Source organism: Microcoleus sp. B9-D4 (assembly GCF_036705105.1).
Taxonomy (GTDB): Bacteria; Cyanobacteriota; Cyanobacteriia; order Cyanobacteriales; family Microcoleaceae; genus Microcoleus.
The window spans coordinates 1-57,671 of record NZ_JAUBTS010000005.1 but is presented as its reverse complement, the minus strand read 5'-3'; the positions used below and the strand labels follow the sequence as shown (position 1 = coordinate 57,671).

The following is a 57,671-nucleotide window of genomic DNA, read 5'->3' as shown; positions in this document are numbered from 1 at the left end:
TTAGCTCCGATTTCGGCGATCGCAGATACAACGCTTTTGGCTTCTTCATCGCTATTGTGATAAGTCACGATAACATCTACTCCTTTTCTGGCAAGGGTCAAAGCGGTATTTTTGCCAAGTCCTCGGCTCGCCCCTGTTACCAATGCGATTTTTGTCTTGTCTTTGGTCATTGCCTTATCCTTTTACTGTTTCATTCAGATGTGTTCATCCTATGAGTAAAAGTAAGGGTTTTGAATACACAGACCTCGCAATTTATTGCCTAATCCTCCAAAGCCCTCTTTTAGGAATGGCTCAAGATGCTCTATGATGAGCAAAAGGAAATGGTTAAATCAATCAAAATACTAGCATGGCGATTGAAATGCTCAACCAAGTAATCAACCAAGATGCGATCGGCAATCAGTGTCAAGAACTGGCGGCATTGCTAACTCGGCACACCCAAGGCAAGGGGAACGGTTTTCATACAACAGCTATAGATCAGCTAGAATTTACGCGAGAATCTTCTGCTTCCACCCCACTACATGGTGTCTATGAACCTATTCTCGGCATTATCGTTCAGGGTCAAAAAGAAGCGTTGCTGGGGGAGGAAACCTATCGTTATGGCGCGGCTCAATATCTTGTTATTTCAGTTGATTTGCCCCTGAGCGGATTTGTTGTAGAGGCCACTCCTGATAAGCCGTATTTAGGATTTAAACTAAATCTCGACCCCCGTCAACTCTGCGACATTATTACGGCCCAAACCAAGCCAAGTGCGAATAAGAAAGAAAACTCTGTTAGAGGCTTGTTTGTCAGCACCGCCGATGCACCTTTGCTCGATTGCGCCCTCAGACTGACACGACTTTTGGATACGCCGCAGGATATCCCTATCCTGGCACCGATGATTATCCGCGAAATCTATTATCGTCTTTTAATCGGTGAGCAAGGCGAAGCTGTCCGCCAAATCGCAACATCTGGCAGCAATATGCAGCGCATCGCTGAGGTGCTCAAACTGATTAAAACTGATTTTGTAAAACCGATGCGTGTTGAGGATTTGGCAGGACAAGCCAATATGTCTCCTTCATCTTTCCATTACCATTTCAAGGAAGTGACATCGATGAGTCCACTTCAATATCAAAAGCAATTAAGACTATTAGAAGCACGTCGCCTGATGCTTGCCGAAAACTCCGATGCAGCAAATGCTGCCTATCAGGTGGGTTATGAAAGCCCCTCACAGTTCAGCCGCGAATATTCTCGGATGTTCGGTGCGCCGCCGATTAAAGATATTGAGCGTTTGCGTACTGCTTGAGCGTAACTGTTTCGACTATATTGGTTTTGTGACCGTTAACACAAGTGGAGGATGAAAGCAATGCAATATAGCGGTAAATGGCGGATCACAGAGATGGCAATGTGGGATAGTGATTACTTGGACATGGAAGTTGAAGCCTATATCGAGATTGATGAAACAGGTTCAGGAGAATTTCAATTCGGTTTAGTATCAGGTGAAATTGACGGCGAAGTCGTAAAAGATGGAAAAGATCAGCGATTTGAGTTTACATGGGATGGTAATGACGAGAACGATCCTGCATCTGGTAGCGGTTGGCTCAAATTAAAGGATAAAAACTCGGTAGACGGTCGAATCAAATTCCACCAAGGCGATAGTTCTAGTCTTGTAGCTAAGCGCATGAAATAGGCAATCAGCGATCGTACTATTTTAGACCATTTTTTTTAAACCGCAGATGAACGCAGATAAAATCCCATCCGCGTTCATCTGTGTCCATCCGCTGATATCTGCGGTAACAAAATCCCAATCTAACCAATAACCAATAACAACTGACTTAGGTTTTTCATGAAGGATTAATCGGAAACTCACCCTCACTATCAACCTCTGCGCCACTTTTAACTAAATCCAAAAACGCAAACACGGCCGGAATCAACAACCCATCCCTCAAAACAGCCACCCCAATTACCCTTTCAAAATCCGCCGGTAAACTGCAAACTTTCACCGAAGGAGGTATCGGTTCCGCAGCCAAACGGGGAAGAATTGCTGTACCCAAACCTTGCATCACCATACTGACAATAGTTGAATCTTCGCTGAGTTCGTAAGCGATATTTAAGGGAAACCCCGAAGTTGTCAAATATTTTCGCAGCGGTACAGAACAAGAATTTTCTACCGGCTGCAAAATCAACGGATAAGCCGCTAATTCTTTCCAGGTAATCTTAGCACTTGACAATTTGGCAGTTGGCGGCAGCAACACAACATATTTATCCCGCAAAATTTCTCTAGTTTCAAATTCATCGGAGATGGGAAGAGAGACAAAGCCGATGTCTGCTTTGCCCGATCGCAAAGCCTCTTCCACAGCTTGGGTATAATAAACTTCGGTAATGCTGACCGTAATTTTGGGAAAGCAACTGCGAAATTTAGCAATAATACCCGGTAGGATATGAGTTGCGACACTCCGAAAAGTAACTATCCGTACCTGGCCTCCCTGCAAACCTTTTTCTAAATCCGCTTCTTTGACCATCATTTCTAAGGCGCAGGCTATTTGACGCCCGTGACTCACTACCCTTTCCCCCACCGGCGTCAGTTGAGCACCGTGTCGCCCCCGGTGGAACAATTGTACTCCCAATTCTGTTTCTAAAGAGGCGATGGCGTGGCTGACGGCGGATTGGGACAGTTCCAATTGCAAAGCCGCCTCGCTAAAGTTTTCACAGTCTGCTACAGCTATCAAAGCTTGAATCTGAGAGAGTTTCATCCGCCGCGTATTGATTTCATTCATAGCGTTTGTGCCAGTAGTACGCAAATTGTCACAAGGGCTTCGATATATCGATTTTATTCATACAACCTATGCAAGCAATGCTTTGATTGTTAATTGCCGCAGAGTTAAGGTTAATTTATCAGGTAACAGAGAGACTTTTACAGGGCTTGCACGACAACAATATTGTGCTGTACTTGCGTTGAATTTATTACAGTCGCAAGCTATTTTTTGTAATTTTAGTGGTGCAATTTTTGTAAAAGTCATCACTTTAAGGTGTTGGCTATGTCTACTTACAACAGTCGGATCAACCCCCGAATCATGATGTTTTTTTTGATGGCTGATCGAGCTAAACCATCCGAAAAACCGAAAGGGCTATCTCTCTTTTCAGCTATAAAAAAAATAGGGCAGTTTTTGCTCTACCTCATTTCTAGTGAGGACGAACTGAGAATTTGGCAGACGTGCGATCGCTATGGTAACACTTGGTGGCACGGTTGCGATCGGGCGACTGGTCGTTCTACCTGCGTGGCGACGGATGATGAAATGCGCGCTTGGATCGATCGGCGTTATTGCCAATAGTAGTGTGTGGGTTGCGTAGAAATGAAGTGAAATACAGTCCTCGATTAGCAATTACCAATTAGCAATTACCAATTACCAAGTAGGAGATGCTATGCTTCAAATATCTTCCGAATGTGCAGCGCCAGATCGCATTATTCTGATGGAAAACGAGGTATACAGATTGCCTCAAACTCATCGAGAAATTCAAGTTTTGTCAGGAATTGCTTGGATCACGGTTGACCAACAGGACATCATCTTGCAAAGTTCTGAAAAAGTATCGCTTCCACCCAGCAAAAACTTTGCTGTCATATCCGCTCTCAACAATAAGCCGCTGATTATGGCAGTCTGGCAAGACAAAAACCCAGTCAGAACCTAGAGATTGAGAAAAAATTTGGCAGGAACACCCCAAAAAGCTCTATCTTAATAGTTATCACTTAGCTATTGGAGGACTCGATCGGTGCACCGCCGCTCTTACCACTTCAGCTATCTCGCAGCTATAAGTATTGTGTTATCGCCCGCACTCAGCTTGCTGGCAATTTCAGACGCCCGGGCTTATGCCCCAATTATAAATGCGAGGCGCGCCCAAGCAAGCGAGCACGCTCAGGCAACTGACCCCAAAACGCAAGCAGACGAACTCTTTGAAACAGGAGTAAAACAGCACCGCGAGGGTTTGTTTCGAGAAGCAATCGAGACTTTTGAGCAAGTTTTGGCAATCCGCAAGCAACTAGGCGACCAAGCGGGAATCGGAGAAACCCTCAACAATATGGGGGAAGTTTATGGCGAAATGGGTTTGAGGCCCAAAGCTTTGGAAGTTCTGCAGCAAGCTTTAGTCATTCACCGAGAAATCAGCGGAGGGCGTCGTACCGCGCGCACTCTCAATCTCATAGGTTTCGTCAACCGGATTGGGGACAATTTTTCCGAAGCGATGAAACTGCACCAAGAAGCTTTGGAACTTGCCAAAACTACCGACGACCAAATTGAAATTGGAGAATCCCTCCACAACATCGCGGCAGTGTACGCAGAACAGGTCAATTACGCCAAGGCGATCGAATTTTACCAGCAAGCGCGAACGATTCGCACGGCCGCCGGCGATAAACGCGATTTAGGCCGTACCCTCAATAATATGGGCGGCGTCTACTACAACATCGGCGACTTTAATAGAGCGATGGAATTTTATCACCAAGCTTTAGCAATTCGCCGGGAAATCGGAGACCGGGCTGGCGTCGGCCGCCTCCTCAACAACATGGCACTTACCTCTCGCAAACTCGGCAAAGATACTCAAGCGCTGATCTATTTTCAGCAAGCAATACCGATGTTAGAAGCAATCGGCGACAAGACAAGTATCGGACGCTTGCTCAACAATATGGGCGCAATTCATGAAAGTCTCGGTCAAAATGCTCAAGCTCTAGAATCCTACGAGGAAGCTTTAAAAATTGCTCGTGAGGGCGGTGACAAAGCCGGAGAAACTACAGCGATGGAGGGCATTAAGCGATTGTCTTCCAGTCAGCTTGTACCGCAATAAGGAGAGTTAAGCGGTTCCGCATCGGCCGTAAAGATTGGAAGCGATCGACTTTGGCGACGATTGGGTATTCATCTGCAAGTCGTTGTATAATTGGTTGCCAAAAATATATAGCTCATAAAGAGGAAAAAGGCTTCAGGGGCGCTATAATTTGATTAATATCGCGATCGCAAGATAGAAACAGTTTCTGTAGTAATTCGTCTGCCAGAGTGGCTGCACAACACTTAATCTAAGCTATGGATATCCGTACCGAAAAGCCAGAAGATGTAGAAGCTGTTCGCAACATTAATATTGCGGCATTCGGGCGAGAAAATGAGGCTAACTTAGTCGATCGATTGCGGGGAATTGCATCTACATTTTCCTTCGTTGCCGTACAATCCGATCGCATTGTGGGACACATTTTCTTCAGTCCGGTTGTCGTGGAAGGAAAATGTTCTAGGAATTTATCGATTCTAGGGTTGGCGCCAGTGGCAGTTCTACCCAACTATCAGCGGCAAGGTATAGGAACGCTGCTGATTCGGGAAGGTTTAAAAGAGTGCGGACGATCTGGATTTCAGGCAGTGGTTGTGCTTGGTCATCCAGATTTTTATCCGCGTTTTGGGTTCATTCCTGCTAGTAGAAAGAGCTTAAAATGTGAATATGATGTGCCCGATGAAGCGTTTATGGTGTTGGAGTTAGAAAGTGGAGCCTTGCAGGATTGCAGCGGAACGGTGAAGTATCGATCGGAGTTTAGTCTATGCGAGTGACGAAGTAGTCGTAGGGTGCGTCGCCATGAAAAACCTCCAAAGAAATATGGACAATCTTACAGCTTTGCACCTAACAAACTCTCGTTCGTGCAAACAACCCTCCGTTTCACTCCGCCCAACACTCCTTTTGTAGCAAAAATTTTTATAAATGGTATAAAATGGTAGGGTTTGGTATCATTGCCTAGATATAACATTAATCAGCCAGTGCCTCCCAACGATATTAACCGTATCAGAGAAAAATTCAGCCTGCGCCAGTACGATATGTCAGCCCACGCAATGGAAGAAATGGCGGAGGATTTGTTGACCATCTTGGATGTGGAAGAGGCGATTCTCAACGGTCAGATTATCCGGGTTGAAAAAGGCGACCCCAGAGGTACAAAATATGTAGTAGTGGGGACTGCACTGGATAGACAAACACCTGTTGGAGTGGTTGGACGTTTCGCTAGTAACGGACGTTATCTAATCATCACGGTTTATGAAGTCACTGAACTTGAGGCCTAATCCTATGTATCGATACCGATGTGAGTATTGCGAAGGAACTGTTCAACCCCGCACTGTCAAGCGCGAGGCATTCAAACATAAAAATGGATTTGTAATTCTTGAAAATGTGACTATCGGTGTTTGTGATAACTGTGGCAATCGATACTATTCAGCCGATATTCTTCATGCGGTTCATGCTGTCGCAACTGGAGCGAGATTGCCTGAAAGAACCGAACAAATTCCAGTTTGTCATCTAGAATCAGCATAAAGGGCGGCACAACTATTGCCCAGCCAAGTTATTTAAACGCCCCCTTTTCCCTTCTCCCCTTTTGCACCTTGCAAAGCAAAAATCGGAGTTTGAGCAGATTTCCCCTTCAGAGCAACAGATCCCAAAGCCTCGCAAATAAAGTTTAGCTCGATCGACTCACACACCCTTTCACCAATCAAAATTTGGTTTTCCCCCGCCTTGCTCATCAACCGAGCCGCCGTATTCACCGTATCGCCGAGGATATTAAACTCCCTGCGCCCTCGCGGTTCCCCAACCTCAGCAGCAAACACCGGCCCCAGGGATAGCCCAATTTGACAGCTTACTTTTATTTCTTCACCCGCGATAATTACCAGAGGCAAACCTGCAATGAGATCTCGGATCGCAATCGCCGCACTAGCCGCGCGGTTGGCGTCATCCGTGTGAGCGTCGGGCACGCCAAAATAAATCAGCATATCCGAACCATCTAAGTGCGCCGTTACTTTTTGCAACACGCCCCCTTTAGCTGACACTACAGCATCGATCGACGCAAACACCCGAGAATAACTAACTACCAGATTGACTTCTTCCTCCGGCGAAGCTTTTTCCACAGACTCCGGTAAACCTATCAAGTTGACAAACATCACCGTCGGTTCAGGAAAATCCGGCGGAATTTTCCGCCTGTCTGCATTTTCCACCAGCAGTCTCAGGATAGTTTTGGGAATATAACTAGCAAGGGGTTCAAGCCGATTCACAGCTTCCCCGATTTCTTTTACCAAGCCCGCAACGCTGCGATCGAGCAATACCGAACTCGGCATCCGCCGCCCAGTCAAAGTGATATCATACTCTCCGAGTCGATCGTCCGTGAAATCGTCCGTCACCAAAAAATAACCCTGTTTCCCCGGTTCAAAACGAAATTGCTCTCCCAAAGACTCTCTAGCAGTTTCAGTCACACACACCCGCCCCACAGTCCCAGAACCCTCAGCTTGCTTGGCTTGCTGGACTGAATGCCCCAGCAGTACGTGAGCCATCCGCAGCGGGGTACCAATGTCAGCACTAATATACCGGCCGCAGTGGATGCCCACCCGCATCCTCAAAGACAAAACACCCCGCGCCGTTTCAATATTGGCAAATTCAGCCATCGCCCGCTGCATCCGCAAACCCGCCCGCACCGCCCTCGCTGTATCCTCTTGGTGAATTCCTGACAGAAACTGCACCAGCATCGCATCTCCGGTAAACTCCAGCAAATCCCCGCCCGATTTGCTGACAATTTCAATCATCGAGGCAAAATAGTCGTTAATCACGCCCAGCAGGCTTTCAGCTCCCTTGCGCCCCTGGGCTGCATTTGCTTCCAACAGCGAGGTAAACCCTGCCAAATCCGTGAACAGCAAGGTGCCTGTTTGCCACTGGTAGCGCACCTCGCCCGGATTGGGCGGAGATTCGGACACGGGCCTGGGCACATAGTCGTGGAGGATGTAGCGCAGAGTTCGCAGATGCTCGAAAACCCCCATTAGCGTTGCGGGGGACGGATCTACCCACGCAGCAGCGTACAGTTGGGCGGAAAGGAGCGATCGCAGCCGCAGTTCGATCGCAGCTAAGGGAGGATTGTAGGTTAATCTATTAATAATTTCCACCTAAGTTTATTCTTAAAAAAAAGGGTAAGTTCTATCAATGTAGAGGCAACACCAATAGCTCGACTTTATACCATTATGATAAGTTTCCAGTGACTCCATACCAGCCAAACCCACAACCCACTAGAGAAACTTCCGAACGTCACAGCTTGCTAGCTCCCGATTTGATCCGAGCTGCTCGATCGGCCTATGGTATGTATCTGAAAGTGCATTCCGAGCAGATGCAGCGTCCGGCCGGTGTAGTTGTCAGTCAAGGAAGCGATCGAGGTCAGGTAATTTTTGCTTCGCAGCCCGTTTTGTTGCCCGGTGAACGTTTTGTTACTTTTGACGAAATTGAATCTCAAATGTATTAGTCATTAGTCATTAGTTATTAGTCATTAGTTGTTAGTAATTAGTTGTTAGTCATTAGTTCAAATCGCCAAGGCCCAATGTACAAGGCCCAAGGCCCAATACTTCGGTTGGTAAGCTGTGAGGACTTTAGTCCTTAAAATTTAAAGAGGAGTTTAGTCCTAACTACAAACCTTATGGATAATTGACCGAATACAATCTAACAATTAATAAATAACCACAGTCAACAGACAACAGTCAGCAGACAACAGTCAGCAGACAACAGTCAACAGTCAACAGTCAACTTAATGGAAATAATCTTTAATTGCCTTGTCATGGCGATCGTCTTTATTGTCGGATCGGCTATTGGCAGCTTTCTAAATGTGGTAGTCTATCGGTTGCCTGCGGGTTTGTCGGTGATCAACCCTCCTTCTCGCTGTCCCAAATGTTTAAATCAACTCAGAAATTACGAAAATATACCCGTTTTCGGTTGGCTGTGGCTCCGGGGCCGCTGCAATCACTGCCGCAGTCGGATTTCGGCCCGCTATCCGTTGGTGGAAGCAGCTACGGGTTTGCTATTTTTGCTAATCTTTTGGCGGTTTGGCGTAACAGTGCAAACTCTTGGTTTTTGGGCTTTGTTTAGCTGGCTGTTGGCTTTGTCTTTGATTGATTGCGATACAATGACTTTGCCTAATTCTTTAACTCGATCGGGTTTGGTGCTCGGATTGGTTTTCCAAATGGCGAAAGGTTTGTGGCCGACATTTAGTTTGATCGACTCGATACACTATCTGGTACTCGATGGGATCGCCGGATCAGTTGTCGGGTTGTGGCTGTTTGACGCGATCGGACTCGCCGGGACGATCGGGCTGGGGCAGAATGCGATGGGGGCCGGAGATACCAAATTGGCTGCCTTGATGGGAGCTTGGCTGGGCTGGAAATACTTGCTGCTAGCGGGATTTATTGCTTGTGTCGCCGGGGCTTTTGCTGGTGGCGGGGCGATCGCCCTCGGCTTGCTCGATCGGCGTCAACCCATGCCTTTCGGCCCGTTTCTGGCTCTCGGTACAGCAATTACTGCTCTGTGGGGCGAAGCGATCTTATCTAGTTACTGGCAGTTGTTTTTCCCGAATTTTAGTTTCTGATCGGCAGGTAGTCAGGCGCGATCGAACATAATATTGTCTCAAAAATTGGTAAAATTGTTCCGTGTCTTGGATTACACTTACAACTACTAGCTTTCGTTGGGAAGCGGAATTAATGCAGCAGCTCCTAGCTGCTCATGAAATCCCGGCCCGGATTGTAGACTTGGGCATAGCATCTTATTTCGGGGCTGGAAGTGCTACAGCCCTGCAAGTTCTCCCACAACACCAGCGAACAGCATGGCTCCTCATCAGTCCAGTTGAAGAGGACAATAGTCAGTAGTCAAGTCTGTTGTTTATTGTCTGTTGTTATGGTTATTGGTTATTAGTTATTAGTTATTAGTTATTGGTAGCAGCTAACAACTCACAAATAACAACAGCCAACAGTCAACAGTCAACAGCCAACAGCCAACAGCCAACAGTCAACAGTCAACAGTCAACAGCCAACAGTCAACAGCCAACAGCCAACAGCCAACAGCCAACAGTCAACAGTCAACAGTCAACAGTCAACAGTCAACAGCCAACAGCCAACAGTCAACAGTCAACAGTCAACAGTCAACAGTCAACAGTCAACAGTTAACAAATACCAAGTTTTAATGTCTCTATTTGATTGGTTTGCAAATCGACGAAAATCAGTACCGAACTCCCAAGAACGGCCGGAACGAGAAATTGCGGACGGACTTTGGAATAAATGCGAAGCTTGCGATGCCCTGAGTTATACCAAAGACCTGCGAGCAAATCAAATGGTTTGCTTGGAATGCGGGCATCATATCAGAGTTTACAGTGACGATCGCATCGAGCAGTTGATCGATCCCAATACCTGGGTGCCCCTTAACGAAGGACTGCACGCCACCGATCCCCTGAAATTTCGCGATCGAAAAAAATATAGCGATCGACTCCGAGAATTTCAAGAAAAAACAGGCCACCTAGACGCCGTAGAAACAGGCATCGGCAAACTAGAAAATTTGCCAGTCGCCCTCGGAGTCATGGAATTTCAGTTCATCGGCGGCAGCATGGGCTCAGTAGTCGGAGAAAAGCTGACTCGCCTCATCGAACACGCCACGCGGGAACGCTTGTCCGTAATCATTGTCTGCGCTTCCGGTGGTGCAAGAATGCAAGAAGGAATGCTCAGCTTGATGCAAATGGCTAAAATCTCCGGGGCTCTGGAACGCCACCGGGAAGCGAGACTGCTTTACATCCCGATTTTGACCCACCCGACCACCGGCGGCGTCACCGCCAGTTTTGCCATGCTGGGAGACATTATAATTGCAGAGCCAAAAGCTACTGTGGCCTTTACGGGCGGCCGGGTAATCGAGCAAACTCTGCGGGAAAAGCTGCCGGAAAATTATCAAACTTCCGAATACTCCTTCGCCCACGGTTTTGTAGACTTGATTGTACCCCGGACTCAATTAAAGAAAACTCTTGGTCAGCTCATCAGCCTCCACCAGCCACAGCCTTTCTTGGCAGACTCGGAATTTCCCGCCCTCAATGGCAGCGATAGCCACGCTTTGCCCCCGCAGACTCACGCTTTCAAACTTTCTCCCTAAGCTGCCGCGCCGGAGGATTGTCTGTTGGTGAGTCCGGGGCACCGAGGGAAATTTCTGAGGAAATGCTCAAAACCAGGCTTCTACCAAAAATATTGAGTTTGTTAACGAGACGTTCACGCAGACACCGGGTTTTGAGCCCCGCCCGCGCAACTCCTATTGGTAATAACGACCCAGCAGTGGGATGATATTGATCGGAAGTTGATTGGTCCTGAAGTTAGGCTGGGCAAAAATGCCTAGTCGCAGTTAGCGGTTAGTTAGCTTGCGCTAGAACAAAATCTCAGAACAAACTAACAGAACAAGCTAACAGCGCTTTCTACAATTGTCCGGCTTTCAGTTAATAGCCGTCAACTCAATTTTGACCTGTCAGCGACCTAAAAATTATGGGTTTTGCAGACCTGTCCATCGCAGAAATAGCAGAGGACTTCAACGTCCCTGTTGAAGACGTGATCCGCTTGTGCGATGAGTTGGAAATTGCCTACAAGCACCCTCAAACCCGTTTGGCTTTGGAGGATGTTAAGGCAATTATGTCCACTCTCGAAAAAAGGCGCGACTCAAAACTTCTTGCAGATTAGAGCGCAAAATTCCTCTACCTTTAAAGGTATGGCTGCACAAACTTTCGCCAGTTGTCGCAGAATCAGGGAATTTTGAACACAAATCTGTTTGCCCGGTATGATCTCTTAGCGTTCAATAATTTGCCGGATTTTTTTAAGGAGAACCATGCTTAAAAGATATTTCATTGCTCTGACCGCTGTATTCTTGAGCTTTCAGTTATTTGTCAGCAGTGCGATGGCTGTCGAACTGAGTCCTGAACTTCGCACTGTGCCTTTGAATGACAACGGTGCTCCAGTGGTGCTGAGCCTCAAACAAGTTCAGCAAGGCAAACGCCTGTTCAATTCGGCTTGCGCTCAATGTCACGCTGCAGGCATGACAAAAACTGACCCGAACGTGAATTTGAGCCCGGAAACTCTGGCTTTGGCCAACCCGCCCCGGAATAATATTGAGTCGCTGGTGGACTTTATGAAAAATCCCACCACTTATGACGGGTTTGAGGAAATTTCGGAACTGCATCCGAGCATGAAGAGTGCGGATATTTTCGCTGAGATGAGAAATCTCTCGGATGACGATTTGTACGCGATTGCCGGTCACATTCTGTTGCAGCCAAAAATTGTCTCCAAGCAGTGGGCTGGTGGCAAAGGCGCTCGCTAATCGATTTTAGATTTTAGATTTTAGATTTTGGATTTTGGATTGGGAGATGGCTGAAGTTCGGCAATAATTGCTGGCTGGTCGTTTTTCGCTCTAAAATCTGAAATCTAAAATTTACCTCCGGCTCATTGATTCTCGCAAAAGGTTGTAGTCCCTCATGCTGCGTCGTGGTGCTTTTGTCTGCTTTCTGTTGGGGATGTTAATTATTTTGCCCGTGCTGTTGGCTCCTCAACCTGTTTTGGCTGCTGCCGATTCTTATGTGAATAGGTATTTACAAGCCAGCGAACCTGTGGCTCTGGAGTTGGACTCTGAGGGACATACTCGCTTGTTTTCGGCTCAGGATTTGTCTGCGGGTAAGGTATTGTTTGAGCAAAATTGCCTGAATTGTCACGTCGGAGGAGCTAATTTGCCCGATCCGACGATATCTCTGTCTTTGGCTGACCTCAAGGGGGCAACGCCTCCCCGCAACAACATCAATAGTCTGGTGGCGTATCTGAGAGAACCGATGACTTATGACGGTACTGAGGAGACTTTTTGGTGCCGCCAAGTGCCGGAAACCTGGATGCCACAGGCTGAGATTGAAAATTTAGCGGCTTTTGTGATCCGGGCTGCTCAGAAAGCTCCGGGCTGGGGCGTGGAGAATTTTGAGAGTTGAACTGCTACTGCCAAAAAGTGGTAAATTACTCGGAAGAAGGCGATACGACTGCGCGATCGCGCCTGTTTTAACAGGTAAAATATCTAAAGAATCACCCTTTGCGTGTCCATTAGAGGAGAACTGCGTTGAAAAGACTCTTATCGATCGCCCTGTTAGCGATCGCAATTTTTACCGTCGGCTTTGGTCGCCCTGCTTTGGCAGGTGATGCTGTTAAAGGAGCTAAAATCTTTAGCCAGAACTGTGCTGCTTGTCACATCGGTGGCGGCAACGTGGTTATGGCCCAGAAAACCTTGAAAAAGACTGCTCTTGAGAAGTACGGCATGAATTCTCTGGAAGCTATTACCACTCAGGTAACTAAGGGCAAAAATGCTATGCCTGCTTTCGCCGGCCGCTTGAAGCCCGACCAAATCGAGGATGTAGCAACCTACGTGCTCGAGCAATCTGAGAAAGACTGGAAAGGCTAAACTGCTTTTTTGAAGTCGGACAAGCTGGGCGGGCTTGATTTAATTTAAAACTTGTCCTCCCGATCGCACCCTCTCTCACCCTTTGGCGAATAAACATCGGTTTGCAGCGATCTTAACCTATTTGGGAAAGCGCGTCAGAAATCCGATTTTTATGAGTTCAAGGGCGAGGGAGGGACATTTTATTTTAGATTTTAGATTTTAGATTTTGGATTGAAGAATTGAAGAATTGAAGATTTGAAGATTTGAAGATTTGAAGATTTGAAGATTTAAAGATTTGAGATTGCTAAATGCTGACTTTGTATAAACTGTCAAGCACCTAATATTAAGATTCATGTATGGAAGCCAGTCATAAATTGGGGTTGTGTGCTAGGATGTAAACCCTTTACTAGCAAAGCCTTGAAATCCAAATTAAAGTCGATCGGGGATCTGGAATCTACACCTGCCATGAACGTAAAAACATCAGCCAAAGTTAAAACTCAAGTTAAAACTCTCGGAGACGCTGCATCTGGGGCGATTGAGAAATATTTCCGCAAAAGTCTAGCGCACGAGGCTGAAGTTCTCAAAGACAAAGACGCGGAAGAACTTCATCAAATGCGCGTGGGATTGAGACGTTTGCGATCGGCTGTGACTGGTTTTGCTCCGGTTTTAGACTTGCCAAAAGAGGCTTCTGAAGGCAAAATTGGTAAGGTGGGGCGGATTCTGGGAACGCTCAGGGATTTGGATGTGATGCTCGAAAGTCTCCAAAACCGCTATTACCCGAATTTGCCGACTGAGGAACAGGAAGTTTTGGATAAGGCTTTGTTGAATTTGCTCAAACAGCGACACCGGGCTTTGAAAGGGGTGAGGGCGATTTTAGAGCACAAAAGCTACGAATCGCTGAAGCAGTCGATCGAGGATTGGCTGGAAAAACCGAAGTTTCAGGCGATCGAACATTTGCCAATTGCTGAGGTTTTGCCGGATTTACTGTTACCTCAAGTCAGCGAGTTTTTCCTGCATCCGGCTTGGCTGTTGGGTACAGAATATGAGGATGGCAAAGTTAAAATTGCTAAGGATTTGAATGCTGAGGCTGTCGAAGAGAAGTTAGCAGCGGAGGGAACTATTCTGCACGATTTGCGGAAGCAAGCGAAGCGGGTTCGCTATTTGATGAATCTGTTTGGGGATTTTTACAGCGAGACTTACGAAGTTTATGTCGAAGATGTGAAAGCTATTCAGGAATGTTTGGGCGATATTCAAGACAGTGAAGTTTTAGGCGAGTTTCTGACAGATTTTGTCGATCGCGATCTGAAAAAAGAGTTGCCGAAGTTGGCTGGTTTGTTGGCCGAAAATCGCTATGCAGCTTGGCAAAAATGGCAGGTTTTGCAACGCAGATATTTGAATTCGGAAATTCGGCAAGGTTTTCGATCGGCTTTAATTCATCCTGTGGTAGAAGATGCTGCTAACGGAAAGTTGCCCCAGGAAAGTTAGGTTTTTCGGGCCCAGAGAATGCGATCGACTGCCGGGAGGGACTAAAAGAGGGATATTTGTAGGGACACGGCCTTGCAGTGTCCTTCATTGTATAACTCAATAAAGGGCGATCGCTCTTGGGGAGAGGTTCAAGAAAAAACCTTAACAATTATTCTTTCCAGTAACGAGTTAAAACCCGAATTACTTCACGAGTGTGAAGTAAAAGAAAGGGCGATCGCGTTTTTTACCATAGCACATCACGACTGCAACCACTTCATAAACTTATTCGTCGCAGTACCAATCGACTCTCCCACCTGTTTCTTCAACCGCCACCGCTGAAATGCTTGTTCGTAATCTTCGCCTTCAGTTTGATAAACATTCCAAGCATTCAGCGACAATCCTAATCCCCAGGTTAGTAAAATGAACAGTGACCAAGAAAGCTCGTGCGAACCTGCTAGATTGAACAAAACTAAAAAAGTATTGATAATGCCGTACTTTGTCACATTTTTCTGCAATTTGCGACGACGGTAAGAGTTAAAAACCAGCTTTTCTTGAAATTCTCCTCTAGTTGCTAACCATTGCTGTTCCGCCGCTACAATATCCTGTTCGGAAATGCCCAATTCCGCTGCAATCTCGAAAAGCTGCACTCTGGATAATTCCCCTTCATCTTGTCGGCGTGCGATCGCAAGCTGTAAAATACCCTGAGCATCCTCTGAACCGTAAACTTGACTTATTTGACTTTCATTGGTTGCCATAACAAGTTTCCTATAATTCCTGACATCCTTTCTATGATAGATATAGACGCAGTTAAACGACAGGTAGTGACATTGGCGGATTTCAACACCCGGACACTTGAGTGAGACTCCTGACTATGGGAGGGGAAATCGAAGAACCGATATATTTCCCCAAATTGCAATTAATTAATTTCCCGAACTGTGACTAAGTTGGCTATCTCGTTTCAGCATAAATTGATAAAATATCCCAAACAAAATCACCGCAATCATTCCCACCACTAAAGACCCTTCACCCTCATGCCAATATTTAAACAAATCTAGACGATTAGATGCAACTAACAATGCCATTCCCGCCACTCGAAAAACATTAATAATAAAACCAAAAAGAACAGCGACACCTATTACCAAAGCCTTATTTTGTTTAGTAGGAAACATCACCAAACAAACTACAGCTAAACCTAATAAGTAATTCATTGCCTCTATACCCGAACAACCCCCATTTACCAACACCCTTCCTGTCGGTAAAGCAACATAATTACCGTCCCGTGTTACATTAAAACCGACATACCACAAAGAATAATAAGCAAATTTAGCAGTAAGCGAGGTAACAAAATTCACTAAAGGCAACGTAATGACACTGGGGGTGCCATGAAAAAATAGTATTACCAATTCACGCCAATATAGTTTTAAGTTCTGAAAACCTACTGCAAGCAGGCTCAAACCTAAACCAGACAAAAAAGGTGCCAGTCTTAAAAAAGGATCGGATTTACTGGAAACCCCAGCACTTTGAAATAAAATAAAAGCGATTAATAGCGTCCCTGCTATTCTCGATAATAGGTCACTTTGTATCTCACTCTTTTTGAGAATATCCTGGTTATCCCAAAGCAGGGAACCCACAGCGAACCAAAAAACTATACTCATCCAAAAATGAGCAACATCGTCCACTTTCCACAGGAGTGTCATATTCAGAGTTACTAAGGCTGTGGCGATAATGATTAGCCAAAAAAGTTTTCTTTTGAACATTTTGATATTAGTTATTAGTTGATCTCACGTTCTTGCCCTAAAACACTAAGAAACCTGGTTTCTTAGGAAAACCAGGTTCTTAAAGTTATGAAACAATAATCAGTGTGGCGTCAAGCCATGATGAAAACCAGTTAAAAGGATAGCCTATTCAGCTTTTTGAGCTTGAGCGCGTTGCTTTTTGAACATAGCACCAAAACTAACAGCGGCTCCAGCAGCAAGCATTGTTAAAGGTTCAGGAGTAGCTTCAGTTTCACCTATTACTTTAAAGTCAGGGCCATTATCCGGTGAGCCGAGGGTGCTGACTTGGATAGCGCCGATCGGGCCGCTCACTCCCAAATCTGCTAAGCTAACGCCCCATGCGCCTACTTTTTGAGTAGTGTCAATTTCTTGGGTGTTAATACTGTATCCAGCCTGTCCCCAACTGCCGGAATTAAGATTCAGGAGCTTTCCAATCGTGTTTCCCATAGCATCCAAAGCTTGAACTCTGATGGTGCTATTCATACCCCGTTCCCAGAAAAACAAGTTCGCTACTGCTTTAGTAAACGATAAGTTAAGTTTAAACGAACCCTCATCTTCAGTGTCAATGATGTTGTTAAGGTTTTTGTTACCCAGGTAAGCAGCCATTTCGCCGCCAGTTGGGTTCTTAATTCCCGATACATCTACTGCTTGTCCATTTACTATTGGGGAGCTGGCTTTATCGCCTTTATCTGTACTGGCTGCACCGCTGTTGTCGTTATTTTTTGTCTTATCTTCAGGGTTGCTCGTTTGTTTCTTTGGGTCTAAACCACTTTTGATCGGCGTGTTGTTGATGATCTTTACAGCGTTGACGAAGGCAAAATCGCTAGTTGTTTTACCGCCGTATGTAACTGACTTTAGCCAAATATCGCTTTTAGCATCGGGAACGCCGGAAGTGGTCAAGTTAGTTGTAAAATTAAAGGCTTTAGCTGGTGATTGAACTGCAATCATGCCTAAAGTGGCAGCAAGAGTAGCCAAGGTGGGGAATAGTTTGGTATTCATGGCAATTACTTCTCAGTGAGTGACGATTCGCTATATCTTGATTATGTACTACTTTTGGATGATTGTTACCCTAGAGGTCAGTTTTAGTAGAATCTTCATAAATGCTTTACGGCTACTTCACACTAGCCAGGTTCAGGCTCTTAGTTAGTAAGGATTCAGGTCATGTGAAAAGCAGTAAAACTTATACGGTGTAACCATTTGATCGAATAATCCTCAACTATCCATTCTTATTAAGAAACCCTGAAAGTTTTTATTGTCGGACCTATTGAGAATTAAGCTGTTGATTTAGCGAAAGTCTGTGGCAGGGTTTGACGTTAAGTTGACACGAAGAAGGGCAGTGCCGTTTCCCTACAGCGATCGATCGCTTGACGGGTGTACTTCATCAACGTGGAATCTGCTGTATCTCGATCGCCCTAAATCCCCCTGGTTGTAGGGAGACTTTGAGTGGCATCTTGTCCCCGGCTTATTAAGGGCGGCTAGGGGGGATCTGATTCTATGCAGCCTCATAAAAAATTCGTATAACCGATATATAGCAGTTCTCAAAAAAGTGAGGTATGCCCGATGCCCTATGCCCTATGCCCGATGCCCTATGCCCTATGCCCGATGCCCTATGCCCTATGCCCTATGCCCTATGCCCAGTCGTACCTCATCTTTCTGAGAAAGGCTATATTACCTCAACTTTAAACTAATTAATTTGCCGAACTTTGACTAATTTTGCTATCTCGTTTCAACATAAATTGATAAAATATCCCAAACAAAATCACCGCAATCATTCCCACCACTAAAGAACCTTCACCCTCATGCCAATATTTAAACAAATCTAGGCGCTTAGATGCAACTAACAAAGCCATTCCCGCCACTCGAAAAACATTAATAATAAAACCAAAAAGGACAGCGACACCTATTACCAAAGCCTTATTTTGTTTAGTAGGAAACATCACCAAACAAACTACAGCTAAACCTAATAAGTAATTCATTGCCTCTATACCCGAACAACCCCCATTTACCAACACCCTTCCTGTTGGCAAAGCAACATAATTACCCTCACGTGTTACATCAAAACCGACATACCACAAAGAATAATAAGCAAATTTAGCAGTAAGCGAGGTAATAAAAGGCACTAAAGGTAACGTAATGACACTGGGGGTGCCATGAAAAAATAGTATTACCAATTCACGCCAATATAGTTTTAAGTTCTGATAACCTACCGCAAGTAGGCTCAAACCTAAACCAGACAAAAAAGGTGCAAGTCTTAAAAAAGGATCTAATTTACTGGAAACCACAGCACTTTTAAATAAAATAAAAGCGATTAATAGCGTCCCTGCTATTCTCGATAATAGGTCACTTTGTATCTCACTCTTTTTGAGAATATCCTGGTTATCCCAAAGCAGGGAACCCACAGCGAACCAAAAAACTATACTCATCCAAAAATGAGCAACATCGTCCACTTTCCACAGGAGTGTCATATTCAGAGTTACTAAGGCTGTGGCGATAATGATGAGCCAAAAAATTTTTCTCTTGAACATTTTAGATATTAGTTATTAGTTGATTGAGGAGAGCCATACTGCGGACTGTTTTTGATGGCCAACCGTAGAATAAGGGTTTCTCGGCGATGTGGCAATCCAAGTACCAACGAAAAATCGATGGTTTCAGACTACGAACTAAAAACAGTCCAGACTATTGTTAGATCATATCATAAAAATAGTGGGGGATGTGGACAACTCATTAGCTTGAAACCCTCCTACGGAAAGGACTCGGAGGATTTTAATCGCCGTAAATCTTTGAGATGAGGTTAGTAGACACTCTGGAATTTGATGAATGGTGAAACTCAGAGGCAACCCATAGCTCAGCACTAGCACAGATACTGAAAAGACTGCTACTCGAAATGATTGGTTGGATGCCTAGCGCTTGCTTACTTGGCCCCTGTAAGCAAAGACTAAAAAGCGAGTGAATCAACAAAAATTAAAAATAAGTAGCCTCAATGAGGCTGGGATTTCTTGAGAGTAGACGCAATTAGCACCGCGCAGGGTGTGACACTGAGGTTCGAGTAAATACGGCTGAGCGAGTTAGAGTTCGAGCAAGGATCAATAGTGATTAAGCTGTTCTACATTTAAACTGTGTGTCAAAAATCAATAAAACTCTTGTGGGACGGGCTTCTAGCCTGTCCCGATTTTCCAATTTAAATGCGTAACAGCTTATCTCCTTTTCAAAAATCTCAGTGTATTTAGAGCGGAAATTATTAAGAAACAGCCTTATACCAATTTCATAAAGTAGCGCTAGATATTACCCCCCCAACCCCCCCTCCCGCGGGGGGGCTAAGACTTCATCCATAGCACATCTTTAGAAAAATGGTATTACGGTAGTTGTTAAATGCGCTGTATAGGGGCGACTTGACCTTCAATACCACTACCCTGGGGTGCTGTAATTACGCCACCCATCCAGCGATTATTCGCCATTGAACTGTGCCGCATCAATTCGGATTAGTCCGTTGCAGGGATTGCTCGCCCTCTAAGATGTTTCAATGCCTAGTTGATCCACTTGATTCCCAGGACTCAATTATAGATATTAATAACAGCGGTAATGCTACAACTGCGTTTCATCTCGCCTTAAAAGTCCGGGGTTTTCACGGCTGCGCCCTATCAGATACTAAGAAACCTGGTTTCTTGGTGAAACCAGGTTTTTAGCTCGAACAGAAAATAATCAGTTTGGCATCAAGCCAGAATCGAAAACGAGTTCAAATGATCGCCTATTCAGCTTTTTGAGCTTGAGCGCGTTGCTTTTTGAACATAGTACCAAACCCAACAGCGGCTCCAGCAGCCAGCATTGTTAAAGGTTCAGGAGTAGCTTGAGTGTTGCTAGTGCTGCTGACAAAAGAATCGCTACCGCCATTAATCGTCTGGACGTGCAACCCTAATCTTAAAGTACCCTTATTCAACTCGGAAACTACTTTACTATAATCTCCCCTAAAACTCAACCCCAAAGCCTCATTCTTTTGAACACCGTTAGACGCCGCACCCTTTGTCGTAGCGAAAAAATCAGTAGACCAATCACGAAGGTTCCCACTTTGTGGCAGATTAGAACCTCCCTTATTATCAAACTCAACCTTGCCGGTATTACGAACATTAATGGCCAAGGCGCTCAATAAATTGGTATTAGAACCTGTGTCAAAGTAAACTCCACCAATAAACCTGCCGTCATTGGATTGAGTTTTATTGAAAATATTGAATAGAACGTTATTTAAGCCATTCTGTGCAACAGTAAAGCTAAAGTCATTAACACCATTGTCTCCAACCGTAGCGCCACCAGTGATATTACTAAAACTGAAGGAGGTAGGTGCCAAGCTGATGGCGGAGGCAGGTGCGGCGGAGACTCCACTAACAGCGGCGATACCGGCAACGGCTAAAATAGATTTGACTAAGTTTAAGTTGAATTTCATGGTTGACACCTTTATGTTTATGTTGACTGGAAGCAGGTTTTTTTCCTTCACATATTCAATCTAAAGCAAAGCACAAGTTAATGCAAGTAGTTTTGATAAAGATTCGATGAAGATTCAGAATCCGCTGATGGGATTTAGGCAAAATGCCTAAATTGAGGGCTTCTAGCTAGCTATTTCCTATGGCGTGCATCAAAAAATAGGGGTGCTGCCACCCGGATTTTAGTCCTGACTTCTCTCTCTTTTAAAAAGCTATAACTCAGCTCCCTAGACTGGGGTGTCACCCAGCATAATTACTGATAAAACTCTTTTTAAGCTCTAAATTCTGCCGTTAAGAAATTTTTTATCCGTGAATGTACGTATAAAAATTTAAGTGAGAGCTTGATTGCTGGGTAAAAATAAGTAAAAACCGATAGTGACAGTTGAAGCTGCGGAATGTGGGCTATAACTCAGGACAAAATCTTGGATTATATTCGGTGCGTCGATTCTCGCTTTCGGATTCAGCAACCAGCGCCATTTAGACTTATATGTTGCACCATTATCAAGAACGGGATCTGGGGCCCGTTCCACAAAGAATGAGTTTTCTTGTGGGGAGTGGGGGTTGGGCAGGAGAGGCCCCCCAAAACAGGCTTGTTGATCATGGTGCAACATCTCAATTTAGAGACCAATGGTTTCGGTGCTCGTTATTATCTGTGACACCGGAACTTTGGCAGACTAAAGGGAGGACTCGACTTTCAGGGACATAGTTTTCCGAACGCCTCTACCGTCAGGGCTGTTTCGGGGCAACCACGGGGAGTAGGGGTCGGATTGCCCCTACGGAAAACCAGCTTTTTGTACGGGTTGTGCCAAGAATGCCCACCCATCCAGGATTTGTTAGGCATTTGGTGGGATTGGGGCGGCCACGGGATTGGGGCAGTCACGGGATTGGGGCAACGGGGCGTGGGATTGGGGCAACCACGGGGGGATTGCCCCTACAAGAGAATGAAACAGCCCTGCGTCTACCGTCTCACTCTTTTAAGATACAAGGGGCGGGTTTTTGGGATTGTCAATTATTGGCAGGTATTGTTGGTGAGGGGAGCCCCTAGCGTATTAGGGGTTATCGATCGGACATAATATGACAAGCTTAGCCAGCAAAAGCGAAAACAGGTCGAAAATTCGATCGACTGGTTGGCCTGGTGCGACGAAGCCCTATAAAGGGCCCGGACGGAAAATAAACCGATTTTTCTGTCAATTGGCTATTCTAGCTGCCACTAATGTAGGGTGATGGAAGGGGAAGGATTTTGCGATCGGGCGATCGTCCAATACCTGAATTCGCACTTTATATCGATAAAAAGCGCTTTTCACTGTCCCACCTGTTTCTTCAACCGCCACCGCCCAAACGCTTGTTCGTACTCTTTCCCTTCAGTTCGATCGACATTCCCAGCATTCAGCGACAATCGCAATCCCCACCTTCGTAAAATCAACAGCGACCAATCAAACTCGTGCACTGCTGGTATATCAATCCTTGCAGGAGTCGTAAATTTTTTACCCCACCCCAACCCTCCCCTTAGTAAGGGGAGGGAGTAAGAAATTCGCAAATGATGCGAGGATTGCTATAACAGGTTTCCGATACCTGACATCCTTTATATGAAAGATATAAGCGCAGTTAAACGGCAGGTAGTGGCCTTGGCGGATTTCAACACCCTTTTAAGAACAGGCAAGATGCCTGTTCCACAACAGAGTCTACTTATTGTGGAACAGGCATCTTGCCTGTTCCCGATAGAGGTACAAAATACCAATAACTAACCCAAAGTATACATCCAGCCATCCCTCGCGCAAATCCTCACAATTCCGTCCCAAACTACAGGCGTCGCCTCAAATGACAAACCCGGCTTAAATCTCCCCGATTCTATTACTTTCAAACGGTAAAACTCCCCTTTAGCATTTCTCAAAGCATTCTGATCTCCCGACTTCGCTCGTTCCCAATTCAAATTGAACAAATAAACACCGTTGTATCCCGCACTTATCAGTTTATTGCCATCGGTAAAAATCGGAGTCGAAATTGAAGAACCAATCGCTTTTTTAAATAGTATTACCGGAGTATCGTAAGACTGGTTTCGCCAAGGCACAGAAGTTTTTTTACCTGTAATCATATCTTGGGAACCGATGTACAAATTGCCGTCGATCGCATTTGTGGCAAACAGCGCCGGAAACTCCCCTGAATTGTACTCGTCATTCAACGCCACCGAGCCAATTATCCCGCCTTCCCAGCTAGAAAGTCGGCGATTTCCCGTCGGCAAAAACCATTCAACACTGGCATTCGGTTCCTTGTTTGGATTCAGCTTCAGCACTCCGCCGTTGCCCTGAATGTATTGTTTTTCAATGGCACAAAACAGTTTCCCTGATTTAGAAATTACAGCACTTCCATCCAAATCTGAACCAGTATAAAAATCCCAAACTATCTTTTTAGTTGCAATGCTAATACCGTAAATATGACCGGAACCAGCAGCTATAAATATTCTATCTTTGAGCCGTGATGGCGATGACTCCGCTACCAAGTTGCCGCGGTGCTTGCTGATATCTGCTGCTGCATAAAGCTGTACTTCCGACAAGATATTTGGCTGCTTGATGCCTTGTTTGATTTTTGCATTGCTTGTGGAACTATCGAGAAAATAGCCGATCGCATTTTCCCCCGCATTGAACAAAACGCCACCGCCGAGATCCAAAGCGCTACTGTCATTATCCCGGCTGTAGCTGGGCGTTTTCCTGATGTCCAATTTCCAAAGTTCCTTGCCAGTTCTAAAAGATATTGCCCTAAAACTCGGCACGACACTTTTGCCACCACCGCCACTGCGGCTTCCCTGCAAAATTACAATTCTGTTTTCGGGGCTAGCTTTTTCATCGATATAAATCGTTGAGGAACCTTTGATTATATCATCAAATTTATAGCGCCAAACTTCTTTATTGGTAGCAATATCTATTTTTCGCAAATTGTGGTCATAAGCACCTATAATTAAATAAGTTTTTCCCCCGTCTCTGGTAATTGTCGGCTGTCCTGTCCAACCGGCACCGCTCCAAACTACAGACCGCCTTCCCAGAAAAGTCCTGCCGCTGCCGAGTTGAAATTTGTCGATTAACTTCAAGCTTTTCGGAACACCTCTGCCGTAGAACCGACGCTTGTCGTTACCTAAAAAGGTCGGGACTAATAATTCTATTTCTGGGTCTGCTTTAGCCAGCAAATTGTTAAGATTAGTTTCTAATAAAGCTGGCTCTGAGGATTCAGTTTGGCTCAGTTTGAGAACAGCAGGAGGAACAGCAGCACTCAGCAAAAATTGTGCTAGCTGTTGATTGAAGGTTCTCCGAGATGATAAGCTCATATTAGATCGAGATAATCAGCGTTATACCAAATTTTTATGAGGCCCCGTAGAATCTGATCCCCCCTAGCCAAGAGGGCGGGCACGGGGGCACCGCCCCTACAAAGGGGGGGACAAGATTCTTCTCAAAGTCAACCCCTACTCCCCAACAATCAGGGGGATTTAGGGGGATCGAGATATGTGCAACTTCACATTTAATTGGTATTAATATTAAAACATAATTATCAGCCACAACTCAACTAAAACATCTCGCGCTAAACTGCTATAAAACTGACAAGCTTACTCAGCACGAGTAAAAGTATATTTGATTATGGTCAACCGTCTTGCTCAATCCCAAAGCCTTTACCTGCGGAAACACGCCGAAAATCCGATCGACTGGTGGCCCTGGTGCGACGAAGCCCTAGAAACGGCCCGAAGCGAAAATAAACCGATTTTCCTGTCAATTGGCTACTCTAGCTGCCACTGGTGCACGGTGATGGAAGGGGAAGCATTTTCCGATCGCGCGATCGCCCAATACATGAATTCGCACTTTATACCGATAAAAGTCGATCGGGAAGAACGCCCGGATATCGACAGCATTTATATGCAAACCTTGCAAATGATGACCGGTCAAGGCGGTTGGCCGCTCAACGTTTTTCTCACTCCAGACGAGCGAGTTCCCTTCTACGGAGGCACTTATTTCCCCGTAGAACCGCGCTACGGACGGCCGGGATTTTTAGAAGTTTTGCAAGCAATTCGCCGCTTTTACGACACAGAAAAAGGCAAAGTAGAAGCCTTCAAAGCAGAGATTTTAGGCAACCTCCAACAGTCGGCAGCGCTGTCAGGAGTAACTGCCGAATTAAATCGCGAGCTCTTCCAAAAAGGGTTAGAAATCAACACCGGAATTGTTGCCGGCAGCAACCCCGGCCCCAGTTTTCCGATGATACCTTATGCTGAGCTAGCACTGCGGGGAACGCGATTTAATTTTGAATCAAAATACGACAGCAAACAAGTCTGCACTCAGCGCGGATTAGACTTAGCATTGGGCGGCATTTACGACCACGTAGGAGGCGGATTTCACCGCTATACGGTTGATGCGACTTGGACTGTGCCTCACTTTGAAAAAATGCTCTACGACAACGGTCAAATTGTTGAGTATTTAGCAAATTTGTGGAGCGCGGGAATACAAGAACCCGCTTTTGAAAGTGCGATCGCGGGGACAGTAGAATGGTTGAAGCGAGAAATGATTGCGCCCACAGGTTATTTTTATGCTGCACAGGATGCGGACAGCTTTAACACTTCTGAAGAAGTTGAACCGGAAGAAGGAGCATTTTATGTCTGGACTTATGCCGAACTGGAACAACTATTAACTGCTGAGGAATTGGCAGAAATTAAAGCACAGTTTACTGTTAGTCGCAGCGGCAATTTTGAAGGCAAGAATGTATTGCAGCGCCGCCATCCAGGAAAACTGAGCGACACGGTAGAAACGGCTTTGGCTAAACTCTTTGCTGTGCGTTACGGTGCCAAGCCCGATACTGTAAAAACCTTTCCGCCAGCCAGGAACAATCAAGAAGCTAAAAACGACAGTTGGCCGGGTAGAATTCCCGCCGTTACTGATACGAAAATGATTGCGGCTTGGAATAGCTTAATGATTTCGGGATTGGCCCGCGCTGCGGCTGTTTTTGGGAATTGGGAATATCTGGAATTAGCTGTGAAAGCGGCTAAGTTTATTTTAGAAAATCAGTGGACGGATGGGCGGTTTCAGCGTTTGAATTATGACGGAAAATCTGCTGTTACCGCGCAGTCGGAAGATTATGCTTTGTTTGTGAAAGCTTTGTTGGATTTGCACCAAGCGAGTTTGACTTTAGGCAATGGGGAAGAGGCAAAACAGTTGCCGAATTCTCAGTTTTGGTTGGAGAAAGCTGGGCAGGTGCAAGAAGAGTTTGATGAGTTTTTGTGGAGCGTGGAATTGGGAGGATATTACAATACTGCTAAGGATGCTAGCGGAGATTTGTTGGTGCGGGAACGCAGCTATATAGACAATGCAACTCCGGCGGCGAATGGAATTGCGATCGCCTCTTTGGTTCGTCTCGCGCTGTTGGGCCCGAATTTAGAATATCTCGATCGCGCCCAGCAAGGTTTGCAAGCTTTCAGCAGTATTGTACAAGATGCTCCGCAAGCTTGTCCGAGTCTACTTTCGGCGATCGACTGGTATCAGCATTCTACCCTGATTCGCACGTCACCCGACCAGATTTCCGGGTTGATTTCGCAGTATTATCCGACTGCTGTCTGTCAGATTGAGGCTGATTTGCCTGAAGGTGTTATCGGGTTAGTTTGCGAGTGTTTGACTTGCAAGGAACCTGCGAAAAGTCAAGAGCGACTGTTGGAGGAAATTTTGCAAAGTCAAACGCGAGTTTAGCACCAATACTGTCTATATTATTGAACCGCGAAGACGCGAAGGACGCGAAGGAAGAAGGAGGAAGCAGAAGGAAGAAGTAGATTACTTCTTCCGGGAATTAAGTACATCTTCAGTCTGCCCCTCAATCTTCCAAAGAATCTCAGTGGCTTCAGCCCGCTTGAGTGTCAAACAATGTAGATACTTTCCGGCGGCACTGCGACTCGAACGCTGTCGCCGACTTGGTGTCGCTGCAAGTCATCTCTGTGCAAGTTTTGTCGGCGAAGGGCGATCGAGCTTTTAGCAGTCAACCGCACCGTATAGCGCGTATCAGTGCCAATATAAATAGCCTCTTCTACTATTCCCGGCCAGCTATTTTCATCGTCATAATTAGCCGGATAAATAGCAGCTTTTTCTGGCCGCAACACCAGGGTAACAACTTTCCCAGCGGGCATATCTTCTGCAGTCGCAACTAACACGGCTAACTGCTGGTCAATCAACACGATTATTTTACCGTTTTGCTTTTCTACTACTCGACCACTTAAAAAATTGCTATCGCCAATAAAATCAGCAACAAACCGCGTTTTAGGATATTCATAAATATCAACAGGCGTGCCGACTTGTTGCAGTTTTCCTCCATCCATCACTGCAATTCTGTCCGACATCGTTAGTGCTTCTTCCTGATCGTGAGTTACATAAATAAATGTAATCCCCAATTTTCGCTGCATTTTTTTCAATTCTAATTGCATCTCTTTACGCAATTTTAAATCCAGCGCTCCTAGGGGTTCATCCAACAGCAAAACAGACGGCTGTTTGACTAATGCTCTTGCTAATGCTACTCGCTGCTGCTGTCCCCCTGACAGTTGGCGGGGATAGCGTTTTTCTACCTCGGTTAACTGTACTAATGCTAAGGCTTCAGCAACGCGATCGCGAATTGTTTGCTGAGGCAAATTCTCCATTTCCAACCCAAAAGCGGCATTTTGTGCTACTGTCATGTGCGGAAATAAAGCATAGTTTTGAAATACGGTATTTACTGGGCGGTGAAATGGCGGGCGATTTTGCATCGGTTGGCCGTGAATGTAAATTTCGCCCGCTGTGGGAATTTCAAAACCAGCGATCATTCGCAAAGTTGTAGTTTTGCCGCAGCCGGAAGGACCGAGTAAAGAAAAGAATTCTCGATCGTAAATTTGCAGGTTGATGTTATCTACAGCTAAGAAATCTTGACTGCGGGCACTTTTAAATACTTTGGAAACTTCTAAAACTTCGACAGAGTGCATTGTGTTAGTATGTGTGAGTAATAAAAATCTGAGTTCGAGTCCTGATATCTTGCACCATTCTCAATTACTTGTTTAGGAACGGGCAAGATGCCCGTTCCACAAAACTTAATTTTCTTCTTGTGGAACGGGCATCTTGCCCGTTCTTGACGAGGGTGCAACTCCAATGCCAACTAAAAATTTAATTGAACCAGCCCGGGCAGAAACCTGTGTTATATCTACTTTCCAGCCCCTGCTTTAACTTCCGTCCAAGCTTTATCATACAATGCAGTTGCTTTCCCGACATCCTGCAATAATTTCATTTTGCCAAACACCTCAGCCGGCGGGTAAATTTGAGGATTTTTAAAATCTTTCGGGTCGATTAAACCTCGATCAATTGCTGCTTTGTTGGGCGATCCGAAGTGGGTAAAATTGGAAATTTGGGCGCCGACTTCTGGCTGCAAAATAAAGTTAATAAATTTCTCCGCTAACTCTTTGTGGGCTGCACCTTTGGGAATAGCCATGTTGTCTGAAAAAATGATTGTTCCTTCTTTGGGAATAGCGTAACGGATATTAGGATTTTCTGTCATCACTTGGAAAATATCACCGCTCCATTCCATTGCCAAATTTACTTCTCCTTGATCTAGCATATTTTGCCCGGTGTCGGGGACAAAAGCTGCAATGATATTTTTACTTTTAATCAGCAAATCGCGGGCTTTGTTAATCTCTTCGGGATTGGTTGTATTTGGGTCAAATCCTAAATACATTAAAACTCCTGCAAATGTGTATCTGGCATCGTCTTGCCACGCGACTTTTCCGGTATATTTTGGGTCAAACATCGCCGCCCAACTGTTGATATCGCCCTTGGTTTCTTTCAGGTTGTAGCCAATTCCCATCGTTCCCCACTGGTAGGGCAGGGAATATTTATTTCCCGGATCAAAAGCTTGATTGATAAACTTAGGCTCGAGGTTTTTTTGGTTGGGAATATTGTTTAAATTCAGCGGGTCAATTAGATTTTCTGCGGTCATGATTTTCACCATGTAATCGGCAGGAAATATTAAGTCGTAACCGGGGTTTCCCTGTTTGAGTTTGGCATAGAGTGCGTCGCTGTTCTCGAAAGTGTCGTATTGAATTTTAACATTGTTCTCTTTCTCGAATTGGGCGATCGTTTCTGGGGCGATATAACTTGCATAATTGTAAATGCTGAGCACTTGCTGTTGGTTGCCACCTGTGGGGCTACAGCCGAAAGCCACGGTTGCACTCATCACAAACAAAAGTAGGAAAGTCAGCAGGCGTTTCATAGGTTGTGTTAGTTGCAGACGACAATAATTATGACACAGAAAGCAATTTTTTTAACTTTTCTGAACTTTTAACGATGATACAACCAGCAACAAGGAAGCCAACAACATCAAAGTTGAAATGGCATTAATCGCTGGCGTAACTGCAAATTTTATCATGCCATAAACAAATAATGGCAGCGTCATGGAACCGACGCCGGTGGTAAAAAATGTCACGACAAAATCGTCCAGCGACAGAGTAAAAGCCAGCAGTGCCGCGCTGAAAATAGCGGGCCAAATCAGAGGAAGAGTGATGCGCCAAAAAGCCCGCCATTCGTTAGCGCCTAAGTCAAAAGCTGCTTGTTCTAATTGGGGATCTAGTTCCGCCAAACGCGCCCTAACAGTAATAGTCACAAAGGAAATATTAAAGACAATGTGACCTATAATTACGGTAGGTAAGCCGAGATTCAGGCGAATTCCTGTAAGATTTTCTACGATCCGAAATACTAGGGTAAAGAAAACTAGCAGCGAAATGCCGATCGTAATTTCGGGCATGATAATCGGCAAAAACAGTAAAGCTTCTACAGCTTTGTGCCCCGGAAAATGAAAGCGTTCGAGTGCTAGGGCGAGCATTGTACCAAAAATTGTCGCTAACACCGTCGAAATAGCTGCAATTAGCAAGCTGTTGTTGAGTGCTGTCCAGATTCCGGCGCTGCTACTCGTAGCAATCGTCGCGCCTGCATTGCTAAACAAACTGCGGTACCAATCGAGGGTAAAACCGCGCCAAACGGCATTGAATCTGGAGGCGTTAAAGGAGTAAATAATTAAGATGAGAATTGGCAAGTAAAGAAAGGCAAATGCTAGTGCAGCTTGTACCCAAAGCCACTTTTTGCCGATCGCCCGCACGAGCAAGTCTAGTTTAGTCATGAGTGATTAGTCATTAGTCATTTGGGCATCTTACCCTAAATTTAGATCGGTCAAGGTGATAAGATCGAATTAGACCTTACTCGAGGGAAGACCCATGAGCAGTCAAGAAAAAGCGGCTGGTTGGCTCCATAACTTGGATCGCCTTGTCAGAGTTCGCAACGAGATAGCAGCTTTGTTGGAGGATATCGCCCAAAATCTCACCCAAGCTGAATCACAAGCAGAAAATACATCTGGAAAACTAGGACTCTCTAAAGAGATTGAACGTCTCATCCAGCAAAGTAAAAATTTGCGCCAAGGAGTCTTTCGGTTTTTAGTATTAGGGGATATGAAGCGGGGAAAAAGTACATTTCTCAATGCTTTGCTAGGGCAGAATTTACTTCCCAGTGATGTCACTCCCTGTACTGCTTTGTTAACGGTGTTGAAATACGGTACTGCTGAGAAAGCGACGATTTACTATAACGATAGCAAACAACCAGAGGAAATAGATTTTCAGCAGTTTAAGCAGCGCTATACAATTGATCCAGAAGAAGCAAAAATTCTAGAGCGGGGTAAACAGCTAGCTTTTCCAGATATCAGTCATGCGGTGGTAGAACATCCGCTACCGCTGCTAGCCAAAGGTATCGAATTTGTGGACAGCCCGGGACTGAATGATACGGAAGCGCGAAACCAGCTTACTCTCGACTATATCTATAACTGTCACGCCATACTTTTTGTGTTGAGTGCGTCTCAACCTTGCACATTGGAGGAACGCCGCTATCTCCAAAATTACCTCAAAGACCGAGGTTTAACTATTTTCTTCATAGTCAATTCTTGGGATAGAATTCGAGAGGGACTTGTCGATCCAGAAGACACTGAGGCACTGCAAGTAGCCGAGGACAAACTGCGTCGAGTTTTCCAGACTAATCTGAGTGAATATTGTCAGGATCGGGGTCGGGATATTTATCAGCAGCGAGTATTTGAGATTTCTGCTCTCAATGCCTTGCGTAGTCGTTTGAAAAACTCAGAAGCTACTTTAGAAGGCACTGGCTTTGTCGAGTTTCTGGCGGCTCTCAATCATTTTCTGACTGGGGAACGAGCTGCTGCTGAACGGGAACAAGCAAGAGCGATCGCCCTTCAAGCTTGCAATCGCTTTCAAGCAGCAATCTCCCGCCGCATTCCTTTGTTAGATGAAACTGTCGATCAATTGAAAGAGAAAATTGATTCGATTCAGTCGGACTTCGCAAACTTGTCGAAAATTGGTAATCAATTCCAGCAAGAAATTAGAACAGTCCGCGAGCGAACTTCCCAGGAAATAGGCAATTCTTTCCGTACCTATATCCTGGATTTAGAAAACACCTTTGAAAATGATTTTTTAAGCACTCAGCCCGATTTAGATTTCATGCAATTTCTCGACAAAAACAACCGGGCAATGTTCTATACCTCATTCAAACGTGCTTTCGAGCGATATATGAACGATCGCCTCGCTGCTTGGGAATTCATTGCCAAACAGAAGATAGCCTCTGCTTTCTCTGAACTGGAGGAAAAAGCAGCCGATTGCCGAATTGAATATGAACGAGTAGTAGAAGCTATGAATAAGAAGCTGTTAGGCTACCGATTCTACGCCGTCGGACATAGCTACAAGCATGAAGAAAACTCGACTTGGGCTGAGGTGGCAATAGATATGTTTTCCTCGATTCCCGACAACCTCAACAGAGGTATCCATTCTTTCAATATGTTTTGGCAGAGTGTCTTGGCTTGTGTCATGGTGACGCTTGTGCTCAATATTATCGGTGTAGTTTTTGCCTCTTTAACTCTTTCTGTTTTGGGTGGAATTCTGGTAGTTACAGGTGTTGTAGCATTGCAAGCCGAGTATGTTCGCCAACAGTTCATTTCTGCGACTAAGAAAGAGTTTGTCAAATATCTGCCACAAATCGCTGAAGAACAGTCGCAATATATTTATGAAGCAGTCAGGAAATGTTTTGATACTTACGAAGAACAGGTCTGCGATCGCGTGAATTCTGATATCAATTCTCGCAAAGCCGAGTTAGATAGTTTGCTCGCTCAAAAACAATCGCGAGAAATTGACATACTCGCTGAAACTAAACGTTTAAAAGACTTGGAAGCCGATATCTTGTCTCAATTGCAGCAAATTGAGTTGGTAGGTGGATTTCTTTAGCTAAAATCCAAGTAAGGTGCCCATTTCGCGCCTTACTATTGGGTTTCGTCAGACACGCGGAAGTAAATTAAAACCGGAATCAATATGATTACCGTCAACAGCATAGAAAGCGCCGATCCAAAAGGCCAGTCGCGGGCTTTCATAAACTGATTTTGAATCAAATTTCCCACCATAACTGTTTTAGAACCACCTAATATATCCGGTGTGATGAAAGCGCCGACTGCTGGAACAAAAACTAAAATAGATCCGGCAACAATACCGCGAGTTGTTAATGGTAAAAATACGCGCCAAAAAGTACGAATATCATTTGCCCCTAAATCTTGAGCGGCTTCTACCAATGAAAAATTGAAGCGTTCTATGCTAGAATATAAAGGCAGAACCATGAAAGGTAAATAGCCGTAAATAAGACCGATCGCCACAGCGAAAGGCGTAAAAAGCAAATTTAACGGTTCGCTAATAATTTGCAAGCTTTGCAAGGCTGTGTTAACTACTCCTTCGCTACGCAGGAGTATGATCCAAGCGTAGGTTCTCACTAAAAAGTTAGTCCAAAATGGAATAATTACCAGCAAAAGCAAAGCATTTCGCCAGCGAGGAGAACGGGTGGCGATGAAGAATGCTAGGGGATACCCAACTAATAAGCAAGCGGCTGTTGTCAGAAAAGCCAGCCAGAGCGATCGCCCAATTACTCCTAAGAAAAGTCCACTGAACAAACGCTGGTAGTTGCTGAGAGTAAATATCCAAGTAACACCGCCGTAAGTACCGCGTTCTAAGAAACTGTACAACAGTACAATTAGCACGGGCAAAATGAAGAAAACCATCAGCCATGCGGTAGCGGGAAATAATAGCAGCAACAGGTTAGTTTGCTGGCGGTTTTTGACACTCATTATTCACTCAAGCGAAATTTAGCACATAATGCAACACATTTTATATCAAATCCGCATTTTATGAATTATGTCATCATTAATAAATTATCAAGAGGTACGCAATGTCAGCAGAATCGTCAACCCCCAAAATAGTCGTCGTCGGTGCAGGATGGGCCGGTTTAGGCGCTACCTATCACCTAGCCCAGCAAGGCTATGACGTAACTTTGTTAGAAGCAGGCCCTTATCCGGGTGGCTTAGTTGCAGGGTGGAAAACCGCCGGCGGGCGTTCCGTAGAAGCAGGCATTCATGGCTTCTGGTATCCCTACAAAAATATCTTTTCCTTAGTCAAGGAATTAGGACTAGATCCCTTCACGCCTTGGACTCGTTCTTGTCAGTATTCACCAGCGGGATTGGAAGTAGAATCGCCGATTTTTCAGGACGAACCGCGCCTTCCTACACCGTTAGGAACCTTTCTTTACACCAGATTTAAAAGGCTGCCATTAGTCGATCGGCTTTCCGCCTTGCCCTTACTTTACGCCGTCCTAGATTTCGACAATTCCGACGAAGCTTGGCGCCGGTACGATCGCGTCACCGCCCGCGAACTATTTAAACAGTTTGGCGTTTCTGCAAGACTGTACCGCGATGCTTTTGAGCCAATGTTATTAGTAGGTTTATTTGCACCAGGAGAACAATGTTCTGCCGCCGCAGCTTTGGGAATGCTTTATTATTTCATATTAGCACACCAACCGGATTTTGATGTAGTTTGGTGTCGCGGAACAGTCGGAGAAAAAATATTTCGCCCGTGGGTCGATCGCCTGGAAAAACTCGGTGCAAAAGTATTGACAAAGCAGCGAGTTACTGATTTAAGAGTTGACAGCAACAACCGAGCAACAGGCGTTGTTTGCGGCGAAGAAACCTTCGAGGCAGATGCAGTTATTTTTGCAGTTGGCGTCACGGGAATGCAAAAAATTATCAGCAGCAGCCCCGCTTTGCAAAGTCGCCAAGAGTTTCGCGACGCGATGAATTTGGGTGCAGTTGACGTGTTAGCTGTTCGCCTGTGGTTTGACAGAAAAATTGACATTCCGCTGCCTTCTAATGCCTGTTTTGGATTTAGTTCAACTACAGGTTGGACGTTTTTTGATTTGAATGCTTTGCACGACGAATTTCGAGACGAACCGGGAACAGTTGTCGAAGCTGACTTTTATCACGCAAATCAATTAATTCCCCTAAAAGATGAGGAAATTTTTTCCTTAGTTCAGCGGGATTTAGCCACTTGTATCCCCGCTTTTCGGGCGGCAAAAGTAATTGACAGCAGCGCGATTCGGCTGTCGCGGGCTGTGACGCATTTTGCCCCTGGTAGCTATCAGTATTTGTTGCCTGCGGTAACAAGTTATGATAATGTATTTATGAGTGGCGATTGGGTTGTAACCCGCCACGGTTCTTGGTCGCAGGAAAAAGCTTATGTTACTGGTTTGGAAGCGGCAAATTTGGTAATTTCGCGTTTCGGAATCGGAAACAAAGCGGCAATTATTCCCGTGGAAGCTGACGAACCGCACATTCAAATCGGGAGAAAGATTAATCAGTTTACTCGCACTTTGACTAAAACTTTCATTCCCGATTTTTGGCTACCATAAGAAGAAGGAAATTCGCCAACGCATTTAACAGATATCTTGCACCATTCTCAATTAGCCGTAGGGGCGGGTTCGCCAACAGCCTTAAAGCTTGCAAATAGGTTCTATAAACCCGCCCGACCCCACGAAAAATCCTCTTATTGATATTGCTGCAAGATGTCAGATTTAACTGAGATGTTGCACCATTCTCAATAAGCTTTTTATGAACAGGCTTTCCGGCCTGTTCCACAAGAAAATTCACTCTTTGTGGAACAGGCCGGAAAGCCTGTTCCTGAGAATGGTGCAATATCTCAGTTACAGCCCACTGAAACGGTAAAAACCCGGTTTCGAGGCGTCGTGTATCGGTAAGCGTAAGCTATAGCTAGTGTCTTGCCTAATTGCTCAAAAATCATCTATCGAGAGAGGTGTTGACTCCACAAGAACACGCGAAAATTGTGATGTGGAGTCAAATCTCTAATCTCTAATCTCAAATCAAGTGAATCAGTTTTGCAGCCAGCGGGCGGCGTCTTTGGCGTGATAAGTCAAAATCAAATCACAACCAGCACGCTTGAATCCTGTCAAAGTTTCCATCACTACTCTTTCTTCATCTATCCAACCGTTGAGGGCGGCGGCTTTCACCATCGCATATTCTCCAGAAACGTTGTAAGCAGCAACTGGCAGATTAGTTGCTTCCTTCACGCGCCAGATGATGTCCATGTAAGCTAAAGCGGGTTTAACCATGAGCATATCTGCGCCTTCGGCAATGTCGAGAGCAATTTCTTTCAGAGCTTCGCGGCCGTTTCCTGGGTCCATTTGATAGGTGCGCCGATCGCCAAATTGCGGAGCAGACTCTGCTGCATCCCGGAATGGGCCATAATAAGCTGAGGCGTATTTTGCCGCGTAAGACATGATAGGAATATCTTCAAATCCAGCGGAGTCCAATCCTTCGCGAATTGCTCCGACAAAACCGTCCATCATTCCCGAAGGTGCGATAATATCTGCACCGGCTTTAGCTTGAGCAACTGCGGTTTTCTTCAGCAATTCTAGTGTGGGATCGTTCAAGACGCGGCCGCTTAAATCTCCGACTTCCAAATAGCCGCAATGACCGTGACTGGTATATTCGCACAGACAAGTATCGACCATGACGATTAAATCTGGTACGGCTTTTTTAACTGCTTCCGTCGCTTGTTGAACGATGCCACAATCGTGCCAAGCACCTGTAGCATCTGTATCTTTGTCTGCGGGAATGCCGAATAAAATAATAGCGGGAATGCCGAGGTCGTAGACTTCTTTTGCTTCTTCTACTATTTTGTCTACCGATAGCTGGTAAACTCCGGGCATCGATGTGACTTCTTTAGCAAAAGCTTCCCCCGGTACGGCAAATAGGGGGTAAATTAAATCGCTGGTTGTCAAGATATTTTCGCGTACCATCCGGCGGAGTTGGGGATGGTTGCGGAGGCGGCGGGGGCGGTGAGTTGGAAACATAATGTTTTTTTTACGGTAGATAAAGCCCTGTTTTTGAGGACTCGCGGCGTTTCTTTAAAAGTCTAGAGCTTATTGTTGGCCGATCGCCCTGTACTTAAGTAAAGTTCTGTAAAAGCCAGGATGTCGATTCTTTGTAGTAACTGAGATGTTGCACCATTCTCAATAACCATTTTAGGGGCGGGCTAGAAGATCCCAAGCCGTAATCCCCACAGGAAATTCAGTTTTTGTGGAACAGGCCCGCCAGCCTGCTCTTGAGAATGGTGCAAGAATTAAGTAGTCAGGAATGCAAGTGATTTCTAGCCTTTCCCGTTCCCAGACACAGCCCTAACGCTGCTTCTTGGATCTGTTGGTACGGATATCTCGCTGGCTTCATACCTATAACCAGGCTGCCCAGAAGCGAGGATAGACTGTAAATTATAAATGTATCGAATAGTAACGGTCTTATGTACAAGCAACTAATTTCAAAGATGAAACCGCTTTTGAAATCACTATTTGCGATCGGTCTGGTACTGACGCTAGCCCTCGGTAACGCTGACGGATCTCTGGCTGCCCGCAGCGGCGGACGCATCGGCGGCGGATCTTTTAGTGCTCCGGCGCGCAGTTACTCGTCTCCTAGTCGCACTTACGCGCCGTCGGGAGGAGGCTACTACCCGGGTGGTGGCTTTGGAGGTGGGTTCGGTTTCCCGTTCTTGCTGCCGTTTTTTGGCTTTGGGGGCGGGTTTGGCGGCCTGTTCTCGATTTTGATTTTTATTTCGATCGCTAATTTCCTCGTCCAAAGCTTCCGCCGCGCCGGGGGCGGAACTGACGAACTCGGCAACAGCGCCCCGACTAGCACCGTATCTGTCGCCCGCTTGCAAGTTGGTTTGCTAGCAGAGGCCCGCGGTTTGCAAGCTGAACTCGACTCGCTAGCGCGCAAAGCGGATACCGATACAGCGGCCGGTCGTGCTCAAGTGCTGCAAGAATCTACTCTGGCGCTGCTGCGGCATCCTGAATACTGGGTTTACGCGGGTGCTGAATCTGTGCAAACTCGCTTGGAAGCAGCCGAAGCTAAGTTTAATCAACTTTCTTTGGCAGAACGCAGTAAATTTACTGAAGAAACGCTCTCGAATTATAACAATCAGCTCCGGCAAGCAGGGAGCAGCAATATCCTGCCAGGTTTGCAGGAAAATGGGGCGCTGGTGGCTTCTGATGTGAATTCAGATCCTGGGGAATTTATTGTGGTGACGGTGATTGTCGGTACTCAAGGTAAATTGCAATTGCCAGCAGTGAAAAACTCTGAAGATTTGCGCCAAGCTTTGCGTCAGATTGGGGGAGTATCGAGCGAGCAGTTGCTGGCGGTTGAGGTGCTGTGGACTCCTCAAGCGAACGGGGACACTCTGACTGCTGACGATATGTTGGCCGGCTATCCTGATTTGCGATCGATTTAGTGAGCAAGACTGGGCGCGGAGCATTGTCTCCCGCGCCCCATCCCGCACCAAAGCTGGGCGGGTGAACCCCATTGCTTTTGAGACGGGAATTTCGCGGGAGGTTGGGGAGGTCGATCGAGTAAAAAAAGATTGTTTAACAAATGCTAGTATTGAGAGATCATGCTTCAGCATGATTCATCTGCTATTGGCAAAGCCTGCCCGATATGGGTTTTGCGAAGAAGTTAGGCAAGATAAAAAAACTGTATTGAGCGAGGACTGCTTCGGAAGAAGTGGCGATCGCGCCCATCTAAATTTTATATAAAGAAGAAGCGATCGAGAGCTAAAACTTATGGCCGACAGCAGCAGAAAAAAAGCACTTTTTATTTTGAGCCAGTTAAATAATGACGATATCAACTGGATCGTTCAAAAAGGCAAAAAGGAAGTTCTAGATCCGGGCGGGATTTTGATCCATGAAGGGAGACAGATAGATGCGCTCTACATTGTTTTGAATGGGAGTTTGAGCGTTTTAATCGAGGCTGAGCGGACTAGAGAACTCGCTAAAATAGCCAGCGGAGAACTGGTGGGAGAAGTCTCTTTCATTGACGCTCGCCCTCCTTTGGCAACGGTAAAGGCGATCGAAGAAACTCACTTGCTGGCAATTCCTAGGCGGCAGTTAGTCATCAAACTTCAAAACGATATGGGCTTTGCATCCCGGTTTTATTATGGAATTTCACTGTGTCTGGCAGACAGGATGCGCGGTACGATCAGACATATAGAATATGGTCGCAATATTGAATTAGATCAACCAGAATTTGAACGCGAGGATATCAATCCTAACGTTCTGGAAAATTTGGCGCTAGCTGAGGCTAAGTTTAATTGGCTGAGGGAAAATGTTAAAGCTTGAGGAATTTTAAGGCGTTTTTGCGCTGGGTGTGAAAACTGGCCGATTGATACGGTAATTGAGAGATGTACGATGTAACTCACATTTTGCACCATTCTGAAGAACAGGCTTTTCGGCCTGTTCCACAAAAAAATTCATCTCTTGTGGAACAGGCCGAAAAGCCTGTTCCTAAACAAGTAATTGAGAATAGTGCAATATCTCAGATGTAACTCACATCTTGCACCATTCTCAAGAAAAGGGTTTCCGGCCTGTTCCACAAAGAATGAGTTTTATTGTGAGGAGTAGGGGTCGGGCAGGAGACCCAGCCGAAAACATGATTATTGATATTGGTGCAAGATGTAAGATGTAACATCTCAACTCAAAAAAACAGATGTGGAAAACAAAATAGGGGCGGGTTGTACCGGAAATATCGATCGATAACTGCCGGAACTAGAAAAACCCGCCCCTGTGCTTTGCAGTTGCAACCTCGCGCGCTGAAACGCAACTACCAAGCACACAATCTAGATAATGCCCGGCCCTTTGCCACGGGTGTCTGCATCCATTGTCAGTTTTCCTTCCTCGCCTTTTTTATCTTTGATTTCTGCGAGAATTCGAGCGCGTTCTGCGGCTTCGGCTTCTTCTTTTGCTCTCAAATCGCCCGGTTCGTTGATGTACATTTCCGGTTCGATCGCGTAATTGTTAACCAGACCTTCTTTGTCTACTGTATAACCATCTGTAGTGTGAATGCTTTCGTCATCGGTTTGGTCATCAGTTTTTGCACTTTTCTGCTTCGCTTCGGTGGTTGTGTGCATGAAGTTAGAGCCTTCCCGTTCTTGCCGCGCTGCTGTCTCCGCAGGAGTAATGCCCCTGTCGTAGTGGGGGGCTTCCATATTGGCTTCGATTTGTTCGTCGGCCGGTGTTGATTTGCTAACTTCTTCTTTGGGGGGTATTGGTTGGCGATTAGTCATGATTTATTCCTGAGTTATCTTTTCAAAAAGGTCTTTGGCTTATGTTTAAATATTAATCCCAAGCTAGCTCATTCACAAACTATCTTTGGTTATAGTTTGCGAAAAATTGCGGTTAGGGAAAATACCTTTATTGAGTCTTCCTCAAGAGTGAGAAAATTATGTTTTTATTAAAAATTTCACTATTTGCGACTATTTGGCATCTATCTAAAGATTGGGAATTGGGAATTGGGCATCGGGCATCGGGCATTGGTAACTAATGACAACAGACAACAGTCAACAGTCAACTGTCAACAGACAACTGTCAACAGTCAACTATCAACTGACTTTACGATTCTTTAAAAAAGCGGATGATTTCGCGGACGTGGTTGAGAAATTGTCCGTCATCGGTGAGTTGGGCGATCGCACTTTCTGCATCTCTTCTCAGTTTAGTGTGATCTGCCTGATTTGTCGCTTGCAAAGATTGTAGAGATGCGGATACAGTAGTTAGTTCTCTTCTGATAGCTTCCCGTTCCCGATTTTGGACAGCCACCCACGAATTCGGATTGTCTGAACTTAATTGATTGCTCAAATCTCTAACTGTAGATTCTAATTGTGCAAAGCGGCTGCGGAGTTCGACAATATCTTCACGGGGGTGCAAAAATTGGCGGCGGATACTTGTCAGCCGCTGGGCTAAATACTGATAACCTCGGATAGCTGGACGCAGTACAGTTAACAGCAGTGCAGCAGCGGAACTGAGATAGCCAATAGCACTAATTCCGGCGGCGGCTAGGGCGTAAAGTGCGATCGCGCTAAACAGGTGAAGTGCGATCGCCACAAAGAGCGATCGGCTAACTAATACAGTAACGTATTTGACTTGTTCCTGATCGACAGCAATGTTTTTTTTAGTCGATTCTGCGGCTTGCGCTAAAACTTCTTTAGCTTCAAAGTGGATATTCCAGGGAACTGTAACTATCAGCAACAGCCATTCAAAAATAGCAATGGCAATTATCCAATCAATAAAACTGCCGGCGGAGACGTGCAGCCATTGCAGAATGGCAAAAACTAGCAGCAAAAATATGCCTGTGGCGGCACCAAAACCTGCGAAAGTGTAATACATAGCGATCGCCTTGGTGGAATGTTGTTTTGATTGTGGGTAGCTGGTTTAGGTATGGAGTAATAAACTGTGACAGTTAAGTGAGCGTCCTATTAATCCCGGTTCATTAGTTATGAGTAAAAGTGCAGGCCAAGGGTTGCGATAAACCTGTTTTCCCCCCCAAATACTTGCTCTACCTCAATCGTGCAAGGTAGTGGAGATTTGGGGTAGGTTGTTTAGGTAGGGGTTCATAAGGTGTGACAGTTAAGAAATCGTCCTATTGAACCCAGTTTATTAGTGATTAATAATCCTCCGGGAGACAAGGGTTTCCAGACGCCTGGTTTGTTCCAGGAACATACACGGGCTTGAACCCATCCATAATAGTTAAAGGAAACGGTTTTTTGGTTTGGGATCGATTAAAAGGGCGGGTTTTTGAGATTGTCAATTATTGGCAGATATTGTTCGTGAACCCGCCCCTACCGTATTAGGGATAATCGATCGGACATGATATAATTCCTCAATAATTACTCATTGACGATTAAGTAGAACGACACAAAAAAACTTGACAATGTAACAAAATGTAAACAAATCACAACCTTTGGGATTGCTTCATTTCACTGGCAATGACATACTTATGTTTTTCGCAGTTCATCTAGTTAGGATCGCGAATTAAATAACTTACAATTTTAATTGTTTTTGTGGGATGGGCGTCCCGCCCGTCTTTTTTGGACGGGCGGGACGCCCATCCCACTTTCAAGAGTGGAAGTTATTTAATTCTCATTCCTTAGTAATCAGGATGAAGTCACATTCTCCCCAACTCATACCATTTGAGATTTGAGATTTGAGATGGGGAATAGTTGATTATGTATGGGTTTGCAGCTTGTCTACAGTTGCATTCATTTTTTGAACTGGTATCGCTAACGGCGTTACGCGGTGCTAGTGCTAGAAAAGCAGGAATCTCAAAACGCTCCCCTCTATCTATTTTTATTTTCTAGAGCTGCGAAATCACCTGCGGCTGAGATAAACTGATTTGGAAGTAGAGTGTGCGTTTTGCAAGTGGCCTCTGTGTAACCGACACACTGCTACTGCAACCTGCCATCAGCCACAGCAAAATAGATGCCAAAATTAACTCTACATTCTCCGATTTCCATTAACTGCGCGTCTACAATCTAAAATCAAAAGTCAGCAGCAAGGACAAACCGATGGCGAACTCAACTCTTGGCCTAGAACATCAACTTTACGATTATCTGTTATCTATTTCTCTGCGGGAACCCGATATTCTCGCTTCACTACGGGAAGAAACTGCTAAGCATCCTATGGGGATGATGCAGATTGCTCCCGAACAAGGTCAGTTTATGGAGCTCATGGTGCAGCTTATGGGAGCCACCAAAACCTTAGAAATTGGCGTTTTTACTGGTTATAGCTCGCTTTGCGTAGCTTTAGCGCTGCCTCCTAACGGTCAAATTATTGCCTGCGATGTCAGCGAGGAATATACTGCGATCGCACGACGCTATTGGGAAGCTGCGGGCGTGGCTAATAAGATTTCTTTGCAGTTGGGCCCAGCAATAAATACTCTCGACAAACTAATAGCCGAGGGACAAGCTGGAACCTTTGATTTTGCCTTCATCGACGCCGATAAAGAAAATTATGAGGCTTATTTTGAGCGATCGCTGCAACTTGTACGCAATGGCGGTTTAATTGTAATTGACAATGTTCTGTGGTCTGGACGAGTTGCTGATCCTCAAGTACAAGACGAAAGCACCCTCGCCATTCGTAGTTTCAACGACAAATTGCGTAACGATCCCAGAGTTACTCTCAGTGTTGTCCCCATTGCTGACGGGCTGACTTTGGCATTGAAACGTCGCTGGGCTACTCTGATGGAACCTGAACAGCATAATTAAAGAGTTATTTGCGGTTTGTGGTGGATTTCTAAGGACTCATACAAAAGCTATGAAGAAACCGGATTTCTGAGTCAGTCGATTTTAGATTTTAGATTTTAGATTTTAGATTTACCCCACAGATAAATCTGGGAGATTGAACTTTGGTCTAAAATTTTTATCTTTCCACGACAGGAGTACGTGGCACGGTATCCGTTTTTGGGCTGGGTCAAGCTTCTGGGATAAAAGGGATAATTTTTTTTCATAAACCCCGTTTATAGGTTCAGGACTGTTTTTATTTGCTCCAAACCGCGAAGAAATAACAATTTAAGAATATTATATCTAAACAACGTAATTAATTGATTTGAGGCGTAACTTCGGGTGTCTAATTTACAACTAAAATTACCAATTCACGAAACTTTTCAGTGTACTGTTCAAGGCGAAGGTTATTGGACGGGGACTTTAGTTGATTTTATCAGATTGGCCGGTTGCCCTGTGCGTTGTCCTTGGTGCGACACAGGCTACGCAAATGGGGGCAAAGGTTTGCCGTCTGTGCCGCAGTCGATCGCCCAATTGCTCGCTCAATTGCAGTCTCCGAGGGTAGTCATTACTGGCGGCGAACCTTTCATTCACCGCGATTTGCCGGAGTTAGTTGAAGCTTTGTTAGAAGCTGACAAGCAGGTGAGTATTGAAACTTCGGGTGCTTGCTGGCAGGATGTTTCCCCGCAGGCTTGGATTACTCTTTCTCCTAAAGAACACGTCAATCCTCAATATCCGGTGCAAGAGCTTTTCTGGACTAGAGCTAATGAAATTAAGTTGGTGATTAGCACTGGCGAAGAAGTTGAATTTTATCACAAGCATTTGGAAAAAAATATGAATATTCCGGTTTTCTTGCAACCAGAATGGAACTCAAAAAAATTAGCAATTCCCATAATTTTGGAATTGCTGAAACAAAATCATAGTTACAGGCTATCTTTGCAAACTCACAAGTTTATTGGCGTGCAATAATTGGATGACTTAGCTAGAGTTATTCGTGAGGTAGGCGGTGCAGAATGGGGAGTGCCTCGCCCTACAATTCGTGGAAATATGTGCTAAAATTAAAGCAGTAATTTATTATTATGAAAATTATGCAAGCAGCTACTGAAAATCAAATGGGAAAAGTTATCACAACCCTAGTAATTACGAATCGGATCGATGAAGCTAAAGCAGAGGATGGTCTGATTCCCATCGAGCAAGTCAGGTCTGTTACTCTAGAAAATGTTTTGGTGGATACGGGCGCGACAACTTTGTGTTTGCCTAAAGATGTTCTCGCCAGACTGGGTTTGAAAATTCTCAAGCAAGTGGTTGTGGAAACAGCCACGGGTATTAGTGAGGCGAGGATTTTTCAAGATGCCAAGATTTCTCTGTGCGGACGCGAAGGGACTTTTGAGTGTTTGGAATTGCCAGAGGGGAAAACTCCACTTTTAGGGGTGATTCCGATGGAAGCGCTGGGAATTGAAGTGGATTTGAAAAATCAAAGATTGAAAGTTTTGCCCGACGGGCCGACGGAAACTTATTGGACAATTCTTTGATATTCTTGAGTTTGGATGCCAGCTATTCGATCGGCAGCGCTAAGATGGTTAAGCACTGTTTTGCACTACTCTCATGTCCCAACGCGCCGAAACCTCAAACAGCCAGCCAAGTGCATCCCGCAACGGGCATAATGTGACGAATTCTCACTCTAACAACCAAAATACGATTCGGGTTCGCGGTGCGAGACAGCACAACCTGAAAAATATCGATCTGGAACTGCCGCGCGATCGCCTGATCGTTTTTACTGGCGTCTCCGGTTCTGGTAAGTCTTCCCTCGCTTTCGATACAATTTTTGCCGAGGGACAGCGCCGCTACGTGGAGTCTCTCAGCGCTTACGCGCGCCAGTTTTTGGGACAGTTGGACAAACCGGATGTGGACGCGATCGAGGGGTTGAGTCCGGCTATTTCGATCGACCAAAAGTCAACTTCTCATAACCCCCGATCGACTGTTGGCACTGTTACAGAAATTTACGATTATCTCAGATTGCTCTACGGCAGAGCCGGCGAACCGCACTGTCCGATTTGCGATCGGTGCATTGCGCCCCAGACAATTGATGAAATGTGCGATCGAGTCATGGCACTTCCCGACGGCACTCGCTTTCACCTTCTGGCACCAGTTGTGCGCGGAAAAAAAGGCACTCACCGCAAATTATTGTCGAGTTTAGCTGCGGAAGGATTTATTCGCGTCAAAGTTAACGGAGAAATTTTAGAACTTTCGGAAAATATCGAATTAGATAAAAATCTAACGCACAATATCGAGATAGTTGTCGATCGGTTAATTAAAAAACCCGGTTTAGAAGAACGTTTAGTTGATTCTCTGGCAACTTGTTTGCGCCATTCTGAGGGAATTGCGATAATTGAAGAGTTACCGAATGATGAAAATTCCGAACCACAGGGGCCGATCGTATTTTCCGAAAACTTTGCTTGTCCCGAACACGGCGCGGTAATGGAGGAACTTTCACCCAGGTTATTTTCTTTTAATTCGCCCTACGGCGCGTGCCAAAACTGCCACGGTTTGGGGAGTTTGCGAACTTTTGCGCCGGAGTTGGTAGTTCCCGACGAGAAAGCGCCTCTTTATTGTGCGATCGCGCCTTGGTCAGACAAAGACAATTCCTATTATCTCTCTTTGCTTTGCAGTATTGCTGATACTTGCGGGTTTGATATCGACACTCCTTGGTATCGATTAAGGCCCGAACACCAGCGGGTAATTTTGTACGGCAATGAGTCCAAGCGCACCTCAGAAGGTAAAAAGCGCGACGGCAGCACTGATTTTAGGAGAGATTTTAATGGCGTGATTTCCATGTTGCAGCGCCAGTACGACGATACTGGTTCTGATTTGATCAAGCAGAAGTTGGAACAGTATCGGGTCGATCGCTCTTGCGAGGTTTGTCACGGCAAACGCTTGAAACCCGAGGCGCTTTCCGTGCGGTTGGGACAGTACGGAATTGTAGATTTAACGAGTATTTCGATTCGCGAATGCCGCGAACGAGTAAATAATTTGGGATTGAGCGATCGGCAATTCCAAATATCCGATTTAGCCCTCAGAGAAATCAAAGCAAGGCTGCAATTTTTGCTCGATGTCGGGTTAGATTACCTGACTTTAGATCGCGCAGCAATGACGCTTTCTGGCGGAGAAGCCCAGCGAATTCGGCTGGCGACTCAAATCGGTTCTGGTTTGACGGGCGTTCTCTACGTTTTGGACGAACCCAGCATCGGACTCCACCAAAGAGACAACTTTCGCCTGCTGCAAACCTTAACAAAATTGCGCGATTTAGGCAATACTTTGATTGTCGTAGAACACGATGAAGAGACCATGCGAGCAGCCGACCATATTGTCGATATCGGGCCCGGTGCTGGCGTGCACGGCGGCAAAATTATCTCGCAAGGAAGTTTAGAAAATTTGCTGGCGGCAGAAGAATCTTTGACCGGGGCTTATTTGTCGGGAAAGCGAGTAATTGAAACCCCTAATGAAAGAAGAAAAGGCAACGGCAAAGCTCTCTCAATCATCAATGCGACGCGCAACAATTTAAAAAATATCGATGTAGAAATTCCGCTGGGAAAACTCGTCTGCGTGACCGGGGTTTCCGGTTCGGGAAAATCCACTTTAATCAATGAATTGCTGTACCCCTCCCTGCAACACTATATCACCAAAAAAGTGCCTTTACCCCCCGATATGGACGCCCTCAAAACTAAAGGGGAACGCTCTCTAGAGGATGTGGTTGATAAGGTAATTGTAATTGACCAATCTCCCATCGGTCGTACTCCGCGTTCTAATCCCGCTACTTACACGGGAGTCTTTGATGTGATTCGGGATTTGTTTGCCGAAAGCATTGAAGCGAAGGCAAGAGGTTACAAAGCGGGGCAGTTTTCTTTTAACGTCAAAGGAGGAAGGTGCGAAGCTTGCGGCGGCCAAGGCGTGAACGTGATTTCGATGAATTTTCTGCCGGATGTTTACGTGCAGTGTGAGGTTTGCAAGGGTGCACGGTACAACCGAGAAACACTGCAAGTTAAGTACAAAGGCAAGTCGATTTCTGATGTTTTGAACATGACTGTCGAGGAATCTTTGGAAATGTTTAAAAATATTCCCAGGGCGGGCGTCAGACTGCAAACTTTGGTTGATGTGGGTTTGGGTTACATTCAGTTGGGACAGCCGGCGCCGACGCTTTCTGGAGGGGAAGCGCAGCGGGTAAAATTGGCAACGGAACTGTCGCGCCGCGCTACTGGGAAGACGCTTTATTTGATAGATGAACCGACGACGGGTTTGTCGTTTTATGATGTTCACCATTTGTTAAATGTGCTGCAAAGATTGGTGGATAAGGGTAATTCAATTTTGGTAATCGAACACAATTTAGATGTGATTCGGTGCTGCGATTGGGCGATAGATTTGGGGCCTGAAGGGGGAGATAAGGGCGGCGAAATTATTGTGGCGGGGACGCCGGAGGAGGTGGCGGCAAATCAGAGGTCTTATACTGGGAAATATTTGCAAGCTGTTTTGCAGCAGCATCCTTTGGGGGAGGCTGTAGCCGTTAGTTAATTCTCACTAAAGCACCTAACCTTCGATGAAGGGAAATGCTGATGGGGAGTAAGAAAGATGTAGGCGATCGCCCTCCACCCCAAAACGCTGCGATCGCAACCCCCATAATCGAAAATCAAGGTAAAATCCAAAATTGCGTTAAGAGGCGATAATGGAACCTCTGAGCTACCGCCCCTGAGCTACCTATGGTGGAACTATGAATGCAGTCGAAATCGAAGAAGCAGTTTCCAGGCTCGCTGAAGCGCCCTTTGACTCGGAAGAGTTCCCCTTTGCCTTCCTCGAAGCCTTTGGTAACAAGCCGACGACTCTCAAGCGGCTCAAAAGCAAAAGCGGTGGCTCCAACCAATCGGATCTCGGTGGCGTGCTCCAGCGTAACAATATCCATGTAAAGGTTTGCCCGGAAGGCGAGGTGACAAACACCCTCACCGCGTTGCGAGATAGTGCGGCGACGGCTCGGTATAAGGTTAAGTTTATCCTGGCCACCGATGGCAAAAGTTTTGAGGCGGAAAACCTCGCTGATGGGGAGATAGTCGCTTGCGATTACCCTGACTTTCACAACCATTTCGGTTTTTTCCTGCCGTTGGCGGGCATTACGACAGTCAAGCAGATCCGTGAGAACGCCTTTGATATCAAGGCTACGGGGCGCCTCAACCGCCTGTATGTCGAGCTGCTGAAGGAGAACCCGGAGTGGGACAAGGCCGATCGCCGGGAAGCGTTAAATCACTTCATGGCGCGACTAATCTTCTGTTTCTTTGCGGAGGATACGAATATCTTTCACAGCAATGCCCTCTTCACTGCCACGATCGAACAAATGAGTGCGAGTGATTCGTCGAATACGCACGAGGTGCTGTCAGAGATGTTTCGGGCGATGTGTACGCCGCTTAAGGATCGGGAGGCGGCGAAGATTCGGAATTGGGCAGATAGATTCCCCTATGTGAATGGAGGGCTGTTTTCGGGTGGGGTGGCGGTGCCGCGTTTTAGCAAGATTGCCCGATCGTACTTACTTCATGTTGGCAATCTGGACTGGACAAAGATTAATCCCGATATTTTCGGCTCGATGATTCAGGCGGTGGCGGATGATGAAGAGCGGGGTGCGTTGGGGATGCACTATACGAGTGTGCCGAATATCCTCAAAGTATTGAATCCGCTGTTTTTGGATGATTTGCGGGAGCAATTGGAGGCGGCGGGGGACAACGCCCGCAAGTTGCTGAATTTGCGGCAACGGATGGCGCGAATTCGGGTTTTCGATCCGGCTTGTGGATCGGGGAATTTTCTGGTGATTGCGTATAAGAAAATGCGCGAGATTGAGTGGGAGATTAATCGTCTTCGGGGTGAGCCCGATCGCAAGTCTGAGATTCCGCTGACGAATTTTCGGGGAATTGAATTGCGTCACTTTTCCTGTGAAATTGCGCGGTTGGCGTTGATTATTGCGGAGTATCAATGTGATGTGATGTATCGAGGGCCAAAGCTGGCGCTGGCGGAGTTTTTGCCGCTGAAGGATGATAACTGGATTACCTGTGGGAATGCCTTGCGGTTGGATTGGTTGAGTCTTTGTCCGCCGACGGGAACGGGGGTGAAGTTAGTGGCGAATGATTTGTTTAGTACGCCGCTGAAACAGGCTGAGATTGATTTTGAGAATCAGGGCGGAGAGACTTATATCTGTGGAAATCCCCCGTACTATGGAAGCCGTAAACAGACGGATGAACAAAAATCCGATTTGGAGCAGCTCTGCGGTAAAAAGATAAAAAAATGGAAATCTCTGGATTATGTGGCTGGCTGGTTCTTGAAAGGTTCGGAGTTTATAGCAAATCAGCCTGCCACTTTCGCCTTTGTGTGTACCAGCTCAAATTGTGAAGGACTACAGGTATCGGTTCTCTGGAAATTTCTCCTAAGCGGCAATGCTCAAATCGTGTTCGCCTACAGACCTTTTAAGTGGGCAAATCTTGCTGCAAATAACGCTGGAGTTACGGTGAATATCGTTGGTGTTTCTACTACTTCCAACAAACAAGAGAAGAAAATATTTGAGGAGGAGCAGTTACAAGTTGTTTCTAATATCAGTCCATACATTTTGGCGACTCCCGATATTTTTGTAGAAACAGAACCGAAACCAATTTCAACTTTACCCTCTATGATTATGGGGAGTATGCCACGCGATGGTGGGCACCTCTTGCTCTCACCTGAAGATGCTAGAAAACTTTCTGGTTCCTATACAGAAATCCACAGCCTCATTCGACCTTATATCGGTACCGATGAATTAGTTAAAGGAAATCAGAGAAAATGCCTTTGGATTGAGGACAGTGATTTAGATATCGCAATGTCAGTTCCTGAGATCAGAATTCGGTTGAAGAAGGTCTCTGAAATGCGAACTGTGAGTCCCCTCGATTCAACGAAAGAGTTTGCAAATCGCCCACACAGATTTGTGTATTTGGCAGGCCGAGCTAAGTATCATACGGTTGGTGTTGGCGGCGCATCTTCTGAGAATAGAGAGTACCTGCCAGTTTCATTATTCGATCACCGAAGTGTCCTGAGCAATCTTGCATTCGCCCTTTACGATGCCCCACTCTGGAACATGGCACTGATCGCCTCACGCCTTCACCTAGTCTGGATCGCCACCGTCTGTGGCAAGTTAAAAACCGATTTTCGCTACTCCAACACCCTCGGCTGGAATACCTTCCCCGTCCCCACCCTCACCGACCAAAACAAAGCCGACCTCACCCGCTGCGCCGAAGACATCCTGCTAGCGCGAGAGCACTATTTCCCAGCCACGATCGCCGATATGTACGATCGCGATCGTATGGACACCGAATTCCCTCTGGTTAGGGAAGCGCACGATCGTAACGACGAAATCCTGGAACGAATCTACATCGGTCGCCGCTTCAAAAACGACACCGAACGCCTCGAAAAACTGTTTGAATTGTACACAAAAATGACCGCACAGCCAGCGCCCCTCAACAAGTCTGCCAAACGTAAAACCAAAGGAGAAAAATGATAATGGCAAAAGATTTAACTTCATCGCCACTCGATCGCCAAAATATCCTCAACAATCGCTATGCCCTAGAAAAAATAGAAGAATACTTAGGATTAGGAGGCACTTACTATGAAGAAGAACTGCTATTTACAAAACAACAACTGATTGAAATTTTCGGTATCAGCGAAAGTACAATTGAAAAGTATCTATCCAGTCACAACGATGAGCTGAAGACTAATGGCTATAGGGTGCTACGAGGTCAGAAACTTCGAGAGTTCAAGACTTTGATGGATGCTACCGTAACTGATTACGGTACCAAAACCACAGTCCTAGGGGTTTTCACCTTCCGGGCGACTCTAAATCTAGCAATGGTGCTAGTGGAGAGCGATCGGGCCCGTGCAATTCGATCGCGCATCTTAGATATCGTCATTGACGTAATGGCAGAACGGGCAGGCGGACATACCAAATATATTAACCAGAGAGATAACAATTACTTACCAGCAGTCTATCAAGAATTTAGCTATCGTAAAACCTTTACCGATGCCCTTGATAATTACCTCGACATGGGTAAATTTAAGTATGGCATTTACACCAACAAAGTGTATCAGATTGTTTTCCGAGAGAAAGCCGAAGAATATAAGCAGATATTAAGCCTGGGTAAAAACGATTGTCCCCGTGATACCATGTATGCCGAAGTTCTCATCGCCATTGCCAGCCTAGAGAATGGTTTGGCAGCAGAATTGAAAGCCGAGTCAGAAAAGGTGGGACGAAAGCTGAAACAAAAAGAGGTTGATTCGCTATTGGAAGCGGCAGAGGAAAACCCCTACCTAAAACCCATTATTGAAGATGCCCGCATCAAAATGGCCAGTCGCGATCTAGGGTTTCGGGATGCTCTGCATCAACAATTAGAAGCCTATATCCAAAGTGTTCCAGAGAGCGACTTTGATAAATTTTTAGGAGAAACCAGCCGTTCTTTAGAAGAGCAACTTTCCGATCCGGCTCTTTTGGCTGTATTTAAGCGATTGAAGGATCGGTAAGTTATGGCAGCAGATTTTTTTTACTTTGACATTCACTATGCGATCGAGCTGCATGATTGGATTATCGAAAACTCAGGCGGATTTCCGGGTTCTAATAATCCGAGTCTACTAGAGAGCGCATTAGAACATATTCAAAACGATCTCTATTATCCTGAGATTCACCACAAATTAACTCACCTAGTTTTTGCTGTCAACAAGTTTCATGCTTTTTATGACGGAAATAAACGCTCTAGTATTGCATTGGGAGCTTATTTTCTAAAGCTCAATGGTTACGATTTTGTGGTAAGAAAGTTTGTCCTAGAAATGGAAAATATCGCCGTCTGGGTAGCAGAAGGAAAAATTTCTAAAGAGTTTTTATGTGAACTGATTGAGTCTCTTATTTTCGAGGAAGATTTCAGTGAAGAACTTAAGTTTAAGTTGGCGCTTGCTGTCATGGGCGATATTGATTCTAATGGTTAGCTTAGCTAGAACAGAGTCGTTACCTCCCTTTTTGGGCGTAAAAGTGCTTAAATGCAAATCCACATGACGAAGCTCCAAAGCTTAAAACCCTTATGAATGAAGGATTTAAGTGCTTAAAAGCAAATGGGAGTCACCCCGAAACCATGCCCCCCAACCTCCGCGCAGACCACGCTACCCCAAAGAAGTCGCTGCTCGATCGTAATGACGAAATCCTGGAACGAATCTACATTGGTCGCCGCTTCAAAAACGATACCGAGCGCCTGGAAAAACTGTTTGAATTGTACACAAAAATGACCAGTCAGCAGGCATCATCGAAAAAATCTGCCAAACCTAAAGGAGGTAAATGAGGAGAAGTGCGATGGCTGCGCCCCGGCTTGCGCCTACGAGCTACCAAAATGACCCGTTAAATACAGAATGTTAAAATCAGACTAGCCCCTTATAGCCAAACGAGCCAATGCTAACCCTAGACCAACTCATTTCAGAAGCAACTGCATTACCAGATGCAGCCAAAGCTATCCTCATTGACAAAATTGTGGAGAGCATGGAAAGACAAATCGATCGAGATATTTTATTAGAAGGTGTGCAGAAAGCTCAAGAACGCATTGCCGAAATTGATAGCGGCGCAGTTCAAACCATTCCCGGAGATATTGCCTTAGCCCAAATACGGCAACTCTCAAAGCAATGAAATATGAATTTCACCCAGTCGCCCTGCAAGAATATGCAGAGGCTGTGCAATTTTTTGCCCAACAAGACAAACACCAGGATTTCATCGACACGATAGAAAACGCCATATTTAAAATTATTGGATCACCAGAGCGCTGGCCGATCGTTGAAGGTCAGATTCGTCGTTATTTGACCCTCAAATTTTCCTATGCCATCTTGTATCGAGTCTATCCCGATCGAATCGTGATTGCGGCGATCGTGAGTTGTCGTCGCGATCCAAGCTACTGGAAAGATCGCCTCTGAAAATGGACTTTAGCAATAATTCAAGTACAAACCTGTCAATAACCCATTCACCGCCCAAAAAATCATGACAGCCGCCGAAAAACTCTACCAGCTTATCCAAACTCTCCCAGAAAGCCAAATCAACGAAGTCCTCAACTTCGCCGAATTTCTCCACCAAAAACAACTCTCCCCCCGTCAAACTATCCCCCCCGGCACTCTCACCGGACTCCGGGGCATCGCAAAACGTCCCGGTTCAGCCCCTAGCGATGATGACTTACAAGCAGAATATTCCGACTATCTCACCCAAAAATACCAGTAAGCCATCCCGTGAAAATTCTCATCAAATTAATATCGGATGCGGGAAACTCAGAGACTGCAGTCCTGAGAGGGAAGCCGCGTGAGGGACTTCAGTCCCGGTATTCTTTCTTTGAACAAGTTAATCACTATAAACAGAACTCTTAAACCAGCTCTAGCACAAAAATATCTAAAAAAATTCCGATGAGCAAACCGATCGCGATTCCCTCAGTTTCCGTCACCTACGCCCAGGATGGCACCTCCACCCGCCCCAACGCCCTCGGTATGCGCCCCATGCAAGAACGCGCCTACCAAAAGCGCGGCGAACAATACCTCCTGATCAAATCGCCCCCCGCCTCCGGCAAAAGTCGCGCATTGATGTTCATCGCCCTGGACAAACTAGAGAACCAAAACCTCAAACAAGCTATCATCGTCGTGCCAGAAAAGGCGATCGGCTCCAGCTTCCACGATGAGCCGCTGAGTCAGTTTGGGTTTTGGGCCGATTGGCAAGTTGAACCGAAGTGGAATCTCTGCGACGCACCGGGAAACGACGGCGGCAAAGTGGGCGCGGTACAGAAGTTTCTAGCCAGCGGTGCCAAAATTCTGGTCTGCACTCACGCCACATTCCGCTTTGCCGTGGACAAATTCGGTATCGAAGTCTTAGACGATCGCCTGATCGCCATAGACGAATTTCACCATGTTTCGTCCAACCCAGACAACAAGCTGGGCGATCGGGTCCGCCAACTCATGGCCCGCGACAAAACCCACATCATAGCCATGACCGGCTCCTACTTTCGCGGCGATGCCGAAGCTGTGTTGCACCCCGAAGACGAATCCCGATTCGATACCGTCACCTACACCTACTACGAACAGCTCAACGGCTACCAATACCTGAAGCAACTCGACATCGGCTACTACTTCTACGCGGGTAGCTACACCGACGAGATCGTGCAGGTGCTAAACCCCAAAGAGAAAACCATCCTGCACATTCCCAACGTCAACTCCCGCGAAAGTACGAAGGACAAGATCCGCGAGGTGGAGCACATCATCGAGGAACTGGGCGAATGGCAAGGCACCGATCCCAAGACGGGATTTCAACTCGTCAAAACCGCCGACGGCACAATTCTCAAGATTGCCGATCTCGTAGACGACGACCCCACCAAACGGGATAAAGTCGCCACCGCCCTAAAAGACCCCACCCAGAAGAACAATCGCGATCGTGTGGACATCATCATCGCCCTCGGCATGGCGAAAGAGGGTTTTGATTGGATCTGGTGCGAGCACGCCCTGACGATCGGCTACCGCTCCAGTTTGACCGAGATTATTCAGATTATCGGTCGCGCCACCCGCGATGCACCAGGGAAAACCCGCGCTCGGTTCACCAACCTGATAGCCGAGCCGGATGCCGCCGAATCTGCCGTCACCGAGGCAGTGAACGACACGCTCAAAGCCATTGCAGCCAGCCTACTGATGGAGCAAGTGCTCGCGCCGCGCTTCGAGTTCAAACCCAAGCGCCCCGACAATCAACCAACACCCGGTTTCGACTACGGGGAAGATGGTTACAATCCTGGCAAGTGCAACGTGGGCATCAATCCAGAGAGAGGCCTCATTCAAATGGAAATTAAGGGATTAGCCGAACCCAAGAGCCCGGAAGCCGAACGCATCTGCCGCGAAGACTTGACCGAACTGGTGACGGCATTTGTCCAAGATAAGCCAACGATCGAGCGCGGCCTATTTGATGAAGAACTGGTGCCGGAAGAACTAACCCAAGTTCGCATGGGCAAAATCGTCAAAGAGAAGTTCCCCAATCTAGAAGCGGAAGATCGAGAAGCCGTCCGCCAACACGCGATCGCCGCCCTAACCCTCGTCCAACAAGCTAAAAAAACCATGAACGAAAGTGGTGGGCAGTATGCCACAAATCCTGGTGGTGGGGAAGCAGCGAAAAACACCTCACTCCTCGATGGGGTGAGGAAGTTCGCCCTATCGGTAACAGACCTCGATATGGATCTGATCGATCGCATCAATCCCTTTGGCGAAGCCTATGCCATTCTGGCTAAATCCATGAGCGAAGAACGGCTCAAGCAGGTGGCGGAAGTCATTGCGGCTAAGCGAGTAACCCTTAGCGTGGAAGAAGCGCGGGAATTAGCCAAACGGGCGCTGCGGTTCAAGCAAGAAAAAGGCAGGTTGCCCTCTCTCACAGCAGTCGATCCCTGGGAAAAACGGATGGCAGAAGGAGTTGCCTTCCTGCAACGCAAAGTAAAGGAGGAAACTAATGCCTAAGTACACCACCGATGATGATTTGGAATTGCTGGGTGAATTGGGCATGGACATGACCCCCGAACCCTCCGGCCAGCGTTCTGCCAGAGAAGAGCGGATCGTCGCAGGCTTTGAGGAGATCGAGCGGTTTGTGGAAGAATATGGCAGACTGCCCCAGCATGGGGAAGATCGGGATATCTTCGAGCGGCTTTATGCAGTACGGCTCGATCGCCTACGAGAATCGGAGGAATGTCGCGCAGTCTTGGAACCGCTAGACTCACGCAGACTGTTAGATGCTGAGACTGATGCCAGCCTGATCACAGAAAGCAATCTGACAGATGAAGCGCTGCTGGCCTCCCTGGGAGTCGATGCAGCCTCAGAGAACGACGTTACCCAGCTTACTCATGTGCGATCGCGCAGCGAAATCAAAGCAGCCGAGGAAATAGCCCAACGGACTCCCTGCCAGGACTTTGATGAATTCAAACCCATCTTTGACAAAGTGCAACGGCAATTGCAGTCGGGGGAACGGCAAACCATCAAATACCAGGACTATGCGGCTGTAAAGGAAGGTGATTTGTTCATCCTTGATGGGCAGAAGGTGATGGTGGTCGATATGGGTGAGCCATTTGTCAGCGACTATGGGCGATCGGACTGCCGGCTGAGGGTGGTTTATGACAATGCCACCGAGAGCGATTTGCTGTTGCGATCGCTCCAGCGTGCTTTAAATAAAGACAAGGCCAGCCGCCGCATCACCACCCCAGATTTCGGCCCTCTATTTTCCCATATTGAAGCAGCAGACGACTTACCGACGGGCTATATTTACGTGCTCAGGAGCCAATCGGATCATCCCTTCATTGCTGAGAATCGGTTTATTATTCACAAGATCGGCGTCACCGGAGGAGACGTAAAAAGCCGAATTGCCAACGCCAAGAAAGACCCCACCTATCTGCTAGCAGATGTGGAAATCGTCGCAAAATTCAAACTGGCAAATATGAACCGGAAGCGACTTGAGGCACTCCTTCAGAAGTTCTTCGCCAGCGCTCGATTGGATTTGGAATTACAGGATCGCTTCGGTATACCAGTGCAGCCAAGAGAGTGGTTCCTCGTTCCACTAGAAGTCATTGAGGAGGCGATCGAAAAAATCAAAGAAGGAACCCTCGATCAATTCCGGTACGATCGGGAAACAGCAAGTCTCACGCGATCGTAATGCTATCTAAGGGGAATACGTCCAATTAGAACCCAAACTAAAAATGGCAAAGGATATCTTCCACAACACGGTCAAAATCGCCCTACAAAAAGATGGCTGGAAGATTACCCACGATCCCTACCAGTTACGCTATGGTGTTGCTGATGTCTACATCGATCTTGCAGCCGAAGAAGCGATCGCCGCTGAAAAAGAAGGACGTAAAATAGCTGTAGAAGTCAAAAGTTTGGCAGGTGGCTCGACCATTTCTGAATTCCACACTGCCCTCGGTCAATTCCTCAACTATCGCATTGCCATCGAAGTCTCTAGCGAACCTGAACGTGTCCTGTATCTGGCAGTACCCACCGATACCTACCAAATGTTTCTCAGATTTGAACCCGCAAAAACTGTCATCGAACGTTATGAAATCCGACTAATTGTTTACAATCCAACTCGTGAGGCGATCGACCAATGGATAGACTAAACGAATACCGCAAAATTGTTTGTGACTTTCTCGAAGACTTTTCTACAAATGACGCAAATGCTCAGTTAATCTTCGATATCGCCCGCGATCGATACCTCGTCATGCACAACGAATGGCGCGACGAATATCGCATCTATGGGTGTGCCATGCAGCTCGATATCATCGAAAATCAAATCTGGATTCAACACAACAGTACCGAAATCTACATCGATCGAGAACTGATTCAACGCGGTGTGTTTTCTCAAGATATCATTTTTGGGTTTCGCTCCCCCAGCATCCGAAAACTCCTTGCCACCAACTATTCCTAGAGACAAATATTCTGTGATAAAATGATGAGATAGCACGTTATTAGTAAGGTGCGTCAGATATTTAAACCTTCAATAATCGTTTAAGAAACTCACCTGACGCACCATACAATTAAAATACGTCGTATAATTGATAGAATATAGGTGCGAATACTTCGCCCCTCCGGATATATTTACAAAATTGGGATAATCGTTCATGAGTCGAAAATACTATTCTAATCGTACTGGCAAAAATCATGAGGCGAGTCGCTACGAGCTACCCATGTTCGTTAAACTTTTCAAAGCTGTTTATCTTGATTTTCTAAAGAACGATTATTTTTATGAAAACTCTGGAGATGTTCCAGGCAAGCTAGGTGCTGATATAGAAGCACAAATGTTTATCAAGCTCAAGAAACCTGACTTATGGCCAATTGAGGAAAAATGTAATAATTATTCAGAGGATGACTTGTTTGATGTCATCGAGTTTCTTTACGATTGTGTTTCTAAGCCGATTCATCGATACGATGAATGGAGTAATCATGGAGATTCTTATGACACCTTCGATAGGGAGACTGGTAAGCAAGAATTTAGAGATAGAATAAATCAGCTCTTGTGTGACTATAGAGAGGGATATGAACTATCCGAAAATGGTGAAATTCTAGAATTTCCCGAGCAAGGATTGGAGGAGTTAGTTCGGGAGCATAACACTTATGCAGTCAGTATAAATACTCAGGAAATTGAGGTCATAATTAGTGGATAATTAAAGATGT

Annotated in this window: 57 protein-coding genes and 1 pseudogene (1 of these 58 running past the window's edge); 41 read left to right on the top strand and 17 right to left on the bottom strand. The window is 45.9% G+C overall.

Annotation, left to right across the window (positions count from 1 at the left end):
• A protein-coding gene (locus QUB24_RS04465) for an SDR family oxidoreductase (protein WP_333151055.1) crosses the window boundary here: on the bottom strand, positions 1-170 show its start. The gene continues 598 nt to the left of window position 1, outside the view; 170 of the gene's 768 nt are visible here — the first part of the coding sequence; the start codon lies at positions 168-170; its stop codon lies off the left edge, out of view.
• A gap of 176 nt (positions 171-346) precedes the next feature.
• Here QUB24_RS04465 and QUB24_RS04460 point away from each other — a divergent pair, with 176 nt between their 5' ends.
• Both QUB24_RS04460 and QUB24_RS04455 read left to right on the top strand, forming a co-directional pair.
• Complete coding sequence (locus tag QUB24_RS04460) at positions 347-1,282, top strand: AraC family transcriptional regulator (protein WP_333151053.1); 936 nt, start codon at positions 347-349, stop codon at positions 1,280-1,282.
• 60 nt (positions 1,283-1,342) lie between these two features.
• Positions 1,343-1,666, top strand: a complete 324-nt coding sequence (locus QUB24_RS04455) for a hypothetical protein (protein WP_333151051.1) — start codon at positions 1,343-1,345, stop codon at positions 1,664-1,666.
• 154 nt (positions 1,667-1,820) lie between these two features.
• On the opposite strand, the gene QUB24_RS04450 is transcribed toward QUB24_RS04455, so the two are convergent.
• Entirely contained in the window at positions 1,821-2,753 is a 933-nt protein-coding gene (locus QUB24_RS04450; RefSeq protein ID WP_333151048.1) for a LysR family transcriptional regulator, read from the bottom strand.
• Positions 2,754-3,014: 261 nt separating this feature from the next.
• On the opposite strand from QUB24_RS04450, the gene QUB24_RS04445 reads away from it, so the two are divergent.
• The 6 genes from QUB24_RS04445 to QUB24_RS04420 all read left to right on the top strand — a co-directional run bounded on the left by QUB24_RS04445 (position 3,015) and on the right by QUB24_RS04420 (position 6,300).
• Entirely contained in the window at positions 3,015-3,308 is a 294-nt protein-coding gene (locus QUB24_RS04445; RefSeq protein ID WP_333151046.1) for a hypothetical protein, read from the top strand.
• Positions 3,309-3,399: 91 nt separating this feature from the next.
• Complete coding sequence (locus QUB24_RS04440) at positions 3,400-3,663, top strand: hypothetical protein (RefSeq protein WP_333151044.1); 264 nt, start codon at positions 3,400-3,402, stop codon at positions 3,661-3,663.
• Between the two features lie 81 nt (positions 3,664-3,744).
• Complete coding sequence (locus QUB24_RS04435) at positions 3,745-4,809, top strand: tetratricopeptide repeat protein (RefSeq protein ID WP_333151042.1); 1,065 nt, start codon at positions 3,745-3,747, stop codon at positions 4,807-4,809.
• A gap of 233 nt (positions 4,810-5,042) precedes the next feature.
• Complete coding sequence (locus QUB24_RS04430) at positions 5,043-5,552, top strand: N-acetyltransferase (RefSeq protein ID WP_333151040.1); 510 nt, start codon at positions 5,043-5,045, stop codon at positions 5,550-5,552.
• A gap of 177 nt (positions 5,553-5,729) precedes the next feature.
• Positions 5,730-6,053, top strand: a complete 324-nt coding sequence (locus tag QUB24_RS04425) for a DUF4258 domain-containing protein (RefSeq protein WP_333151038.1) — start codon at positions 5,730-5,732, stop codon at positions 6,051-6,053.
• 4 nt (positions 6,054-6,057) lie between these two features.
• Positions 6,058-6,300, top strand: coding sequence for a YgiT-type zinc finger protein (locus tag QUB24_RS04420; protein ID WP_333151036.1), 243 nt, complete (start codon positions 6,058-6,060; stop codon positions 6,298-6,300).
• Positions 6,301-6,332: 32 nt separating this feature from the next.
• Here QUB24_RS04420 and QUB24_RS04415 read toward each other — a convergent pair whose 3' ends face one another.
• On the bottom strand, positions 6,333-7,910 hold the full coding sequence (locus QUB24_RS04415) for an adenylate/guanylate cyclase domain-containing protein (protein WP_333151034.1): 1,578 nt from the start codon (positions 7,908-7,910) through the stop codon (positions 6,333-6,335).
• 89 nt (positions 7,911-7,999) lie between these two features.
• Between QUB24_RS04415 and QUB24_RS04410 the strand changes: the two genes are divergently transcribed.
• From QUB24_RS04410 to QUB24_RS04365, 10 genes are all read left to right on the top strand, one after another.
• Positions 8,000-8,260 (top strand): hypothetical protein, encoded by a 261-nt coding sequence (locus QUB24_RS04410; RefSeq protein WP_333151032.1) that lies wholly within the window; start codon positions 8,000-8,002, stop codon positions 8,258-8,260.
• 282 nt (positions 8,261-8,542) lie between these two features.
• A complete protein-coding gene (locus QUB24_RS04405; RefSeq protein ID WP_333151030.1) occupies positions 8,543-9,373 on the top strand; it encodes a prepilin peptidase in 831 nt (276 codons plus the stop codon).
• Positions 9,374-9,434: 61 nt separating this feature from the next.
• Complete coding sequence (locus QUB24_RS04400; RefSeq protein WP_333102041.1) at positions 9,435-9,650, top strand: hypothetical protein; 216 nt, start codon at positions 9,435-9,437, stop codon at positions 9,648-9,650.
• Positions 9,651-9,713: 63 nt separating this feature from the next.
• Positions 9,714-9,947, top strand: a complete 234-nt coding sequence (locus QUB24_RS04395; RefSeq protein WP_333151028.1) for a hypothetical protein — start codon at positions 9,714-9,716, stop codon at positions 9,945-9,947.
• A 16-nt stretch (positions 9,948-9,963) separates the two neighbouring features.
• Positions 9,964-10,914, top strand: coding sequence for an acetyl-CoA carboxylase, carboxyltransferase subunit beta (gene accD / locus QUB24_RS04390; protein ID WP_333151026.1), 951 nt, complete (start codon positions 9,964-9,966; stop codon positions 10,912-10,914).
• Between the two features lie 380 nt (positions 10,915-11,294).
• Complete coding sequence (locus QUB24_RS04385; RefSeq protein WP_006633443.1) at positions 11,295-11,486, top strand: hypothetical protein; 192 nt, start codon at positions 11,295-11,297, stop codon at positions 11,484-11,486.
• Positions 11,487-11,631: 145 nt separating this feature from the next.
• On the top strand, positions 11,632-12,120 hold the full coding sequence (gene psbV, locus QUB24_RS04380; RefSeq protein ID WP_333151024.1) for a photosystem II cytochrome c-550: 489 nt from the start codon (positions 11,632-11,634) through the stop codon (positions 12,118-12,120).
• 154 nt (positions 12,121-12,274) lie between these two features.
• Positions 12,275-12,772, top strand: a complete 498-nt coding sequence (psbV2, locus tag QUB24_RS04375; protein ID WP_333151022.1) for a photosystem II cytochrome PsbV2 — start codon at positions 12,275-12,277, stop codon at positions 12,770-12,772.
• A gap of 125 nt (positions 12,773-12,897) precedes the next feature.
• Positions 12,898-13,236 (top strand): cytochrome c6 PetJ, encoded by a 339-nt coding sequence (gene petJ / locus QUB24_RS04370; RefSeq protein ID WP_333151020.1) that lies wholly within the window; start codon positions 12,898-12,900, stop codon positions 13,234-13,236.
• Positions 13,237-13,680: 444 nt separating this feature from the next.
• Positions 13,681-14,700: a CHAD domain-containing protein gene (locus tag QUB24_RS04365; RefSeq protein WP_333151018.1), complete on the top strand. Its 1,020-nt coding sequence runs from the start codon at positions 13,681-13,683 to the stop codon at positions 14,698-14,700.
• 236 nt (positions 14,701-14,936) lie between these two features.
• Here QUB24_RS04365 and QUB24_RS04360 read toward each other — a convergent pair whose 3' ends face one another.
• From QUB24_RS04360 to QUB24_RS04340, 5 genes are all read right to left on the bottom strand, one after another.
• A complete protein-coding gene (locus QUB24_RS04360) occupies positions 14,937-15,434 on the bottom strand; it encodes a 2TM domain-containing protein (protein ID WP_333151016.1) in 498 nt (165 codons plus the stop codon).
• Positions 15,435-15,599: 165 nt separating this feature from the next.
• Positions 15,600-16,436 (bottom strand): cyanoexosortase A, encoded by an 837-nt coding sequence (gene crtA / locus QUB24_RS04355; RefSeq protein WP_333151013.1) that lies wholly within the window; start codon positions 16,434-16,436, stop codon positions 15,600-15,602.
• 144 nt (positions 16,437-16,580) lie between these two features.
• Complete coding sequence (locus QUB24_RS04350; protein ID WP_333151011.1) at positions 16,581-17,453, bottom strand: exosortase-dependent surface protein XDP2; 873 nt, start codon at positions 17,451-17,453, stop codon at positions 16,581-16,583.
• A 689-nt stretch (positions 17,454-18,142) separates the two neighbouring features.
• A complete protein-coding gene (gene crtA / locus QUB24_RS04345) occupies positions 18,143-18,979 on the bottom strand; it encodes a cyanoexosortase A (protein WP_333151010.1) in 837 nt (278 codons plus the stop codon).
• Positions 18,980-20,199: 1,220 nt separating this feature from the next.
• The gene (locus QUB24_RS04340; RefSeq protein WP_333151008.1) at positions 20,200-20,889 is read right to left on the bottom strand and encodes a PEP-CTERM sorting domain-containing protein; all 690 of its coding nucleotides are present in this window, start codon (positions 20,887-20,889) and stop codon (positions 20,200-20,202) included.
• A 1,155-nt stretch (positions 20,890-22,044) separates the two neighbouring features.
• On the opposite strand from QUB24_RS04340, the pseudogene QUB24_RS33540 reads away from it, so the two are divergent.
• Positions 22,045-22,218, top strand: a pseudogene (locus QUB24_RS33540) (DUF255 domain-containing protein); the annotation flags it as partial.
• 8 nt (positions 22,219-22,226) lie between these two features.
• On the opposite strand, the gene QUB24_RS04335 reads toward QUB24_RS33540, so the two are convergent.
• On the bottom strand, positions 22,227-22,373 hold the full coding sequence (locus tag QUB24_RS04335) for a hypothetical protein (RefSeq protein ID WP_333151005.1): 147 nt from the start codon (positions 22,371-22,373) through the stop codon (positions 22,227-22,229).
• A 294-nt stretch (positions 22,374-22,667) separates the two neighbouring features.
• Positions 22,668-24,242 (bottom strand): outer membrane protein assembly factor BamB family protein, encoded by a 1,575-nt coding sequence (locus QUB24_RS04330; protein ID WP_333151003.1) that lies wholly within the window; start codon positions 24,240-24,242, stop codon positions 22,668-22,670.
• A gap of 307 nt (positions 24,243-24,549) precedes the next feature.
• On the opposite strand from QUB24_RS04330, the gene QUB24_RS04325 reads away from it, so the two are divergent.
• Positions 24,550-26,637, top strand: a complete 2,088-nt coding sequence (locus QUB24_RS04325) for a thioredoxin domain-containing protein (protein ID WP_333151001.1) — start codon at positions 24,550-24,552, stop codon at positions 26,635-26,637.
• A gap of 164 nt (positions 26,638-26,801) precedes the next feature.
• On the opposite strand, the gene QUB24_RS04320 is transcribed toward QUB24_RS04325, so the two are convergent.
• From QUB24_RS04320 to QUB24_RS04310, 3 genes are all read right to left on the bottom strand, one after another.
• Positions 26,802-27,890, bottom strand: coding sequence for an ABC transporter ATP-binding protein (locus QUB24_RS04320; protein ID WP_333150999.1), 1,089 nt, complete (start codon positions 27,888-27,890; stop codon positions 26,802-26,804).
• A gap of 215 nt (positions 27,891-28,105) precedes the next feature.
• Positions 28,106-29,167: a spermidine/putrescine ABC transporter substrate-binding protein gene (locus QUB24_RS04315; protein ID WP_333150997.1), complete on the bottom strand. Its 1,062-nt coding sequence runs from the start codon at positions 29,165-29,167 to the stop codon at positions 28,106-28,108.
• A gap of 51 nt (positions 29,168-29,218) precedes the next feature.
• Entirely contained in the window at positions 29,219-30,070 is an 852-nt protein-coding gene (locus QUB24_RS04310; RefSeq protein WP_333150995.1) for an ABC transporter permease, read from the bottom strand.
• 94 nt (positions 30,071-30,164) lie between these two features.
• On the opposite strand from QUB24_RS04310, the gene QUB24_RS04305 reads away from it, so the two are divergent.
• Positions 30,165-32,225 (top strand): dynamin family protein, encoded by a 2,061-nt coding sequence (locus QUB24_RS04305; RefSeq protein ID WP_333150993.1) that lies wholly within the window; start codon positions 30,165-30,167, stop codon positions 32,223-32,225.
• 35 nt (positions 32,226-32,260) lie between these two features.
• Here the strand turns inward: QUB24_RS04305 and QUB24_RS04300 are convergent, their stop codons facing one another.
• Positions 32,261-33,109 carry an ABC transporter permease gene (locus QUB24_RS04300; protein WP_333150991.1) on the bottom strand — a complete coding sequence of 283 codons (849 nt, stop codon included), beginning with the start codon at positions 33,107-33,109 and terminating at the stop codon, positions 32,261-32,263.
• Between the two features lie 101 nt (positions 33,110-33,210).
• Here QUB24_RS04300 and QUB24_RS04295 point away from each other — a divergent pair, with 101 nt between their 5' ends.
• Positions 33,211-34,722, top strand: coding sequence for an FAD-dependent oxidoreductase (locus QUB24_RS04295; protein ID WP_333150989.1), 1,512 nt, complete (start codon positions 33,211-33,213; stop codon positions 34,720-34,722).
• Between the two features lie 477 nt (positions 34,723-35,199).
• Here the strand turns inward: QUB24_RS04295 and hemB are convergent, their stop codons facing one another.
• Positions 35,200-36,183 (bottom strand): porphobilinogen synthase, encoded by a 984-nt coding sequence (gene hemB / locus QUB24_RS04290; protein ID WP_333107810.1) that lies wholly within the window; start codon positions 36,181-36,183, stop codon positions 35,200-35,202.
• A gap of 443 nt (positions 36,184-36,626) precedes the next feature.
• Between hemB and QUB24_RS04285 the strand changes: the two genes are divergently transcribed.
• From QUB24_RS04285 to QUB24_RS04275, 3 genes are all read left to right on the top strand, one after another.
• Positions 36,627-37,610 carry a DUF1517 domain-containing protein gene (locus QUB24_RS04285; RefSeq protein WP_333150987.1) on the top strand — a complete coding sequence of 328 codons (984 nt, stop codon included), beginning with the start codon at positions 36,627-36,629 and terminating at the stop codon, positions 37,608-37,610.
• Between the two features lie 328 nt (positions 37,611-37,938).
• Entirely contained in the window at positions 37,939-38,493 is a 555-nt protein-coding gene (locus QUB24_RS04280) for a cyclic nucleotide-binding domain-containing protein (protein ID WP_333150985.1), read from the top strand.
• 62 nt (positions 38,494-38,555) lie between these two features.
• The gene (locus tag QUB24_RS04275) at positions 38,556-38,699 is read left to right on the top strand and encodes a hypothetical protein (protein WP_333150983.1); all 144 of its coding nucleotides are present in this window, start codon (positions 38,556-38,558) and stop codon (positions 38,697-38,699) included.
• Positions 38,700-38,990: 291 nt separating this feature from the next.
• On the opposite strand, the gene QUB24_RS04270 is transcribed toward QUB24_RS04275, so the two are convergent.
• Positions 38,991-39,437: a hypothetical protein gene (locus QUB24_RS04270; protein ID WP_333150981.1), complete on the bottom strand. Its 447-nt coding sequence runs from the start codon at positions 39,435-39,437 to the stop codon at positions 38,991-38,993.
• A gap of 325 nt (positions 39,438-39,762) precedes the next feature.
• Positions 39,763-40,533: a hypothetical protein gene (locus tag QUB24_RS04265; RefSeq protein WP_333150979.1), complete on the bottom strand. Its 771-nt coding sequence runs from the start codon at positions 40,531-40,533 to the stop codon at positions 39,763-39,765.
• Between the two features lie 1,178 nt (positions 40,534-41,711).
• Here QUB24_RS04265 and QUB24_RS04260 point away from each other — a divergent pair.
• The 16 genes from QUB24_RS04260 (at position 41,712) to QUB24_RS04185 (ending at position 57,661) form a co-directional block, all read left to right on the top strand.
• Positions 41,712-42,410 (top strand): class I SAM-dependent methyltransferase, encoded by a 699-nt coding sequence (locus QUB24_RS04260; RefSeq protein ID WP_333150977.1) that lies wholly within the window; start codon positions 41,712-41,714, stop codon positions 42,408-42,410.
• A 357-nt stretch (positions 42,411-42,767) separates the two neighbouring features.
• A complete protein-coding gene (locus tag QUB24_RS04255; RefSeq protein WP_333150975.1) occupies positions 42,768-43,394 on the top strand; it encodes a 7-carboxy-7-deazaguanine synthase QueE in 627 nt (208 codons plus the stop codon).
• 119 nt (positions 43,395-43,513) lie between these two features.
• On the top strand, positions 43,514-43,957 hold the full coding sequence (locus QUB24_RS04250; RefSeq protein ID WP_333151295.1) for a retroviral-like aspartic protease family protein: 444 nt from the start codon (positions 43,514-43,516) through the stop codon (positions 43,955-43,957).
• A 73-nt stretch (positions 43,958-44,030) separates the two neighbouring features.
• On the top strand, positions 44,031-46,991 hold the full coding sequence (uvrA, locus tag QUB24_RS04245) for an excinuclease ABC subunit UvrA (RefSeq protein WP_333150973.1): 2,961 nt from the start codon (positions 44,031-44,033) through the stop codon (positions 46,989-46,991).
• A 196-nt stretch (positions 46,992-47,187) separates the two neighbouring features.
• Entirely contained in the window at positions 47,188-49,980 is a 2,793-nt protein-coding gene (locus QUB24_RS04240) for a DNA methyltransferase (RefSeq protein WP_333150971.1), read from the top strand.
• A 2-nt stretch (positions 49,981-49,982) separates the two neighbouring features.
• On the top strand, positions 49,983-50,996 hold the full coding sequence (locus QUB24_RS04235) for a DNA-binding protein (protein WP_333150969.1): 1,014 nt from the start codon (positions 49,983-49,985) through the stop codon (positions 50,994-50,996).
• Between the two features lie 3 nt (positions 50,997-50,999).
• Positions 51,000-51,455 carry a type II toxin-antitoxin system death-on-curing family toxin gene (locus QUB24_RS04230; RefSeq protein WP_333150967.1) on the top strand — a complete coding sequence of 152 codons (456 nt, stop codon included), beginning with the start codon at positions 51,000-51,002 and terminating at the stop codon, positions 51,453-51,455.
• A gap of 92 nt (positions 51,456-51,547) precedes the next feature.
• On the top strand, positions 51,548-51,802 hold the full coding sequence (locus QUB24_RS04225; protein WP_333150965.1) for a type IIL restriction-modification enzyme MmeI: 255 nt from the start codon (positions 51,548-51,550) through the stop codon (positions 51,800-51,802).
• A gap of 107 nt (positions 51,803-51,909) precedes the next feature.
• Entirely contained in the window at positions 51,910-52,140 is a 231-nt protein-coding gene (locus tag QUB24_RS04220; RefSeq protein WP_333150963.1) for an addiction module protein, read from the top strand.
• Complete coding sequence (locus QUB24_RS04215) at positions 52,137-52,421, top strand: type II toxin-antitoxin system RelE/ParE family toxin (RefSeq protein ID WP_333150961.1); 285 nt, start codon at positions 52,137-52,139, stop codon at positions 52,419-52,421. Before QUB24_RS04220 ends, QUB24_RS04215 begins: the two co-directional genes overlap by 4 nt.
• Positions 52,422-52,485: 64 nt before the next feature.
• Positions 52,486-52,719: a DUF2281 domain-containing protein gene (locus QUB24_RS04210; protein ID WP_333150959.1), complete on the top strand. Its 234-nt coding sequence runs from the start codon at positions 52,486-52,488 to the stop codon at positions 52,717-52,719.
• Positions 52,720-52,898: 179 nt separating this feature from the next.
• Entirely contained in the window at positions 52,899-54,974 is a 2,076-nt protein-coding gene (locus QUB24_RS04205; protein WP_333150957.1) for a DEAD/DEAH box helicase, read from the top strand.
• The gene (locus QUB24_RS04200; RefSeq protein ID WP_333150955.1) at positions 54,967-56,157 is read left to right on the top strand and encodes a GIY-YIG nuclease family protein; all 1,191 of its coding nucleotides are present in this window, start codon (positions 54,967-54,969) and stop codon (positions 56,155-56,157) included. Before QUB24_RS04205 ends, QUB24_RS04200 begins: the two co-directional genes overlap by 8 nt.
• Positions 56,158-56,200: 43 nt before the next feature.
• A complete protein-coding gene (locus QUB24_RS04195) occupies positions 56,201-56,617 on the top strand; it encodes a XisH family protein (RefSeq protein ID WP_333150953.1) in 417 nt (138 codons plus the stop codon).
• Entirely contained in the window at positions 56,605-56,925 is a 321-nt protein-coding gene (locus QUB24_RS04190; protein ID WP_333150950.1) for an element excision factor XisI family protein, read from the top strand. The genes QUB24_RS04195 and QUB24_RS04190 overlap by 13 nt, the downstream gene beginning before the upstream one ends.
• 193 nt (positions 56,926-57,118) lie before the next feature.
• A complete protein-coding gene (locus QUB24_RS04185; RefSeq protein ID WP_333150948.1) occupies positions 57,119-57,661 on the top strand; it encodes a hypothetical protein in 543 nt (180 codons plus the stop codon).
• Positions 57,662-57,671: the final 10 nt, after the last annotated feature.

Excerpts from the sequence above, each read along its gene's own strand:
- QUB24_RS04205 (WP_333150957.1), top strand. The coding sequence starts at position 52,899 with ATGAGCAAACCGATCGCGATTCCCTCAGTTTCCGTCACCTACGCCCAG.
- QUB24_RS04225 (WP_333150965.1), top strand. The coding sequence starts at position 51,548 with ATGAATGAAGGATTTAAGTGCTTAAAAGCAAATGGGAGTCACCCCGAA.
- QUB24_RS04240 (WP_333150971.1), top strand. The coding sequence starts at position 47,188 with ATGAATGCAGTCGAAATCGAAGAAGCAGTTTCCAGGCTCGCTGAAGCG.
- crtA (WP_333151010.1), bottom strand. The coding sequence starts at position 18,979 with ATGTTCAAGAGAAAAATTTTTTGGCTCATCATTATCGCCACAGCCTTA.
- uvrA (WP_333150973.1), top strand. The coding sequence starts at position 44,031 with ATGTCCCAACGCGCCGAAACCTCAAACAGCCAGCCAAGTGCATCCCGC.
- QUB24_RS04280 (WP_333150985.1), top strand. The coding sequence starts at position 37,939 with ATGGCCGACAGCAGCAGAAAAAAAGCACTTTTTATTTTGAGCCAGTTA.
- QUB24_RS04385 (WP_006633443.1), top strand. The coding sequence starts at position 11,295 with ATGGGTTTTGCAGACCTGTCCATCGCAGAAATAGCAGAGGACTTCAAC.
- psbV2 (WP_333151022.1), top strand. The coding sequence starts at position 12,275 with ATGCTGCGTCGTGGTGCTTTTGTCTGCTTTCTGTTGGGGATGTTAATT.
- QUB24_RS04450 (WP_333151048.1), bottom strand. The coding sequence starts at position 2,753 with ATGAATGAAATCAATACGCGGCGGATGAAACTCTCTCAGATTCAAGCT.
- QUB24_RS04185 (WP_333150948.1), top strand. The coding sequence starts at position 57,119 with ATGAGTCGAAAATACTATTCTAATCGTACTGGCAAAAATCATGAGGCG.
- QUB24_RS04305 (WP_333150993.1), top strand. The coding sequence starts at position 30,165 with ATGAGCAGTCAAGAAAAAGCGGCTGGTTGGCTCCATAACTTGGATCGC.
- QUB24_RS04460 (WP_333151053.1), top strand. The coding sequence starts at position 347 with ATGGCGATTGAAATGCTCAACCAAGTAATCAACCAAGATGCGATCGGC.
- QUB24_RS04215 (WP_333150961.1), top strand. The coding sequence starts at position 52,137 with ATGAAATATGAATTTCACCCAGTCGCCCTGCAAGAATATGCAGAGGCT.
- QUB24_RS04195 (WP_333150953.1), top strand. The coding sequence starts at position 56,201 with ATGGCAAAGGATATCTTCCACAACACGGTCAAAATCGCCCTACAAAAA.
- QUB24_RS04200 (WP_333150955.1), top strand. The coding sequence starts at position 54,967 with ATGCCTAAGTACACCACCGATGATGATTTGGAATTGCTGGGTGAATTG.
- QUB24_RS04190 (WP_333150950.1), top strand. The coding sequence starts at position 56,605 with ATGGATAGACTAAACGAATACCGCAAAATTGTTTGTGACTTTCTCGAA.
- QUB24_RS04350 (WP_333151011.1), bottom strand. The coding sequence starts at position 17,453 with ATGAATACCAAACTATTCCCCACCTTGGCTACTCTTGCTGCCACTTTA.
- QUB24_RS04285 (WP_333150987.1), top strand. The coding sequence starts at position 36,627 with ATGTACAAGCAACTAATTTCAAAGATGAAACCGCTTTTGAAATCACTA.
- QUB24_RS04430 (WP_333151040.1), top strand. The coding sequence starts at position 5,043 with ATGGATATCCGTACCGAAAAGCCAGAAGATGTAGAAGCTGTTCGCAAC.
- QUB24_RS04405 (WP_333151030.1), top strand. The coding sequence starts at position 8,543 with ATGGAAATAATCTTTAATTGCCTTGTCATGGCGATCGTCTTTATTGTC.
- psbV (WP_333151024.1), top strand. The coding sequence starts at position 11,632 with ATGCTTAAAAGATATTTCATTGCTCTGACCGCTGTATTCTTGAGCTTT.
- QUB24_RS04220 (WP_333150963.1), top strand. The coding sequence starts at position 51,910 with ATGCTAACCCTAGACCAACTCATTTCAGAAGCAACTGCATTACCAGAT.
- QUB24_RS04275 (WP_333150983.1), top strand. The coding sequence starts at position 38,556 with ATGTACGATGTAACTCACATTTTGCACCATTCTGAAGAACAGGCTTTT.
- QUB24_RS04440 (WP_333151044.1), top strand. The coding sequence starts at position 3,400 with ATGCTTCAAATATCTTCCGAATGTGCAGCGCCAGATCGCATTATTCTG.
- QUB24_RS04330 (WP_333151003.1), bottom strand. The coding sequence starts at position 24,242 with ATGAGCTTATCATCTCGGAGAACCTTCAATCAACAGCTAGCACAATTT.
- QUB24_RS04445 (WP_333151046.1), top strand. The coding sequence starts at position 3,015 with ATGTCTACTTACAACAGTCGGATCAACCCCCGAATCATGATGTTTTTT.
- QUB24_RS04230 (WP_333150967.1), top strand. The coding sequence starts at position 51,000 with ATGGCAGCAGATTTTTTTTACTTTGACATTCACTATGCGATCGAGCTG.
- QUB24_RS04250 (WP_333151295.1), top strand. The coding sequence starts at position 43,514 with ATGCAAGCAGCTACTGAAAATCAAATGGGAAAAGTTATCACAACCCTA.
- QUB24_RS04360 (WP_333151016.1), bottom strand. The coding sequence starts at position 15,434 with ATGGCAACCAATGAAAGTCAAATAAGTCAAGTTTACGGTTCAGAGGAT.
- QUB24_RS04420 (WP_333151036.1), top strand. The coding sequence starts at position 6,058 with ATGTATCGATACCGATGTGAGTATTGCGAAGGAACTGTTCAACCCCGC.
- QUB24_RS04325 (WP_333151001.1), top strand. The coding sequence starts at position 24,550 with ATGGTCAACCGTCTTGCTCAATCCCAAAGCCTTTACCTGCGGAAACAC.
- QUB24_RS04300 (WP_333150991.1), bottom strand. The coding sequence starts at position 33,109 with ATGAGTGTCAAAAACCGCCAGCAAACTAACCTGTTGCTGCTATTATTT.
- QUB24_RS04310 (WP_333150995.1), bottom strand. The coding sequence starts at position 30,070 with ATGACTAAACTAGACTTGCTCGTGCGGGCGATCGGCAAAAAGTGGCTT.
- QUB24_RS04235 (WP_333150969.1), top strand. The coding sequence starts at position 49,983 with ATGGCAAAAGATTTAACTTCATCGCCACTCGATCGCCAAAATATCCTC.
- QUB24_RS04340 (WP_333151008.1), bottom strand. The coding sequence starts at position 20,889 with ATGAAATTCAACTTAAACTTAGTCAAATCTATTTTAGCCGTTGCCGGT.
- accD (WP_333151026.1), top strand. The coding sequence starts at position 9,964 with ATGTCTCTATTTGATTGGTTTGCAAATCGACGAAAATCAGTACCGAAC.
- QUB24_RS04295 (WP_333150989.1), top strand. The coding sequence starts at position 33,211 with ATGTCAGCAGAATCGTCAACCCCCAAAATAGTCGTCGTCGGTGCAGGA.
- QUB24_RS04455 (WP_333151051.1), top strand. The coding sequence starts at position 1,343 with ATGCAATATAGCGGTAAATGGCGGATCACAGAGATGGCAATGTGGGAT.
- hemB (WP_333107810.1), bottom strand. The coding sequence starts at position 36,183 with ATGTTTCCAACTCACCGCCCCCGCCGCCTCCGCAACCATCCCCAACTC.
- QUB24_RS04210 (WP_333150959.1), top strand. The coding sequence starts at position 52,486 with ATGACAGCCGCCGAAAAACTCTACCAGCTTATCCAAACTCTCCCAGAA.
- QUB24_RS04320 (WP_333150999.1), bottom strand. The coding sequence starts at position 27,890 with ATGCACTCTGTCGAAGTTTTAGAAGTTTCCAAAGTATTTAAAAGTGCC.
- crtA (WP_333151013.1), bottom strand. The coding sequence starts at position 16,436 with ATGTTCAAAAGAAAACTTTTTTGGCTAATCATTATCGCCACAGCCTTA.
- QUB24_RS04270 (WP_333150981.1), bottom strand. The coding sequence starts at position 39,437 with ATGACTAATCGCCAACCAATACCCCCCAAAGAAGAAGTTAGCAAATCA.
- QUB24_RS04260 (WP_333150977.1), top strand. The coding sequence starts at position 41,712 with ATGGCGAACTCAACTCTTGGCCTAGAACATCAACTTTACGATTATCTG.
- QUB24_RS04315 (WP_333150997.1), bottom strand. The coding sequence starts at position 29,167 with ATGAAACGCCTGCTGACTTTCCTACTTTTGTTTGTGATGAGTGCAACC.
- QUB24_RS04265 (WP_333150979.1), bottom strand. The coding sequence starts at position 40,533 with ATGTATTACACTTTCGCAGGTTTTGGTGCCGCCACAGGCATATTTTTG.
- QUB24_RS04365 (WP_333151018.1), top strand. The coding sequence starts at position 13,681 with ATGAACGTAAAAACATCAGCCAAAGTTAAAACTCAAGTTAAAACTCTC.